The following is a 57671-nucleotide window of genomic DNA, read 5'->3' as shown; positions in this document are numbered from 1 at the left end:
GGCTGCGGCTGCCACCCCGGCTGGTGGCGACCCTGGAGGCCGAGTCGGGCATGAACGACGCCCCGGTGGTGCTGCTGGTGGTGCTGCTGTCGCACCAGGGCTGGTCGCACCCGTGGTGGTACGAGGTCGGGCTGGTCTGTTACGAGTTGGGCGTCGGCGCGGCGGTGGGGCTGGGTGCGGGCGTCGCCGGCACCTGGGCGCTGCGCCGGGCCGCGCTGCCCTCGGCCGGGCTCTATCCGATCGCCGCGGTGGGCATCACCGTGCTGGCGTACGCCGCGGGGGCGGTGTTGCACGCCTCCGGGTTCCTCGCCGTCTACGTGGCCGGGGTGCTGCTGGGCAACGCCCGGTTGTCCCATCGGCAGGCGATCCTCGGCTTCGCCGACGGGCTGGCGTGGCTCGCCCAGATCGGGTTGTTCGTGCTGCTCGGGCTGCTGGCCTCGCCGGGCCGGCTGGACGCGGCGGTGTTGCCCGCGGTGGTCGCGGGGCTGGCCCTGGTGCTGTTGGCCCGCCCGCTGTCGGTGGCCGTCTCGGCGCTGCCGTTCCGGGTCGACCTCCGCGAACAGGCGTTCCTGTCCTGGGCGGGGCTGCGCGGGGCGGTGCCGATCGTGTTGGCCACCATTCCGCTCTCCGAGCGGGTGCCCGGGGCGGAACGCCTCTTCGACGTGGTCTTCGTGCTGGTGGTGATCTTCACGCTGGTGCAGACCGGGACACTCGGGCCGTTCGCCCGCCGGTTGCGGGTGACCGCGCCGGCCGAGGCCACCGAGATCCACCTGGAGACCGCGCCACTGGAGCGGATGCGGGCGGACCTGCTGCAGTTGGAGGTGCCGCCGGGTTCGCGGTTGGCGGGCGTGCACGTCGACGAGTTGCGGCTTCCGCTGGGCGCGTCGGTCACCCTGGTGCTGCGCGACGGGGTGGGTTTCGTGCCCACGCCGGGCACCCGGCTGAAGACCGGCGACAGTCTGCTGATCGTGGCGACCGCAGGGGTGCGCGACGCCGCCGAACGGCGGCTGCGGGCGGTCAGCCGGCGGGGTCGCCTGGCCCGATGGTTTGGCGAGTACGGGGATGAGGCGGTCGGTTGACCTGCTAGCGTTCCCTTTGCCCTAGTTAGGCAGGGCTAGGGGTAGTTGAGCGGTGCGACGGTGCGGCACGTTGTCGGACGCCTGTACGTTCCGTATTCTTGCCAACCTCCGGAGTACGCGGCCATCGTTGCCGTGTGCCCCTTTTCGTCCAATTTTAGGGGACGCCGTGGTCGGCGCCCCTGACCAGGCGCCGCGGACACGCGGCTCCCCGGCCGAGGGAGCGACCCATGGCGAAGCCAGCCGACACCAGGACCGCCGGGCGCAAGCCGGTGGCGAAGGCCACCCGCAGCACGGCGGAGACCGAGAAGATCCGGGCGGCGCTGGCGGCGCGGCGGGACGAGCTTCGCGCCGAGTACGATCAGACGCTGAGTGAGATCACCGAGCTGCAGCGCGATCGGCTGACCGACTCGGCCGGGGACGACCAGGCCGACACGGGCACCAAGACGCTCGAGCGGGAGCAGGAGATCTCTCTCGCCAACAGCATCCTGGAACGAACCACACAGGTCGAGCGCGCTCTGGAGCGTCTCGACGAGGGTGGTTACGGCTGGTGCGAGCGGTGCGGCAACCCGATCCCGGTCGAGCGCCTCGCCGCCTTCCCGTCGGCCACCCAGTGTGTGACGTGCAAGCAGCTGGAGGAGCGGCGCTGAGGTCCGTTCCCCGGCGGCGATGAGACGGTGAGCGATCACCGCCGAGACACCTCGATGGGGAGCGCATGACCGCAGCACCGTCCGCCGAACCCGGCCGCACCGACCCGGGCGGCGGCACCCGCCGCTCCCGGGCCGTCGCGATTCTCGCCGGAGTCGCCCTGGTGGCCCTGCTGGCCGACCTGGTCACCAAGCACCTCGCGCTGGCCGCGTTGACCGACCGGGAACCGGTCCGGTTGCTCGGCGGGACCGTCTATCTGAGTCTGACCCGCAACAGCGGCGCCGCCTGGAGCATCGGCGCCGACCACACCTGGGTCTTCCCGCTGATCACCATCGGTGTGGTCGGCTGGATCGTCTGGATGGCCCTGCGGCTGCGCTCACTGCCCTGGGCGATCTGCCTCGGCCTGGTGTTGGGCGGCGCGCTGGGCAACCTCGTCGACCGGATCTTCCGGGCCCCCGCGCCCTTCCACGGCCACGTGGTCGACATGATCAGCCTGTTCGACCCGTACGGCCAGGTCTGGCCGGTGTTCAACCTGGCCGACAGCTCGCTGGTCTGCGGTGTGCTGCTGGCCGTGCTGCTGGAGCTGACCGGCCGCCAGCGTGACGGCGGGCGGGCCGGCCGCGACGGCGACCCGGCCGAGACGGACGCCGTGCAGGGCACCGACCAGCGGGAGCGGGCATGACCTCCGCGTTCGCCGCTGGCGGCGACCACCGTTCCCTCCCCGTCCCGGACGGCCTCGACGGCATGCGACTGGACCAGGCGGTGGCCCGTCTGTTCGGGCTCTCCCGCACCGCCGCCGCGGCCCTGGTCGACGCCGGGGACGCACTTGTCGACGGCACCTCCCGAGCCAACTCGCACAAGGTCAAGGCCGGCTCCTGGCTGGAGGTCACGCTGCCCGCCCCGGTCGCACCGCCGACCGTGGTGCCGCAGGCGGTGCCCGGCCTGCGGGTGGTCTACGCCGACGACGACATCGTGGTGGTGGACAAGCCGGTGGGGGTCGCCGCACATCCCAGCCCCGGATGGACCGGCCCGACGGTGATCGGTGCGCTCGCCGCGATCGGGCACCGCATCTCCACAAGTGGCGCGGCCGAGCGGCAGGGCGTGGTGCACCGGCTCGACGTGGGCACCACCGGGATCATGGCGGTGGCCAAGAGCGAGCAGGCGTACACGGCGTTGAAGCGGGCCTTCAAGTACCGCGAGGTGGACAAGGGCTACCACGCGGTGGTGCAGGGTCACCTGGACCCGCTGCGCGGCACCGTCGACGCGCCGATCGACAGGCACCCCACCCACGACTACCGCTGGGCGGTGGTCTCCGGCGGCAAACCGAGCATCACCCACTACGACACCCTGGAGGCGTTCCCGGCGGCCAGCCTGGTCGACGTCCGCCTGGAGACCGGGCGGACCCACCAGATCCGGGTGCACTTCTCCACCATGCGGCACCCGTGCGTGGGTGACCTCACCTACGGTGCCGATCCCACCCTCTCGGCCCGTCTCGGCCTGGCCCGACAGTGGCTGCACGCCCGCGAACTGAGCTTCCTGCACCCCCGAACGGGGGACGAGGTCCGGTTCGTCAGCGACTACCCTGACGACCTGGACCGCGCGCTCCAGATCCTGCGTGACTGAGCGGCGGCCGCCCGACACCGATCCGACGAGGGGATCCCGCCCGTGCGCGCCGGCAACCTGCTGCGGCAGCTGGACCAACGGTTGCTGCCGCCGCTGACCCGGGCCGTGGCCCGGCTGGGCGACCGGTCGGCGCGGTCCGGGGTGCTCACCTGGGCGGCCGCGTTGTCCGCGGCGGCGGTGCTGGGGACCGCGCTCTGGGCCGCCGACGAGACTCCGGTCGGTGACCGGACGGTGGGCGAGGTGACCCGGGTCGGCGTCTCCGACGGCGACTCCGTGCCCGGCTACCTGCGGTCCGCCGCCGCCGACCTGGCCGCGCTGCCCGAGTCGACCCCGGCCGCCGAGGACGGGACCTACGCGCTTGTCACGCTCGTCGCGTACCTGCCGCCGCAGCGCCTGGCGACGGTGCTCGGCGACGTGCCGGTCTCGGCGGTCTTCGGGCGGGTCCCGCTGCCCGGGCGACAGACCGAGATCGTCAAGATTCCCGCGCTGCGGGTGCCGGACGACGTGGTCGCCGGGATGGACCAGGTGGCGGCCCGCAAGGACACCGAAGCCGCCGACTACCGGGCCCGGGCCGCCGCGGTCGACGGCGAGGGTGCGGACGAGCGGGAGTTGCGTGCCCGTTACGCCAGCGGCGCCGAGGTGGCGACCGCCGAGGCGGCCGCGTACCGCACCGGCTGTGCCTGCGTCTACGCGGCGGTGGTCCGCGCGACGCCGGTGGTGTTGCGGGGCATGGCGGCCCGCCCGGACGTGCGGGCGGTCGACCCCGCCCCCGAGGTGTACCGGCTGGACCGCACGGTATTCCTACCGCCCCTGCCCGAGCAGCGTGACGTGGTACGCCCGCCGGCCGACACCGGCCCGAGCGCCGAACCGACTCCGACGCGGCGGACCGAGCCGGCGCCGGACCCGGCGGTGCCCTCGGCGTCGATGGGCGAATCGTCGGAACCCGCACCGGTCGTGACGATTCCGTTACCCGCGCCGTCGTCGGCGGAACCCACCGAGACAGCGCCGTCGAGCGCCACCACCTCGCCGGACACCACAGTCGTCGAGCCGCCGACGCCGACGTCGTCGTGATGTGCGTCGGCTGGTGTGCGTTCTGAGGTGTGGTCCGAATAGGGTTTGCTTCGTAGCCTGTCAGACGGAGATCGATGGCGCTGGGAGGGCGGGCCGTGGAGGGCAGTGAGACCGGCTGGGGCCGGCCGGCCGAACCAGCGCCGCGGTGGCGCGCGTTGTTGGACCGCGCCCGGCTGGGCGGTCGCGGCGCGGAGCAGACCGAGCCGGAGCGGCGGGCCGACGAGGCGCCGCCGGATCCGCTGCCCCGACGCGCGGCCCCGAACGGGTACGCCGGGCGGGCACCCGCCGTCGGGCAGCCGGCCGAGTTGTCGTACGGCGCGGACCCGGCCTACCGGGCCGAGGCGACCTACCGCGTCGACCCCGCGTACCGGGCCGAGCCGGCGTACCGGGCGGATCCCGGCTACGGGGCCGAGCCGGACTACCGAGCCGAGCCGGCGTACCGGTCGGAACCGGCGTACCGGGCCGAGCCCGCGTACCGGGCCGAGCCGGCCTATCGCGCCGAGCCGGCCTATCGCGTCGAGCCGGACTACCGGGCCGAGCCGGGCTACCAAACTGAGCCGGGCTATCGGGCGGAGCCGGGTTACCGGGCCGAGCCGGGCTATCAGGTCGAGCCGGACTACCGGGCTGACCCGGGCTACCGGGCTGAGCCGGGCTACCGGGCTGAGCCGGGCTACCAAACTGAGCCGGACTATCGGGCCGAGCCGGGCTACCGGGCCGAGCCGGATTACCGGGCCGAGCCGGGCTACCGGGCCGAGCCGGGCTACCCGGCGGAGCCGACGTACCGGGCCGAACCCGAGACGCCGCCCGGCACCGCCGACCCGGCCCAGTCCCGCTACGCGCTGCTGGACAACGGCTACCGGCAGGGCGACCCACCGGCCGAGTCGCGGTACGCGCTGCTGGAGACCGGCTACCAGCCGGAGACCGGTTACCCGGTGACCGCGCCACCACCCCCACCGGTCGCGCCCGCACCCGCCGCGCCGATCGTGCCGCCACCCACCCCGGCGGCCGGCTCGGCGATCGCCGAACGCGGCTATCCGGCCCGTGTCGAGTGGCGCCCCCAGGGCGTCGACCCGGAGCAGGAGCGGGCCAACGGGGTGCTCCGCCGAGACCTGGGCACACCCCGGGTGTTCGCCTTCGCCAACCCCAAGGGCGGGGTGCACAAGACCACCGCCACCGTGCTCGCCGCGGCCACCGTCGGCAGCGTGCGGGGGCAGGGCGTACTGGCCTGGGACGACAACGAGCTGCGCGGCACCCTCGGGCTGCGCGCCGGCAGCGCCCGGCACGCCCGGACGATCCGGCACCTGATCAGCGACCTGGCCCAGATCGAGATCCTCGAGGGCTCGACCCTGCTGGGTCGGCTGGACGACTACCTGCGGCACGCCTCCGACGGCTCGTACGACGTGCTGGCCGGCGAGGAGAGCCCGCGCTTCGCCCAACGACTGGACCAGTTCACCGTGCGACGCGTGCTGGAGCTGCTGCGGCGTACCCACGACGTGGTGTGCGTGGACACCGGCAACAACGTGGAGAGCCCCAACTGGCGCACGGTGATGCAGGCCGCGGACCAACTGGTGGTGACCACCGTGCCCCGGGAGGACGCCGCGTTCAGCGCGGACTGGATGCTCGACCTGCTGCACGAGGAGGGCATGGGCGAGCTGGCGGACAACGCGATCACCCTCATCTCCTGCCCGACCCCGGGCCGCTCGCCCTTGCAGGACGACCTGGAGCGGCACTTCGCCACCCGTACCCGTGGCGTGGCCGTGGTGCCGTACGACGCGGCGCTGGAGACTGGTTCGTCGATCGAGTACCACCAACTGCAGCCGGAGACCCGGCAGGCGTGGCTGCACGCGGCGGCGATGATGGTGGAGCCGTTCGCCCGGTGAGTGGGTCTGCCGCCACCGGCACCCCGGCCCCGCACCGGGCCTGAGAGGATCATCGGGTGAGCCCGGACAACCCCGACCGCGAGCGGCCCGTCGACGAGCCCGACCAATCCACGCCGCCCCGAGCGCCGGGCGCGACACCGTCACCCGGCGAGCAGCCGCCCGCCACCGACCAGGCTTCGGTTGGCGACCACGCCTTGGTTGGCGAGCAGCCGCCGGTCGCTGAGCCGCTGTCGGTCGCCGACCAGCCGCTGGGCGCCGAGCAGCCGCCGGGCGCCGAGCAGCCGCCGATCGGCGAGCAGGCCGGGCTCGGCGTGGGTGACGCTGCTTCTTCGGCGGCGTACCAGAGCTCTCTGGAGCTGAGCTTCGACGAGCCGCGCCGTCCGCTGCGCACCGTGGCGACGGTGCTGGGCGCCGTGCTCGCGCTGGCTGTGCTGGGTGTGCCGTTCGGGCTGCTCTGGGCCGTGCTCGCGCCGGACACCCCGGTGCTCAAGACCGCCGAGGGGGCGATCTACGCCGACCCGCAGCCGGAGCAGCCGATCGCCGCGGACGGGTGGTTCAGCCTGCTCGGGCTCGGCTTCGGGCTGCTGGTGGCGGTTGCCCTGTGGTTCGTGCTGCGGCGGCGGCGTGGCCCGGTCGGGCTGCTCGCCGCGGTGCTCGGCGCGTTGGTCGCCGCACCGGTGGCCTGGCAGGTGGGTCGACGGGTCGGCCTGGCGACCTTCGACCGGCTGTTGGCCACCGCCCCGGCCGGGCAGGCCTTCACCAAACCCGCCGACCTGCGCGCCGGTGGGGTCGACTGGCTGCTCGACGTGCTGCCGGTGCCGCACGGCAACCTGCTGCTGCCGGCGTTCGGTGCCGCGGTCATGTACACCCTGCTGGCCGGCTGGTCGCGGTGGCCGGGGCTGCGCCCGGAGCCCGACCCGGCGGGGCTCAGTTGGGTGTCGGCGGGGACGCCAACTCCGCAAGCGGCACCGGCACCGCCCGCACCTGACGAAGCAGAGCCGCCTCGCGGTTGAGCAGCCGCAGCTCGGCGCGGAGCCGGGCGGCGGTGTCGTCGATCGCCAGCAGGCGCTGCCGGTCGTCGACGGTGAGCGCCGCGGTCGCCGCCACCAGGTGGGACAGCACCGTGGGGTCCTCCGGCAGTTGCTCGGAGATCTCCTCCGGGTCGGAGCGGATCAGGCCGAGGTACTGCCGGAAGACCGCGATCACCCGGGCGGCCAGCAGCTCGGCCACCTCGTCCGGCCCGGCCGGCTCGGGCAGCCACTCCACGTCGGCGGTCAGGTAGGGCGCGGCGCTGTCGTCGACCTCGGCGATCCGGAAGCGACGCCGGCCGACCGTGACGATGTCGAAGCCCCCGTCGGCCAACTCGGTGACCTGGCGCAGCTCGGCGGTGCAGCCCACCTCGTGCAGGGTGACCTCGCCGCCGCTCGGCGTCGCGCGGGCGCCGGGACCGGCGGGCGCGACCTCCCAACCGGACTGGATGGCCACCACGCCGAACTCACGCGGAGCGCCCTCGGGCAGGTCGACGAGGTGGCGGACAAGCGCCCGGTAGCGCTCCTCGAAGATGTGCAGCGGCAGCACCAACCCGGGAAAGAGCACTGTTGCGAGCGGGAACACCGGCAGCCGTGCGGTCACATCGTCGAGCCTAACCAATCTCGCCTCCGCAGGCGTGGCCCGGCTCACCGTCCCGGCGGACGGGCGGCTCGGGTGCACTCCGCGCCGGCCGCCTAGACTCGCAAGGGTGCTGAATCGGATCGACCTGCGCAACGGTCTCGGTGACCCGCGCCGCCTGCTGCCCCGTGCCCAGCTCGACGTGTCGGTTGCCGTCGAGCGGATCCGCCCTCTGGTGGAGGCGGTCCGCGAGCATGGATACCCGGCGATCCGGGAGGCCAGCGAGCGGTTCGACGGCATCTCCCCGGAGGTGCTGCGGGTGCCGGTCGAGGCGATCGCCGAGGCCGAGGGCGTGCTCGACCCGGCCGTCCGCGCCGCCCTGCTGGAGTCGATCAGCCGAGCTCGCAAGGTGCACGACGAGCAGCGGCGCCCCGACCACACCACCCAGGTGGTGCCCGGTGGCACGGTCACCGAGCGGTGGGTGCCGGTCGACCGGGTCGGCCTCTACGTGCCGGGTGGCCTGGCGATGTACCCGTCGACGGTGGTGATGAACGTCGTGCCCGCCCAGGCGGCCGGAGTGCGGTCGCTGGTGGTGGCCAGCCCGCCGCAGAAGGACAACGGCGGCCTGCCCGACCCCCGGGTGCTCGCCGCGTGCGCGCTGCTCGGCGTCGACGAGGTGTACGCCGTGGGCGGGGCCCAGGCGGTGGCGATGCTGGCGTACGGCGCGGCGGTCGACCCGACGGGTGCGCAGCGGTGCGACCCGGTCGACCTGATCACCGGCCCCGGCAACATCTGGGTGACCGCCGCCAAGCGGCTGCTGCGCGGGGTGGTGGGCATCGACGCCGAGGCCGGGCCGACCGAGATCGCGATCCTGGCCGACGACACGGCCGATCCGGCGCACGTCGCCGCCGACCTGATCAGTCAGGCCGAGCACGACCCGCTCGCCGCGAGCGTGCTGGTCACCCCGTCGCTGACGCTCGTCGAGGCGGTCGAGCGGGAGTTGGCCCGGCAGGTGCCGGCGACCAAACACACCGAGCGGGTCACCACGGCGCTGACCGGCGAGCAGAGCGGCGTGGTCCTCGTCGACGACCTGGAGGCGGGGCTGCGGGTGGTCGACGCGTACGCGGCCGAGCACCTGGAGATCCAGACGGTGGACGCCCGCGAGTGGGCGATGCGGGTCCGCAACGCGGGGGCGATCTTCGTGGGCGCCTGGTCGCCGGTGTCGCTCGGCGACTACTGCGCCGGGTCCAACCACGTGCTGCCCACCGGCGGCTGCGCGCGGCACTCCTCCGGGTTGTCGGTGCAGTCCTTCCTGCGCGGCGTGCACCTCATCGAATACACCGAGGACGCGCTGCGCGACGTCGCCCCGCACGTGGTCACCCTCGCCGGGGTGGAAGATCTGCCCGCGCACGGCCAGGCGGTCCAGGCCCGCTTCCCGGGAGGGTCGGCGTGAGCGAGCGCACCAGCCTGGAGGACCTGCCGATCCGCGACGACCTGCGGGGGCTGTCGCCGTACGGCGCGCCGCAGCTGGACGTGCCGGTGCGGCTCAACACCAACGAGAACTCCCACCCGGTGCCGGAGCCGGTGGTCGATGCCATCGGCAAGGCCCTCGCGGCCGAGCTGCGTGAGCTCAACCGCTACCCGGACCGGGACGCGGTGGCGCTCCGCGCCGACCTGGCCGCATATCTCGGGCACGGGCTCACCGTCGAGCAGGTGTGGGCGGCCAACGGCTCCAACGAGATCCAGCAGCAACTGCTCCAGGCGTTCGGTGGGCCGGGGCGCAGTGCGCTCGGTTTCGTTCCGGCGTACTCGATGCACCCGCTGCTGGCCCTCGGCACCGGCACCCGGTGGGTGCCCGCGCGGCGCGGCGTCGACTTCGGTCTGACCGTCGAGGAGGCGGTCGCCCAGGTCCGGGAGCACCGACCCGACGTGGTCTTCCTCTGCTCGCCGAACAACCCCACCGGCACCGCCCTGGACCCGGCGGTGATCGCCGCGGTGCTGGACGTCGCGCCCGGGATGGTGGTCGTCGACGAGGCGTACGCCGAGTTCGCCCGACCGGGGACGGTCAGCGCCCTCGCGGTGTTGCCCGGCCACCCGCGGTTGGTGGTCACCCGGACGATGAGCAAGGCGTTCGGCTTCGCCGGCGGGCGGCTGGGTTATTTGGCCGCCGACCCGGCGGTGGTGCAGGCGGTGCAACTCGTCCGACTGCCGTATCATCTCTCCGCGCTGACCCAGGCCGCCGCCCGCGCGGCGGTGGCCCACCGCGACACCCTCCTCGGTACGGTGAGCGCGATCATGGTGCAGCGGGACCGGATCGTGGCGACGCTGCGCGAGCGCGGGTTGCGGGTCGCCGACAGCGACGCCAACTTCGTGCTCTTCGAGGTGGGCGGCGACCAGACCACCGTCTGGCGCGCCCTGCTGGCGCAGGGGGTGCTGGTCCGCGATGTCGGCCTGCCGGGCTGGCTGCGGGTGACCGCCGGCACCGCCGCCGAGACCGACGCCTTCCTTTCTGCAATGGAGATTTCGCGATGAGTCGGACCGCCCGGGTGGAGCGGATCACCAAGGAGACCAAGGTTCTCGTCGAGATCGACCTCGACGGGAACGGCACCGCCGAGATCAGCACCGGCGTCGGCTTCTACGACCACATGCTGCACCAGATCGCCCGGCACGGTGGCTTCGACCTGACCGTACGCACCGTGGGTGACCTGGAGATCGACGCGCACCACACGATCGAGGACACCGCCCTCGCCCTGGGCGCCGCGTTCGACCAGGCGCTGGGCGACAAGGCCGGCATCCGGCGGTACGGTTCGGCGACCGTGCCGATGGACGAGGTGCTGGTCCGGGCCGCGGTGGATCTGTCCGGTCGGCCGTACGTGGTGCACGACGAGCCGGCGCTGGCCCCGTACATCGGTCCGGTGTACGCGACGAGCATGACCCGCCACATCTGGGAGTCCTTCGGTCAGGCGGCCCGGGTCACGTTGCACGTCGACGTGCTGCGGGCGGCCCGGCCGGGCGGTCACCCGGACGCGCACCACGTGGTGGAGGCCCAGTTCAAGGCGGTCTCCCGGGCGTTGCGCGAGGCCACCGCGATCGATCCCCGTGCGGCGGGCGCGATCCCCAGCACGAAGGGCGCGCTCTGATGAGCGCAGCGCAGCGGAGCCCCGCAGTCGCGAATGGAAGGTGGCTCTGATGAGCGCGAGGAGCGCAGCGCAGCGGAGCCCCGCAGTCGCGAATGGAAGGTGGCTCTGATGGGCGGCGTGCTGCCGACGTTGCTGCTGATCCTGGCCGGGGTGCTGGTCGGTGGCGCGTGGTCGCTGTACCGCCAGGGCGCGGCGAAGGGCGCGGTTTTCGTCACCGCGTTGCTCGCGGTGCTCGCCACTGTCGGTGGGGTGCTGTGGCTGTTGCCGGGCGGCGACGCGTGAGCGCCGTGGTGGTGCTCGACTACGGTTCGGGCAACCTGCGCTCGGCGGAGCGGGCGTTGGTCGCCGCCGGTGCCGATGTGCGGGTGACCGACGACCTGGCCGCCGCGGCGGACGCCGATGGTCTGGTGGTGCCGGGGGTGGGCGCGTACGCCGCGTGCATGGCCGGGATCGAGGCGCTCGGCGCCGGCCCGGTGATCGCCGAGCGGGTGGCCGCCGGTCGGCCGGTGCTCGGCATCTGTGTGGGCATGCAGGTGCTCTTCGAGCATGGTGACGAGCACGGTGTGGTGACCAAGGGGCTCGGGTTGCTGCCCGGCGGGGTGACCCGGCTGGCCGCCACCCGGTTGCCGCACATGGGCTGGAACACGGTCCGGGCGCCTGCGGAGTCGGTGCTCTTCGCGGGGCTGTCGGAGCGGAGTCGGTTCTACTTCGTGCACTCGTACGCGATGGGCGACCCGGCGGCGCTTGCCGCTGCCGGTGCCGTGGTGACCACCGCCCGGCACGACACGGATTTCGTGGCCGCGGTGGAGCGGGGTCCGCTGTCGGCGGCGCAGTTCCATCCGGAGAAGTCCGCCGACACCGGTGCCGCGCTGTTGCGCAACTGGCTCGCCACGCTGCCCAGCGGTGGCTGAGCGTCGTCGCCCGACGCCCGGTCCGCGGGTGTCGCGGTGAGCCGGGAGCGGGCCCGCCGGCGGGCGGAGCGGGAGGCGCAGCAGGCTCGGGAGCGGGCGGTGCGGCAGCGTCAGGTGGCGCGCCGGCAGCGCCGTCGCGCGGTGGTCCGCCGGTTGACGCCGCGGTTGCGGCGGGGCCGTTCCGGGCGGCTGGCGCGGCACACCCGGGGTGAGCGGGCCGCTATCGTGCTGCTCACCGGTGCGGCGTTGATTCTGATCTGGACGTTCGTCGACAACCTGGCGTTGCGTATCGCGCTGATCGTGCTCTTGCTGCTCGTACTTCCGGCGATCGTCGTGATCGCCCTGGACCGTCGTACCTGATCGAGGAGAAGACGTTGAGCCTCACCCTGTTACCCGCCGTGGATGTCGCCGACGGCCGGGCCGTCCGGCTCGTGCAGGGCGCCCTCGGAAGCGAGAGCAACTACGGCGAGCCGCTGGACGCGGCGCTGGCCTGGCAGCAGGACGGCGCCGAGTGGATCCACCTGGTCGACCTGGACGCGGCGTTCGGTCGGGGCACCAACGCGCACCTGCTCGCGGAGGTGGTGCGGCAGTTGGACGTGAAGGTGGAGCTGTCCGGTGGCATCCGGGACGACGAGTCGCTGCGAGCGGCGCTGGGCACCGGGGCGGCCCGGGTGAACATCGGCACCGCCGCCCTGGAGGACCCGGTCTGGTGTGACCGGGTGGTCGCGGAGTACGGCGACCGGGTGGCCATCGGGCTGGACGTGCGTGGGCACACGCTTTCCGCGCGGGGCTGGACCCGCGACGGCGGCGACCTGTACGAGGTGCTGGAGCGGCTGGACAAGGCGGGCGCGAGCCGGTACGTGGTCACCGACATCACCAAGGACGGCACGATGCGTGGTCCGAACCTGGACCTGCTGCGCGAGGTGTGCGCCCGCACCGACCGGCCGGTGATCGCCTCCGGCGGCGTGTCCACGCTTGACGACCTGCGGGCGTTGGCGACCCTGGAGTCGGTCGGGGTGGAGGGCGTGATCGCCGGCAAGGCGCTCTACGCGGGGGCCTTCACGGTGGCCGAGGCGCTGCGGACCCTGGCCGAGGTGTGACGGTCACCCGGCTCGGCTCGGGTGGCCCGTGGGAGCAGCATTACGGCTACTCGCGGGTGGTCCGGGCCGGCGACCGGGCCTTCACGGCCGGCTGTACGGCGACGGTGGACGGCCGGGTGGTGCACGTCGGTGACGCCGCCGCGCAGACCGCGCAGGCGTTGCGGATCGCGTTGGCGGCGCTCGCCGAGGTGGGCGCCGAGCCGGGCGACGTGGTCCGGACCAGGATGTACGTGACCGACCGGCTGCACGCCGACGAGGTGGGCCGGGCGCACAACGTGGTCTTCGGTGCGGTCCGGCCGGCGGCGACGCTCGTGGTGGTGGCCGGGTTGCTGGACCCGGAGCACCTGGTCGAGGTGGAGGTGGAGGCGTACCTCGGCGGTCGTTGAGGCCGGCGGGCGGTGCGGCCCGGCGACGTGCGGTCCGATAAGTTGTGCACAATTTAATTGTGGGCTACGGTTCACCGGTGACCGATGACCTGGGGCTGCGCCGGCAGGTGTGCTTCGCGCTCTACGCCGCGTCACGCGCCCTGACCGACGTCTACCGGCCGATCCTCGACGAGGTCGGGATCACCTACCCGCAGTACCTGGTGTTGCTGGTGCTCTGGGAGCGTCCCGACGACGCCCCCACCGTGTCCGAGCTGGGCACCGAGCTGCGCCTGGACTCCGGCACGCTCTCCCCGCTGCTCAAGCGGCTGGAGGGGGCGGGTCTGGTGGTGCGGCGCCGGTCGGCGCGCGACGAGCGGCGGGTCGAGGTGGGCCTCACCGAGCAGGGTGCGGCGCTGCGGGAGCAGCTCTGCGACGTTCCGCTGCGGATCGCCCAGGCCACCGGGCTCGGCATCGCCGAGCTGGTCACGCTGCGCGACACCCTCAACCGGGTCACCGACACCATCCACCGACAGAAGGAGCAGTGACTCTCATGCAGGCTCTCTACACCGCGTCCGCGACCGCGACCGGCGACGGCCGCGACGGCCACGTCCAGACCTCCGACGGCACCCTCGCGCTCGACCTGGCCGTGCCGAAGGAGATGGGTGGCGCCGGCGGTGCCGCCAACCCCGAGCAGCTCTTCGCCGCCGGCTACGCGGCCTGCTTCCACGGCGCCCTGCGGCTGGTGGCCCGCCGGGCCAAGGCCGACGTGAGCGGCTCCGTCGTCGCCGCCGAGGTCGGCATCGGCCCGAACGGCAGCGGCGGTTTCGGGCTCACCGTGCGGCTCGTCGTCGACCTGCCCGCCGTCTCCCGCGAGACCGCCGAGCAGCTCGTCGAGCAGGCCCACCAGGTCTGCCCGTACTCCAACGCCACCCGCGGCAACATCGACGTCGCGCTGACCGTCCGGGAGACCTCGGCCGCGTGACGTCGCGGACCCCAGACCCCCACCGCGGACGAGAGGACGACCACCCGATGACCGGCAATCGCGAGATCCACCTGGCCAGCCGCCCGCAGGGTTGGCCCACCGAGGACACCTTCCGGCTCGTCGAGACCGACGTCCCGACACCCGGACCGGGCCAGCTCGTGGTCCGCAACCAGTACCTGTCCGTCGACCCGTACATGCGCGGACGGATGAACGACGTCAAGTCGTACGTCGCGCCGTTCGCCCTCGACGCCCCGCTCGACGGTGCGGCGGTCGGCGAGGTGGTGGCCAGCGAGTCGCCGGACATCGCGGTCGGCGACACCGTGCTGCACGGGCTTGGCTGGCGGGAGTACGCGCTGCTCGACGCCACCTCCGCCCGGCCGGTCGACCCGAGCCTGGCGCCGGTCAGCGCGTACCTCGGCGTGCTCGGCATGCCCGGGCTGACCGCGTACGCCGGGTTGCTGGAGGTGGCCGCGATGAAGCCCGGCGAGACGGTCTTCGTCTCCGCCGCGGCCGGCGCGGTCGGCAGCCTGGTCGGCCAGATCGCCAAGCTCAGGGGCGCCGCCCGGGTGGTCGGCAGCGCCGGCTCGCCGGCCAAGGTCGAGCGGCTGCGGGCGTTGGGCTTCGACGCCGCCTTCGACTACCACGACGGGGTCCGCGAGTCGCTGCGGGCCGCCGCTCCGGACGGCATCGACGTCTACTTCGACAACGTCGGCGGCGACCACCTGGAGGCGGCGATCTCGGCCCTGAACCTGCACGGCCGGGTCGCCATCTGCGGCATGATCGCGCAGTACAACGACACCGAGCCGCCGGCCGCGCCGCGCAACCTGTCCCAGGTCATCGGCAAGCGGCTCACCCTGCGCGGCTTCCTGGTCCGCGACCACAACCACCTGCGGGACGCGCTCCTGACGGACGTCGGGGGCTGGCTGCGTGAGGGTGCGCTGTCCTACGACGAGACGATCGTGGACGGCATCGAGAACGCCCCGGAGGCGTTCCTCGGTCTGCTGCGCGGCGACAACGTCGGCAAGATGCTCGTCAAGGTGTGACGCGGACCTCGTCCACGGCGGTCGACCCGATCGGGTCGACCGCCGTGCCGCGTGCGGAGGATAGGCTCGCGGCATGACGGTGGCGGTACGGGTGATCCCCTGTCTCGACGTGGACGCCGGGCGGGTGGTCAAGGGTGTCAACTTCCTCGACCTGCGCGACGCCGGCGACCCGGTGGAGTTGGCCGCCGCGTACGACCGGGCCGGGGCGGACGAGCTGACCTTCCTCGACGTGACCGCGTCCTCGAGTGACCGGGGCACCATGCTCGACGTGGTGCGCCGCACCGCCGAGTCGGTGTTCATCCCGCTGACCGTCGGCGGCGGGGTCCGACAGGTCGCCGACGTGGACACGCTGCTGCGCGCCGGGGCGGACAAGGTCGGCGTGAACACCGCCGCCATCGCCCGGCCGGAGTTGATCGCCGAGATCGCCGACCGGTTCGGCCGGCAGGTGCTGGTGCTCTCCCTCGACGTGCGCCGGGCCCCGACCGACATCACCCCCAGCGGGTTCGAGGTCACCACCCACGGCGGCCGGCGCGGCACGGGCATCGACGCGGTGTGGTGGGCGCAGCGGGGGGCCGAGCTGGGCGCGGGCGAGATCCTGCTCAACTCGATGGACGCCGACGGCACCAAGGCCGGCTTCGACCTGGAGCTGATCGCCGCGGTGCGGGCGGTGGTGGACGTGCCGGTGGTGGCCAGCGGGGGCGCGGGCGAGGTGGCCCACTTTCCGCCCGCGATCGGCGCTGGTGCGGACGCGGTGCTCGCCGCCAGTGTCTTCCACTTCGGTGAGCTGACCGTGGCCGAGGTCAAGGACGCGCTGCGGCACAGCGGCCACCCGGTGCGCTGACCCGGTCAGTGCCCGCCGGAGTGCCCCTCCGGTGACCGGCGGGGCGTGGGGATCGAGCGGACCGCGTATTCCTGGACGGCCGCCGCGTGGTCGGCCTCGTCCAGGCGCCAGTCGGCGCTGCCGGGCGCGTGCCGGCGGGTCAGCACGCCCTGCACGGTGTCCACCATGGTCGCCACCCCCGCGCGTGGCCGGGTGCGCCAGAGCTGCTCACCCTCGGCGGTGATCCGGAACCAGCCGTCGCTGACGCTGACCAGCCCGGCCCCGACCAGCCGCTGGACCGCGGCCTCCACCTCGTGCCGCTGGGGAATCGCGTGGTTGAGGTGGTCGGCGGTGGAGAGCACATCGGTCAGACGCACGCCCTCCGGCCGTCGACTTGTCGCCGACCGACGGTGCCGCCCGGCCCCGCTGGCGATGACCAGCGACACGAAGATCCAGGCGTCCGTCCATCGCCAACCGTTCTCCCCCATGCAGAGATGATGACGGCGCGCGTCGCGGAAGGGAACACCCACCCTCCCAACTGGTATGTCGGACCACCACGACGTACCGGTTCGCGGACGGTGGGTGAGGCTCAGCCGGTGGTGGTGATCGGCGCGGCGCTGCCCGGCGTGGGCGTGGCGTCGTCCGCACCGTCGGGCACCGCGAACATCGGGATGAAGAGTTGGGCCAACGGGCCGATGGCCAGCGCGTACGCGACGGTGCCCACACCGACCGTGCCGTCGAGCAGCCAGCCGAGCGCCAGCACGGTGACCTCGATGACGGTGCGCACCAGCCGGACCGACAGGCCCGGTCGGCGGGCCACGAAGCCGGTCATCAGCCCGTCTCGGGGGCCCGGACCCAGTCGCGCGCCGAGATAGAGGCCGGTGGCGGCGCCGTTGGCGACGATCCCGGTGACCAGCAGCGCGATCCGGGCGCTGAGCGGGCCACCGGTGGGTAGGAGGGCCAGTGTGGCGTCCACGACCAGGCCGATCACCACGACGTTGCTGACCGTGCCGAGGCCCGGCCGCTGTCGTAACGGGATCCAGAGCAGCAGCACCAACGCGCCGACGGCGATGGTGACGGTGCCGAAGGAGAGCCCGGTCAGCTTGGACAGCCCCTGGTGGAACACGTCCCAGGGGTCGAGGCCCAGGCCGGAGCGGATCATCAGGGCCATGCTGACGCCGTAGAGGGTGAGCCCGAGGTAGAGCTGCGCCAGTCGCCGAACCGGCCGGTGCCGCAGATTGCCAAGCAGTGCCATGCATGCCACTCTAGGTGCCAATCCTCGCCGAGGAAGAAGCCAATATTCCAGGAGTGGTTATGACCGGGCAGGTGCGCGGCGTCCAATTGGCCCGTCTGCTCGGGCAGTGGCACGCCCTGCCGGGTCGTCGGCGCAGTCCTGACTACGCCGCGCTGGCCGGGTCGGTGCGCGGGCTGCTCGCCGACGGCCGGTTGCCGCTGGGCGTCCGCCTCCCGGCCGAACGGGAGCTGGCCGAGGCGCTGCGGATCAGCCGGACCACTGTCACCGCCGCGTACCGGCAGCTGCGGGAGACCGGGCACCTGGCCAGCCGTCGGGGTGCCGGCAGCTGGACGATGCTGCCCGGCAACCACCGGGTGGCCAGCACCGGCCTGTGGACCCCGCTCGACGACCGGGACATGCTCGACCTCGGCGTCGCCGCGCTGGCCGCCCCGCCGCAACTGCTGACGGCCGCCCGCGCGGCCACCGAGGACCTGCCCCGATACCTGGGCGGGGCCGGCTACCACCCGACCGGCATCATCGAGCTGCGCGAGGCGGTGGCCGGCGCGTACACCGCTCGGGGTCTGCCCACCTCGCCCGACCAGATCATGGTCACCAGCGGCACCCAGCACGCACTGGACCTGGTGTTGCGACTCGCTCTCGCCCCGGGCGGCAGTGTCCTGGTCGAGTCACCGACCTATCCGAACGCGCTCGCCGCGCTGGCCAGCCGACGCGCCCGGATCACCACCCACGGCCTGGCCGCTGACGCCGGGGGGTGGGAGCCCGACCTGCTGCTGGGCAGCCTCCGGCAGACCCGGCCCAAGCTGGCCTACCTGATCCCGGAGTTCCAGAACCCGACCGGGCACCTGATGCCCGCCGTGCTTCGGGAGCGTGTGGTGGCCGCCGCCCACGCGGTCGGCACCGACCTGGTCATCGACGAGTCCTTCGTGGACCTTGCCCTGGACGGCAGCGAGCCGCCGCCCCCGGTCGCCGTCTACGACCGGCACAGTCGGGTGATCAGCATCGGCGGGATGAGCAAGACCTACTGGGGCGGCCTGCGGATCGGCTGGGTGCGTGCCTCCGCGCCGCAGGTGCAGCGGCTGGCCGCCGTCCGGGTCGGGGTGGACATGGCCAGCCCGGTGCTGGACCAACTGCTGGCGGTGCACCTGCTCGCGGACGCCGAGGCCATCGTCGCCGACCGCCGCATCCAGTTGACCGGCCAGCGCGACGCCCTGCTCGGCGCGCTGGCGCACCGACTGCCGGACTGGCGGGTCACCGTGCCAGCCGGTGGCGTGACGCTCTGGGCCGAGTTGGACGGCCCGGTCTCCAGCGCGCTGGCCCGGGCCGCCGAGGAGGTCGGCGTACGGCTGGCGCCCGGCCCCCGGTTCGGCCTGGACGGCACCCTGGAGCGTTTCCTGCGGCTGCCGTTCACCCTGCCCGCCGCGGACCTGGTGGAGGCCGTCGGGCGGATCGCGGCGGTCCGCTACGACCTGGACCGGACCGGCGGGCAGCGGTGGCGGGAGCCGGCCGTCATCGCCTGAGCCCGACCGACGGAGAAGCCGGTGGCCCCGCACCGGCGGGTGCGGGGCCACCTGCGACGCGTCACAGCTCGGCGAGGCTGCCGGCGTACATCTTGTCGATCTCGGCCGCGAAGTTGCTCTCCACGCCCCGCCGCTTGATCTTCAACGACGGGGTTATCTCGCCGTCCTCGATCGTCAGGTCGCGAGGCAGGATGGCCACCTTCTTGATCGTCTCCCAGCGGTTGAGCTTGGCGTTGAGCTGGGCGACGTACTCCTCGACCATCGTCTGGGCCTCCGGCGAGGCGACGATCTCGGTGTAGTCGCGGCCCTCCAGCGGGCCGCCGGCCACCCAGCCCCGGATCGCGTCCGGGTCCAGCGTGACGAGCATGGTGCAGAAGTTGCGGGCCTGACCGACGACGACCGCCTGCGAGGTGTACGGGCAGATCGCCTTGAACATCCCCTCGATGTGCGACGGCGCAATGTACTTGCCGCCCGAGGTCTTGACCAGCTCCTTCTTGCGGTCGGTGATCCGCAGGTAACCCTGCTCGTCCAGGCTGCCGATGTCACCGGTACGGAAGAAGCCGTCCTCGGTGAACGCGGCGGCGGTCTCCTCCGGCAGGTTGTGGTAGCCGCGCATCACCGGCCGACCGCGCAGCAGGACTTCCCCGTCGGTGTCGATCTTGCACTCCAGATCGCCCATCGCCCGGCCCACCGTGCCGATCCGCAATCCCGACGGCGTGTTGACGAAGTTGCCGGCGCTGGTCTCGGTCAGTCCGTAGCCCTCGGAGATCGGCAGGTTCGCCGCGGCGAAGAAGGTCGCGATCTCCGGGCTGAGCGGAGCGGCGCCGGACACCATCACCCGCATCCGGCCGCCGAGGCGGGCCTGCAGTTTGCTGAACACCAGCTTCTCGGCCAGGCCGTAGCGCAGCTTCAGCCCACCCGGCACCGGCTTGCCGGCCTGCTCCAGGGCCACCTTCTCCTTGCCGACCCGGACGCCCCAGGCGAAGATCTTCGCCTTCGCGCCGCCGGCGCTCTGTGCGGTGGTCACCGCCCGGTTGTAGACCTTCTCGAACACCCGGGGGGCGCCGCACATCAGCGTCGGGCGGATCACCGGCAGCAGGTCGACCAACTTTTCCACCCGCCCGTCGACGTAGGTGGGCAGGCCGACGTGGATGGCGCCGCAGAGCAGGGTCTTGCCGAACGAGTGGGCGAGCGGCAGCCACAGGTACTGCAGGTCGCCGTCGCGTAGCAGCCCGCACTCGCTCTGCGCCACGGCCTCCCAGCACCAGCCGCCGTGCAGCAGCTCGACGCCCTTGGGGCGACCGGTGGTGCCGGAGGTGTAGATCAGGGTGGCCAGGTGGTCGGGGCCGATGCCGGCCACCAGCATGTCGATCAGCTCCGGCTCGGCGGCCAGCGCGCGGGTGCCCCGCTCCTCCAGCTCGGCGAGCGTCAGTTGCGGGATCGCGGCGGCGGGGTCGGCGGCGCCGTCGATGAGCACCACGTGGGTCAGCGCGGGCAGGTCGGCGCCGGCGATCTTCCCCGCCTGGGCCGGGTTCTCCGCGAACAGCACCTTCGAACCGGAGTCGGCGATGATGTACGTCGCGTCCGCCGGCTCGGTGGTCGGGTAGACGGCGGTGGTCGCTCCGCCGGCGCACATGATGCCGAGATCGGCGACCACCCAGTCCAGTCGGGTGTTGGCGAGGATCGCGACCGGGTCCTCCTGGCCGACGCCCAGGCCGTGCAGGCCGGCGGCGATCGCCTTGGCACGCTTGCCGACCTGCTCCCAGGTCAGCCAGACCGGCCCCGAGTCGTCGGGGGCCGGGGACGCGAACGCGTGCTGGTCGGGGGTGGCCGCCACGCGCTTGAGAAACATGTCCGGGATGGAGCGGTACTGGACATCGAGAGCCATCGCTGTAGCCGCCTTCGGGGGTGGTGGCGTGACGGTCGTCACGTCATGGTGGTTACCGAAGAGTATTGCCTGGCGCGGTGCGTCGGCTAGCCCCGGTGATCGCCCGGCCGTCGCACCCCGCCGATCGGTACTGTCGAATCAGGCGTACCGGGCGGCCACGACCGACCAGTCGTAGGTGGCGCGGACCCAGTTCCGCCGTGCGGCCAGCGCGTGGCGCACGGCCTCGTCCCCCCTGGCCAGCAGCGCCTGCTCGGCATCGACGAACGCGGCCAGCCCCTCGTTGAACTGGTTCGCCGCGGCCCGCAGCGCGGTCGCCTCGTCCGCGCCGCTGTCTCGGGCGAGCACCGTCACCAGGTTGTGCGCGGCCGGGTCGGCCTGGCTCTCCTTGCCGTAGGAGAAGAGGTCGTTGCACCAACAGACCAGGTCCACCGTCAGCAGGTCCAGGGCGACAAGTGCCGGCTCGGCGTGCAGGGCCGACCCGAGTGGCGGCGCCGCCGCCAGATCGGTAAGCGTGAGGCAGGGGCGTACGCCGCCGATGTGTCGCCGCAGTTGGATGTACTCCGCCACCTTGGGCATCCGCCGCCGCTCCCGGTTGGCCGCCTCCCAGAGCAGCGCCAGCAGGTACTCCCGCAGCTGGCTGACGAACCGCAGCAGCAGTGCCGGGCGGTCGTGCAGCCGGGTCCGGCGGCACAGGTCGTGCAGCGCGTCACCGAGTGGCCCGACGGCGGGCGGTACGACGTCCGGGTCCCCGCAGCGGTCCAGCACGTCGATCAGGGTGCTGATCGCGGGCCCCAGCCGGGCCGGGTCGGCGCCGAGGCCGTCCTCGTCGCAGGCGTCGTCCATGACGAAGAGCCAGCTGATCAGGTCGGTGAGCAGTCGCAGCCCGTCCACCGATCCGTGCGGGCAGGCGCGACCGGCCAGGCCGGCGGCGTCGGCCCGTTGCAGCCGGTGGACGCGATGGCTGGAATCGACCAGCCCGAACGCACGCGCCCACTCGACGCTCTCGCTCGCCACCTGCTCCGTGGCCCCGTGGTGGTCGGCGCGAAACGGGGGCTCCCGCAGCGCCGAAATCGCAAAATTCCGCACAGTGCGCCCCCCACTTCGTGCCGCTCGGCGCGGAGCGGCGCGGTGAAGCGTACGGGAGGAGAAATCAGCGTCTTTCGCTGGGTGTGGGGAATGCCACACCTCTGCTGTGACCGAATAAGCTCAGGGAGTCACATGCCCAGCCTGGCGGCACGCAGTCGACGCGCTACCTCCGTCGTCCCGTCCAGTTGGACCTTCGCCACCCGCTGCCGGCCGGAGAGGAACAGGACCAGTTCGGCGGGGGCGCCGACCAGCCGCAGCGGTTCGCCACCACGACCCACGGAGATCTCGCCGTGACCGGGTGCCTGCACGTAGAGGTCCGCCGGGAAGCGCCGCAGGGCCAGTCGGGCCAGCGGCGCGGCCCGCTTCCACAGGGCGCTCTGCAGGCCGGCGGGCAGGTCGCGTCGTTGCCACCCGGCAGCGGCCCGCCGCACGTCCTCGTGGTGGATGAAGAACTCCATGGTGTTGGCCAGTTCGTCGGTCAGGGGATTGCTGACCGGGCTCCACACCGGCGGCCGTCGCACCTGCGCCACCAGCTCCGGGTAGGGCCGCGCGGCGAGTCGACGACGGACCCGTTCGGCGTGGCCGCGCAGCGGCGGCAGCACGATCCCACCGGCCGCGTCCGGGCGGCGTTCCCGCAGCACCAGGTGGGCGGCGAGGTCACGGGTCGCCCACCCCTCGTTGATCGTCGGGGCGTCCGGCCCGAGGGCCAGCAGGAGATCGGCCAGCGCCTCGCGCTCGGCTCGGGCGTACCGCGGCATGGCCCGATGGTAGGCCCGGTGGCCCGTCGCCGCGCGCGGGCGGATGCCGGCCCGGCGCCCGCCGCTCGTCGCCGTCCGATACGTGATGGTCGACATATCCCGACCGGGTCGGCGCTGCAGGCCCGAACCGGTAAGGATGAGGGAGATAATTGCGGCTTACGGCGGGGGAGAGCGTGGCGAGCAAGACAAGTCGGGACGTGCTCAGCCGAGGGCTGGGAGTCCTGCGGCAGGCGATCCGCGAGCAGCCCCGGATCTTCACGATCGCGGTCGTCGGCAGCGTGCTGTTCGGCGGGATGATCATCGTCAGCGCCCGGGTCGTCGGGACGGTCATCGGCGAGGTGGCGCTGCCGGCCATCGAGCGCGGCGAGGTGGGTGCCGGCACCCTGGCCCTGGCGGCGGCCGCGTTGTTCGGGATCAGCGTGCTGCGGGTGGCGGGCATCTTCGGGCGGCGGCTCGGCGCCGGCTACATGCAGTACCGCCTCCAGGCCTCCTACCGTCGCCGGGTCACCCGCCGCTACCTGGAGCTGCCGCTGTCCTGGCACCACCGCAACTCGACCGGCACCCTGCTGTCCAACGCCAACTCCGACGTGGAGGCGGCCTGGTATCCGATCGCGCCGCTGCCCTTCGCCGTCGGCACGTTGGTGATGCTGGTCGGCGCGATCGTGTCGCTCTTCGCCACCGACTGGGCGCTCGCTCTCGTCGGCCTCGCGGTCTTCCCCGCGCTGTTCGCGCTCAACGTCGTCTACTCCCGCCGGATGGCACCCCGGCAGGCCCGGGCGCAGCGGCTGCGCGCCGAGGTCAGCGGCATCGCCCACGAGAGCTTCGACGGTGCCCTGGTGGTCAAGACGATGGGCCGCGAGGCCCAGGAGACCGCCCGGTTCGCGGGCCGCGCCGGTGAGCTGCGCGACTCGCTGATCGCCGTCGGTCGGCTGCGCGGCGTCTTCGACCCGCTGCTGGAGACGCTGCCCAGCCTCGGCACCCTCGCCGTGCTGGTGGTCGGGGCGTTCCGGCTGCGCCAGGGCGCCATCAGCGTGACCGAGTTGGTCAGCGTGGCGTTCCTCTTCACCGTGCTGGCCTTTCCGGTCCGGGCCATCGGGTGGGTCCTGGCGGAGTTGCCGCGCAGCGTCGCCGGCTGGGACCGGGTCCGCCGGGTGCTCGACGCCACCGGCGAGATGCCGTACGGGCAGCGCGTGCTCGACCCGGCCAACTCCGGCCCGGCCACCCTCACCTTCAGCGATGTGCACTTCTCCTACCCGCCGGCCGAGGCGCACCAGACCGGCGCGCAGGTCCTCGGCGAGGTCGGCTTCACCGTGCCGGCGGGCCGCACGGTGGCCCTGGTCGGGCCGACCGGCGCCGGCAAGTCGACAATCGCCTCGCTGGCGGTACGCCTCGTCGACCCGGACTCCGGCACCGTCGCCCTGGACGGGGTGGACGTGCGCGAGCTGACCGCCGCCTCGCTGGCCGGCACGGTGGCACTCGTCGCCCAGGTGCCGTTCGTCTTCGACGACACGGTCCGCGCGAACATCGCCCTGGACCGGTCGGGCATCGACGACGAGGCGGTGTGGGCGGCGCTGCGGCTGGCCGAGGCGGACGGGTTCGTCGCCGCGCTGCCCGACGGTCTGGACACCATGGTCGGCGAGCGGGGCACCTCGCTCTCCGGTGGGCAGCGCCAGCGGCTCACCCTGGCCCGCGCGCTGGCCGGCCGGCCGCGCCTGCTGGTGCTCGACGACGCGACGAGCGCGGTCGACCCCCGGGTCGAGGCGGCCATCCTGGCCGGGCTGCGCCCGTCGACGGCCCAGCCGGGGGCGCCGGCCGCGTCGATCCTGGTGGTGGCGTACCGCCGGGCCACCATCGCGCTCGCCGACGAGGTCATCTACGTGGAGCAGGGCCGGGTGATCGCCCGGGGCACACACAGCGAGTTGTTGGCCACCGTGCCCGGCTACGTCGACCTGGTCACCGCCTACGAGCAGGCGGAGGCCGAGCGGGCGCAGGAGAGCGCGTACGGCGACGAGGTCGCGCCGCTGCCCTCGGGCCTGGAAATCGAGGTGGACCGGTGAGGAAGGCGGGACCGGTGAGCGCGAGGAGTGCGGCGAGGCGAAGCCCCGCGGTAGCGGGCGAGAGGCGGGATCCGGTGACGACGACGGCGGACGGGGACAAGCGGGAGGAGACGACCTGGCAGACCCTGCGCCGGGGTCTGGCGCTGTCGCCGGAGCTGCGGACCGGCCTGGCCGGCACCCTGGCCCTGGCGTTGGTCTACATGGTCGGTCGGGTGGCCGTGCCGGTGGCCGTGCAGCAGGGCATCGACCGCGGCCTCGTCGGCGGTCTGAACCTCGACGTGGTCTGGACGGTGGTGGCGGTCACCGCCGCGATCCTGGCGATCACGACGGTCTGCGGTTACCTGATGATGCGCCGGCTCTTCACGGTCAGCGAGACGGCCCTGGCCAACGTACGGACCCGGGCGTTCCGGCACGTGCACGACCTGTCGATGCTGCACCAGCAGTCCGAGCGGCGGGGCTCGCTGGTCTCGCGGGTCACCAGCGACGTCGACCAGATCACCCAGTTCCTCCAGTGGGGCGGGGTGATCCTGCTGGTCAACCTCGGTCAGCTGGTGGTCACCACCGCCGTCATGCTCGCGTACTCCTGGCAGTTGACCCTCGTGGTGTTGGCCGCGTTCCTGCCGGCGGTGTTCGTCATCCGGCAGTTGCAACGCCGGCTGGGCTCGGCGTACGCGACGGTGCGCCAGCGCACCGGCACGCTGCTCGGCACGATCGGCGAGAGCGTGGTGGGCGCGCCGGTGATCCGGGCGTACGGGATCGCGGGGCGCACCGAGCGGCGGTTGGACGAGGCGATCGACGCGCAGCGTCTGGCGCAGCAGCGGGCGATCCGGATCAGCATCGTGGGCAGCTCGGTCGGCGAGTTGGCCGCCGGGCTGGCGCTGGCCGGTGTGGTGGTGCTCGGCGTGACGCTGGGCGTGGACGGCACGTTGTCGATCGGCCAGCTGACCGCGTTCCTCTTCCTGGTGACGCTCTTCATCCAGCCGGTGCAGATCGCCACCGAGGTGCTCAACGAGGCGCAGAACGCGATCGCCGGTTGGCGTCGGGTGCTGGATGTGCTGGACGTCGCCCCGGACGTGGCCGATCCGGGGGAGCAGGGGCGGAAGTTGCCGGCCGGGCCGCTGGACATCCGGTTCGCCGGTGTGCGGTTCGCCTATCCGGGTGGTCCGCCGGTGTTGCACGACATCGACCTGGAGATCGCGGCGAAGAGCCGGGTGGCGGTGGTCGGTGAGACGGGCAGCGGCAAGACCACCTTCGCCAAGTTGCTGACCCGTCTGATGGACCCGTCGGCCGGGGCGGTGCTGCTGTCCGGGGTGCCGCTGTCCGAGGTGCGCTTCGACTCGCTGCGCTCCCGGGTGGTGATGGTGCCGCAGGACGGGTTCCTCTTCGACGCGACGGTGGGGGACAACGTCCGGTTCGCCCGGCCGGAGCTGACCGACGAGGAGCTGACCGTGGCCTTCACCGAGTTGGGCCTGTCGGACTGGTTGGAGGGTCTGCCGGCGGGTCTGGACACGCCGGTCGGGGAGCGCGGCGAGGCGCTCAGCGTCGGTGAGCGGCAGTTGGTCGCCCTGGCCCGCGCGTACGTGGCCGATCCCGATCTGCTGGTGCTGGACGAGGCGACGAGCGCGGTGGACCCGGCGACCGAGGTGCGCCTGCAACGCACCCTGGACGCGGTCACCAGGGGGCGGACCACCCTCGCGATCGCGCACCGGCTCTCCACGGCGCAGGCCGCCGACGAGGTGATCGTGGTGGACCGGGGTCGGGTGGTGCAGCGCGGCCCGCACGACGAGTTGGTCCGTGACGCCGACTCGGTCTATGGCCTGCTCTACGCCTCCTGGCTGGAACAGACCCGCTGACGAGGTTTGCGGGGGCGGTGGACGCCGACGGTCGAGTGCTCTAGGCTCCGACTTAGGTAAGCCTACCCTTCGAAGGAGGTCGCGCCCATGCGGCCCAACCCCGCCGAGATCGTCCGTACCCTCGTCGCCGGTCGCCTGCCCGGCCTCGTCCATCTCGCGCACCGGCCGAGCCCGCACCACGCCCGGCACGTGACCGACCCGGACGGCCGGGTGCTGCTGCTGGTGCCGGTGGCCAGCCACCTGGCCGCCGCACTACAGCCGGTCGCCGGGACCAGCGACATCGCGGTGGTGCTCGACGTGCTCGACCTGCCACCGGCGGCCGGCGCGCCCGGCCTGGGCCGGGCCTGGGTCTCCGGCTGGGCGGCCGAGCTGCACGGCGACGAGGCCCGCCAGGCGGCGCTCGACTTCGCGGCGGTGGAGCCGACCGGAGACCTGCTCGACCTGGGCACCCGGTTCCGGCTGTTCCGCTTCGAGGTGATCGAGGTCCGCTGGGAGCGGGCCGGCGTCGTGCACCGGGTCGACCCGGGGGAGTACGCGGAGGCAGAACCGGACCCGGTGCACCCGATCGAGGCGTGCCTACTCGCCGACCTCGCCGAGCGTGGCGGTGCCCAGGTGACCGAATACCTGCGCCGGCAGCTCGGCCTGACCGACCAGAGCACCGACGGGCCACCCCGGGTGGTACGCATCGACCGCTACGGCCTGGTGGTCGCCCTCGACCGACCCGGCGCCCGCCGCCGGATCCGGTTGGCGTTCCCCAGCCCGGTGGCCGACCCGGCCGACCTGCCACGCCTGCTGCCCCCGCTACGCCTCCCGGCCAACACCCACCCCCCGCGCTGACCCCGCCCCGCGCGCCCACCCCTCGCCCCGCGCGCCCGCGCGGGGCGCCGGGTCAGCTTGGCAGGGGGCCGGTGAGGTAGCGCTGGATCGTGGGGCCGATCGCGGCCACCAGGGTTTCCGGGTCCGCCGAGGCGACCGGCTCAAGGCGCACCACGTGCCGCATCATGGCCAGGCCGATCATCTGGGTGGCCACCAGGGAGCCGCGCAGCGGTAGCTCGGCCGGATCGACGTCGAGGTGTTCCAACACCCGGCGCAGCACCTGGGTGGTGACGAACTCGCGCAGCAGTCGGGCGGTCCACTCGTTGCTCACCGCGGAGCGCAGCAGTGCCTGCGCGGCGCCGCCGGTCGGGGAGTCCCAGACGCCGAGGAAGATGCGCACCATCCGCTCACCAGCGCCGTCCCGGTCGCCGGTGAGCACCTTCGGCACCAGCTGACCGGGGTCGAACGGAAAGTCCATCGCGGCCCGGAAGAGCTGGTCCTTGCTGCCGAAGTAGTGGTGCACCAGCGCCGGGTCGACCTCCGCCGCGCCGGCGATGGCGCGGATCGAGGCGGCGTCGAAGCCGCGTTCGGCGAACGCCGTCCGCGCCGCGTCGAGAATCGCCTCCCGGGTGCCCGAATTGCCGGGCCGCCGGCCGGTTCGCCGCGTCATCGCCGCCCCTCGTTCGTCCACCTGGCCCGCCGTGGGCCGGTCATCCCCGCAACGCCGCCGCTGCGCCCCGCGTGCGCCAACCGCTGCGCCGCACGTGCGGGCGCAGCCCCCGCCGGTGCCAATCGCAGCGCGTCAACCGCCACGCCGGAGCGGGGCTGTCACCCGCTGCGCCGACGCAGGGTTGCGGCCGCGAGCACCAGCGCCAGCACCACCGCGCCGAGCACCACCGCCACGTCCCGCCACATTGTGCCGGTCGGTTCGGCGTGGGCGCCGACCTCCTGCAACGCCTCGATGGCGTACGACAGGGGGAAGGCGTCACTGAGCGCCTGGAGCCAACCGGCCATCTCGTCGCGGGCCACGAACAGCCCGCAGAGCAGCAGTTGGGGGACCACCACGACTGGCAGGAACTGTACTGCCTGGAACTCGGTGCGGGCGAAGGCGCTGCACAGCAGCCCGAGGGCGACGCCGAGCACGGCGTCGACGACCGCGATCCCGATCACCAGCCCGATGCTGCCGGCGGTGTCCAGATCGAAAATCCAGTACGCCACACCGGCAGCGACCGTGGCCTGCACGGCGGCGGCCAGGCCGAATGCGATGCCGTACCCGAAGAGCAGGTCGAGCTTGCCCAGTGGCGTGGTGAGCAGGCGCTCCAGGGTGCCGGAGGTGCGCTCCCGGAGCATCGCGATGCTGGTCACCAGGAACATGATCACGAAGGGGAAGATGCCCAGCAGCACCAGCGCGACCCGGTCGAACGTCCTGGGTTGCCCGGGTGGGGTCGGCTGGTCGGCGTACATGAAGTAGATGAGGGTGAGCAGGGCGGCCGGCACCACCACGAGCAGCGCGATGGTGCGCCGATCGTGTCGGAGCTGGCGCAGGATGCGGCCGGTGGTGGCCGCCAGGATCCGGGCGTTCACGAGGCCTCCTGCCCGCTGCGGGCCGTCTCGGCGGCCCGGATGAGGCGCAGGAACGCCTCGTCGAGGTCGTCCACACCGGCGGCGGCGCGGACGGCGGCCGGGCTGTCGTCGGCGATCAGCCGCCCCTGGCGGATCAGCAGCAACCGGTCGCAGCGGGCCGCCTCGTCCATGACGTGGCTGGACACCAGCAGGGTGGTGCCCGCGGCGGCCATCGCGTGGAACCGGGCCCACAGGTCGGCCCGCAGCACCGGATCCTGACCGACGGTCGGCTCGTCGAGGATGACCAGCTCCGGCTCCCCGACCAGGGCGCAGGCCAGCGAGGCCCGGCTGCGTTGACCGCCGGAGAGGGTGGCGACCAGTTGGCCGGCCGCCTCGGTCAGCCCGACATCGCCGATCGCCCGGTCGGCCTCGGCCCGCCCTCGCCCGTAGAGGGCCGCGAAGTAGCGGGCGTTTTCCCGGACGGTCAGGTCGGCGTAGACGCTCGGCGCCTGGGTCAGGTAGCCCACCTGGTGCCGCAGCGCCGGGGTGCCCGCCGGATGACCAAGCACGGTGACCGTCCCGCCGCTGACCACCTGCACCCCGACCACGGCACGCATGAACGTGGTCTTGCCGCTGCCGCTGGGGCCGAGCAGCCCCGTCACGGCACCGCGCGGGATGCGGCAGCTGATGCGGTCCAGCACCCGCCGCCCGCCCCGGTCCACGACCAGGTCGCGAACGGCTATCGCGTCGTCCATCACACACCTCCGAAGAAACTCATCACCTGTTGAACTCAACGCTAGATGAAATCCTGCTCCCGGTGCAACGGACGAATCGGCCAACGGTTGCCGGCCCTGCGCCGAGCGCGAGAACGGGCAGTAGGCTTCGGACCGGACACAGAGTCCGCCAACGGGCATTGCGCGCCGATGGGGCGTACGGCACGATGGCGCCGTGGGTCACGCTCCGTTACCGGATAGCGGTTTTCTTGAGGACTGGGCCGCACGGTTGCGGCAGACCGTCGAGCGGCCGGTCGTCGGCATCCTGCTGCGCGGCAGCCACGCCCGCCGCGCCGCCACCGCGCACAGTGACGTCGACCTCGACGTGTTGGTCGGCGGCGCGCCGTACGCCGAGCGACGGGCGTACCTGGCCGAAACCGCAGGCCGGGTCACCCACGTCTCGGTGGCCGCCCGCGACGTCCGCTCCTGGGTGCACCGGCTCGGCGAACCGGCCGACTGGGCGTTCGGGCTGCCGGTCACCGCGCCGGCGCGGCTGCTCTGGGCCGACCCGCACTGGCGGCCCCGGATCGACCTGCCGGTGCTCTGCCAACCCGCCGAGCCACCCCGACTCGAAGAGCTGATCGCCACGCTGGGTAAGGCGGCAGCCGCCCGAGCGGCCCACGACCGCCTCGGCGTCCGGCTCGCCGTCGCCGACCTGGCCCGCCTCTGCCCATCGGTGCTGCGTCCGGCCAATCCGTCGGTGCGGGTCCACTCCCGACGGGCGGCCTTCGCGGCGGCCCTGGACCTGCCGGTGGCCCCACCCGGTTACCGGGCGGACATGCTGCTCTGCCTCGGGTTGCGCCCGGGCACGACCGGCCAGCTCTGGGCCGCCGCCGTACGGCTGGTCGCCGGCACCCTGCCGTTGATCCGGCCGTACGCCGAGGAGATCGCCGAGGTGGCCGGCGCGGACCTGGCCGCCGCCCTGGTCGACGGTCGGCTGGAGCGGTACGTGGCCCAACTGGCCCGGCCCGACGGGCCCGCGCCGCAGCACCGCCGGGAGCGGGCGCCGGTACCCGCGCCCCGTACGGGACACTTGGTCACTGTGTCCGTACCTGACGCGCCGGCGACCGGCGTCCCCAGCGATCCGAGCGACCCGGTGACAGCCGCACCGGCTCGCCCGTCCCGACTCGACGCGGCCATCGCGGCCCGGCTGCGTCGCACCGCCGACGGTCTGGTCTGCGCGGTGGTCCGCGCGCACGACTCCGGCGAGGTGCTGATGGTCGCCTGGATGGACGACGAGGCGCTGCACCGCACCCTCACCACCGGCCGGGCCACCTACTGGTCGCGCAGTCGACGAGAATACTGGGTCAAGGGGGCCACCTCCGGGCACCACCAGTACGTCCGCTCGGTCGCCCTGGACTGCGACGGGGACGCCCTGCTGGTCAGCGTGGACCAGGTCGGTGCCGCCTGCCACACCGGGCACCGGACCTGCTTCTTCACCGAGTTGCCCGTCACCGCCCCGGAGGCACGGTGAGCGCTCGCAGCACGGTGCGGCGGAGCCCCGAAGTCGCGAACGAAAGGCAGCCCCAGCCATGACCGACGGCACCGTCAGCCCCGACCTGTCCACCTTCGGCGAACTGGCCGCCGACTGGCGGGTGGTGCCGGTCACCCGACGGCTTTTGGCCGACGCGGAGACCCCGGTCGGGGTCTACCGGAAGCTGGCCGGTGGGCCGGGCACCTTCCTGCTCGAATCGGCCGAGCAGGGCGTCGGCTCGGCCGGCCTGGCCTGGTCGCGATACTCGTTCATCGGCGTTCGCAGCAGCGCGACCCTTGTCGAACGCGACGGCGTGGCGACCTGGCTCGGCCAGCCGCCGGCGGGGTTGCCCACCGAGGGTGACCCGGTGCGGGTGCTGCGGGAGACGGTGGCGGCGCTCGCCGGCCCGGTGGGGGACCCGTCCGACGACCTGCCGCCGCTGACCGGGGGCATGGTCGGCTACCTCGGCTACGACCTGGTCCGCCGCTTCGAGCGGCTGCCCGACCTGACCGAGGACGACCTCGGCGTGCCGGAGTTGGGCATGATGCTCGCCACCGACCTGGTGGTGCTCGACCACTACGACGGCTCGGCGATCCTGGTCGCCAACGCGGTGCTGCCGCCGTTGGACGCCCCGGACCGCGCCCCGCAGGTCACCGCCGCGTACCACCACGCGGTGGGCCGACTGGACGCGATGACCACGGCGCTGTCCCGGCCCATCCCGCCGATGATCTCCACCGTCGAGCGTCCGCCGGCCGGGGAGGTGCTCTGCCGTACGCCCGACGGCGGCTACCCGAAGGCGGTGGAGGCCGCCAAGGAGGCGATCCGGGCCGGGGAGTGCTTCCAGATCGTGCTCTCCCAGCGCTTCGAACGGTCGACGCACGCCGACCCGCTGGACGTCTACCGGGTGCTGCGCACCAGCAACCCCAGCCCGTACATGTACCTGCTGCGCTTCGACGGGTTCGACATCGTCGGCTCGTCCCCGGAGGCGCACCTGAAGGTCACCGGCGGCGCGGACGGGCGGCGTCGGGCGTTGCTGCACCCGATCGCCGGCACCCGGCCGCGTGGCGGCACCCCCGCCGCCGACGCCGTGCTCGCCGCGGAGCTGCTCGCCGACCCGAAGGAACGCGCCGAGCACGTGATGCTTGTCGACCTCGGCCGCAACGACCTGGGCCGGGTGTGTCAGCCCGGCAGCGTGGAGGTGCCCGAGTTCGCCACCATCGAGCGGTACAGCCACGTCATGCACATCGTCTCCACCGTCACCGGCACGCTGCGCGACGACCAGAGCGCGTTCGACGCGCTCGCCGCGACCTTCCCGGCCGGCACCCTCTCCGGTGCGCCGAAGGTGCGCGCCATGGAGATCATCGAGGAGTTGGAGCCGGTGCGCCGCGGCCTCTACGGCGGCACGGTGGGCTACTTCGGCTTCGGCGGCGACCTGGACATGGCGATCGCCATCCGGACCGCGCTCATCCGCGACGGCCGCGCCTACGTGCAGGCCGGGGCCGGGGTGGTGGCCGACTCGGACCCGGCCGCCGAGGACCAGGAGACGCGGAACAAGGCCGCCGCGGTGCTGGCGGCGATCGCGGCCGCCGAGACATTGCGGCCCGCCCGGTGAGCGCGAGGAGTGCGGCGCAGCGGAGCCCCGCAGTCGCGAGCGGAAGGCTGGCACGGGTGAGCGCGAGGAGTGCCGCGCAGCGGGGCCCCGCAGTCGCGAGCGGAAGGCTGGCACGGGTGAGCGCGAGGAGTGCAGCGCAGCGGGGCCCCGCGGGCGCGAGCGAGAGGCTGGTCTGGTGAGTGCCGGCGAGCGGTCCGCCGGGGGCCGGCGCGAGTTGACGTACGCCGTGTTGCTCTGTCTGGTCGGCGCGGGCCTGGCGCTGTGGGCCGCGACGCGGATCTGGTCGGTGGAGCTGACCGCGCGTCCGGCGCCGCTGCCGCCGGTACGGGACACCCACAGCGGTGCCGGGCTGTTGCCCTGGTTGCCGGCGTTGGCCCTGGTGACGGTGGCCGGCGGTGGTGCGGTGCTGGCTACCCGGGGCCGGCTGCGGCGGGTGCTCGGCGCGCTGCTCGGTGTGCTCGCCCTGGCCGTGGCGGCCGGCGGTGGGTACGGGCTGGTTGTCGACGTCGAGGGCTCGGTGAGCCGGCAGTGGCCGGCGCTCTGCCTGCTCGGTGGTCTGCTGGCCGCCGTGGGCGGTTTCTGGACGGCGTCGCGCGGTGGCGGCTGGCCGGCGATGGGTGCCCGGTACGAGCGGCCGGCCCGGACCGCTCGGGAGGCCGCGTCCGCGCCGGCTGGCGCATCGGAGCCGTCCGCCCCGATGGCCGGGCGGCGGACCACCGAGGCGTGGGATGCGCTGGACCGGGGTGAGGACCCGACGGCCGACTGACGCGTCGGCTCGTACCGCCGGCGGGGTTGTCAGCCGACTGGCTGACGGTCCCGCTGCGGGCGGTGACTGGCGGCGCGGGCGGCGGTCAGCTCGGCCACCATGCGGTTCAGTGCGGCTCGCTGTTCGGCGCGGGCCCGGTCGGCGCAGACCGCCTCCCAGGCGTTGCCCCGCGCGGTGCGCATCCGTCCCTCGCCCACCACGGCCCGCTCCAGGGTGTGCACCACCCCGACGGCGAGCGACGCCACAGTCCGCGAGATGGTCGTCAGGCCGATGGTCGCTTGCGGCTCGGACATGCTCATGGTCACCTCGCACGAGGGGTTGCGACGGTCGGGGCAGGCGCGCCATCGAGTCTGCCCGAGGACGATGCTGGCCGGCTGACGTTTCGCCGTCGTGACCGCCCGGTCAACTGTCCCGCCCCGGTCGTGACCAGGGCCCGTCCGTTCGGCCTTGACCTTGCTCACAACATCGATCAACGCCGTTGTCGTCGAGCGCCGGTCGGCAACTGGTGGCATGATCGATGCAACGGCACGGTCTGACCGCGGCCGCCAGGCTCCATACCGCGTGGCGATTGTCGATACGGGAGGTGGCGCTGCGTGACACACCCTTCACGGCAAGTCGGCCATTATGCCGCAGCCCTTTTCGTGAGCAGCGCCATACCCCCGGCATTCGGCGTCGGTCGGCTGCCCCTAGCATCGGCCCATGACGCCCGGAGAGGGGAGTCCGTTGGTGACTGCTGAGCATGCGCACGCGGAGGGGGACGAGGCCGGTCAGGCAGCGTCCGTAAGCGTGCTCGACGAGATTCTGGCTGGCGTGCGTGAGGACGTCGCCCGACGCCAGGAGCAGGTTCCGCTGGAGCGGATCCGTGAACTGGCCGCGGCGGCACCGCCGCCACTGGACGCGTACGCGGCGCTGCGTAAGCCCGGCGTGGCAGTGATCGCCGAGGTGAAGCGCTCGTCGCCGTCCAAGGGGCGGCTGGCCGAGATCGCCGATCCGGCCGATCTGGCGGTCGACTACGCGGCCGGTGGGGCGCGGGCGATCAGCGTGCTGACCGAGGGGCGCTGGTTCGGCGGTTCGCTTGACGACCTGGCGGCCGTCCGCGCCGCGGTGAGCGTGCCGGTGTTGCGCAAGGACTTCGTGGTCTCCAGCTACCAGGTGCACGAGGCACGCGCGCACGGTGCCGACCTGGTCCTGCTGATCGTCGCCGCGCTTGAGCAGAACGTGCTGATGGGTCTGCTGGAGCGGATCGAGTCGCTGGGCATGACCGCGCTGGTCGAGGTGCACGACGAGGAAGAGGCCGACCGCGCTCTGGAGGCGGGCGCGCAGGTGATCGGGGTCAACGCCCGTGACCTGCGTACCCTGGAGGTCGACAGGTCCGTTTTCGAGCGGATCGCGCCCGGCCTGCCCAGCAGTGTTGTCAAGATCGCCGAATCCGGCGTTCGTGGCCCGCACGACCTGATCCGGTACGCCTCCGCGGGCGCCGACGCGGTCCTCGTGGGCGAGGGCCTGGTCACGCAGAAGAGCCCCCGCGAGGCGGTCGCCGAGCTCGTCAACGCGGGCAACCATCCGGCGACGCCCCGGCCGGTGCGCTGACCCCGCACCGGAGCGCCGCCCCACCGAGAGGATTTCCGATGAGCGCCGACGCGCTGGCCCCGCAGGCCGGCCCGCAGCCCGACTCCGCCGGCCACTTCGGCCGCTTCGGCGGTCGGTTCGTTCCCGAGGCACTGGTGGCCGCGCTGGACGAGCTCGACGGGGCGTGGCGTACGGCGATGACTGACGAGTCCTTCCGGGCCGAGTTCGACGCGCTGCTGCGCGACTACGCGGGCACGCCGTCGCTGCTCTACGAGGCCCGGCGGTTCTCCGCGAAGATCGGTGCGCGGGTGCTGCTCAAGCGCGAGGACCTCAACCACACCGGCGCGCACAAGGTGCGCAACGTGCTCGGCCAGGCGCTGCTCACCAAGCGGATGGGCAAGACCCGGGTGATCGCCGAGACCGGTGCCGGCCAGCACGGCGTGGCCACCGCGACCGCCGCCGCCCTGTTCGACCTGGAGTGCGTGGTCTACATGGGCCAGGTCGACACCGAGCGGCAGGCGCTCAACGTGGCCCGGATGCGGATGCTCGGTGCCACTGTCGTTCCGGTCACCAACGGCTCGCGCACCCTCAAGGACGCGATGAACGAGGCGATGCGCGACTGGGTGGCCAACGTCGACGAGACGCACTACCTGATCGGCACCGCCGCCGGTCCGCACCCGTTCCCGGCGATGGTCCGCGACTTCGTCCGGGGCATCGGTGACGAGGCCCGCCAGCAGTGCCTCGACCTCACCGGCGCACTGCCGGACGCGGTCACCGCCTGCGTCGGCGGTGGCTCCAACGCGTTGGGCGTCTTCCACGCGTTCGTCGGTGACGAGACCGTGCGGCTGTACGGCTTCGAGGCCGGCGGCGACGGGGTGGCCACCGGTCGGCACGCGGCGAGCATCACCGGCGGGTCCGCCGGCGTGCTGCACGGCACCCGCACCTACGTGCTGCAGGACGCCGACGGGCAGACGCTGGAGTCGCACTCGATCTCCGCCGGCCTGGACTACCCGGGCGTCGGGCCCGAGCACGCCTGGCTGCACGACACCGGCCGGGCGAGCTACCTGCCGGTCACCGACGACGAGGCGATGGCCGCGTTCGAGCTGCTCTGCCGCACCGAGGGGATCATCCCGGCGATCGAGAGCGCCCACGCGCTGGCCGGCACCGTCGCGCTGGCCCCGAAGCTCGCCGCCGTGCTGGGCCGGGAGCCGACCATCGTGGTCAACCTGTCCGGGCGGGGCGACAAGGACGTGCACACCGCCGGCGACTACTTCGGCATTCTCGACAAGGAGCGGTGAGATGAGCCGGATCGGGGTGGCCTTCGACAAGGCCCGCGCCGACGGGCGGGCACTGCTGGTCGGCTGCATGCCGGCCGGGTTCCCGACCGTCGAGGGCAGCATCGCCGCGATGACCGCCATGGTCGAGGCCGGCGTCGACGTCATCGAGGTGGAGATCCCCTACTCCGACCCGGTGATGGACGGGCCGGTGATCCAGAAGGCCAGTGACATCGCGCTGGCCGGCGGCGTCCGCACCGCGGACACTCTGCGCATCATCGAGGCCGTGGCGGCCACCGGCGCTCCGGTGGTCACCATGACCTACTGGAACCCGGTCGAGCGGTACGGCGTGGACGTGTTCGCCCGTGACCTCGCCGCCGCCGGTGGCACCGGTCTGATCACCCCCGACCTCATTCCCGACGAGGCGGCCGAGTGGCTGGCCGCCTCGGACGCACACGGGCTGGACCGCACGTTCCTGGTGTCGCCGTCGTCCACCGACGCACGGCTGGCGATGACCGTGCAGCACTGCCGTGGCTTCGTCTACGCGACCGCGGTCATGGGTGTGACGGGCGCCCGGACACGTACCTCCGATGCCGCTCCGACGCTTGTCTCCCGCGTGCGGGAGGTCACCGACCTGCCCGTGGGTGTCGGCCTGGGCGTGGGCACCGGTGCGCAGGCCGCCACCGTCGCCGGGTACGCCGACGGGGTGATCGTCGGCAGCGCGCTGATCCGCTGCCTGCTCGACGCGCCCACCGAGGCCGACGGGTTGGCCGCCCTGCGCACCCTCAGCGCCGAGCTGGCCGAGGGCGTCCACAACCCCACCCGCTGAGCTGCCGCTCCGCTGTTCGCGCGGCGCCCGCCGGGCGCGCCCAGCACGGGAGCGGTCTCGGCCGGTGCTCCGTCAGGGTAGGCGGGACGGGCCCGTGTACGCCTCGCCACGCTGCTCCGGCGGCTGGCCAGCGCCCGGTCGCCCGTCCTGGTCAGCGGTCGGCTGGCCTGCCCCGGTGGGCTGGTCCGTTACCGCCGGCTGGCCTGCCCCGGTGGGCTGGTTCCTCCCCACCGGCTGGCCCTCCCCGGTGGGATGGGGCGCGACCGGCGCCGCGAGGTCGAGGGTGTCGGGCGTCCGGAGGACGCGCCGGAGCGTGCCGGAGCGGCCGGCGATCGCGTCGCCGACCGCGGCCCGGGTGAGTGGGGTGGCCGCCTCGGGCAGCGCGGCGGGTGTGTGCCAGGACAGGCGGCAACCCGGCAGTGGGTTGGCGGTCGGTCGAACATCGACCGCGCGGGCTCGAAACACGTGCACGAGGACGTCCGGCAGCGGCCCGGCGCGTCCGGCCGGGGTTTGCCTCGGCGGACCGGTCAGGTGGTAGAGGCCCACCAGGTCGACAAGCTCGATCTCCCAGCCGGTCTCCGCGCGGATGTCCCGCAGGGCCGCCTGCGTCGGGCTCTCGGCCGGGCGCAGCCGTCCACCGGGTAGCGCGTGGCGGCGCTCACCCCGGCCCTGCCGGCAGAGCAGCACCCGGCCGGTGTCGTCGGTGACGACCGCGGCGACCGCCCAGGTGAGCGCGCTCATGGACAAAGAGCGTACGGCGGTGCAAACCAGAAGTCACCGAAATGCGCGCCCCAGCGGCCCGGGGTGCCGCTACGGGGGTGTGCAGCGGTAGCGTGTGCACCCGTGACCCTCGCCTCGCTGGCCCCCCAGGCGGCCCTGCCCAGTCCCAGCACCGCGGTCTGGCAACTCGGGCCGGTGCCGATCCGGGCGTACGCGCTCTGCATCATCGCCGGCATCGTGCTGGCCTGCTGGGTGACGGAGCGCCGGCTGCGGCAGCGCGGCGCCGCGCCCGGCGCGGTGCTCGACATCGCCGTCTGGGCGGTGCCGACGGGCATCATCGGTGCCCGGATCTACCACGTCGTCACCTCACCGGAGAAATACTTCGGCGCCGGTGGTGACCCGATGAAGGCGTTCGCCATCTGGGAGGGTGGTCTCGGCATCTGGGGCGCCGTCGCCGGTGGCGCGGTCGGTGTGTACATTGCCGCCCGGCAGCTCGGCATCCCGTTCGGGGTGGTGGCCGACGCGGTGGCACCCGGCCTGGCGCTGGCCCAGGCGGTCGGCCGGGTCGGCAACTGGTTCAACAACGAGCTGTTCGGTGGCCGCACCACCCTCCCGTGGGGCCTCGAGATCCACCGGATGGATCCGGACAACCCGGGTCACGCGCTGCGTGACGACGCCGGGCAGCCGATCCTCGAACCGGGTCTCTACCAGCCGACGTTCCTCTACGAGGCGCTGTGGAACCTCGGCGTCGTCGCCCTGGTCCTCGTCCTCGACCGCCGGTTGAAGCTGGGACGCGGCCGGGCGTTCGCGCTCTACGTGATGGGCTACACCGTCGGCCGGTTCTGGATCGAGCTGATGCGCACCGACGAGGCCAACCAGATTCTCGGGGTCCGACTCAACGTCTGGACCGCCGGCCTGGTCTTCCTCGGCGCCTTGATCTACTTCGTCCGGGTGCGCGGCCCTCGCGACTACCTGATCCCGCTCGGCGCGGCGGCGACACCGACCCCGCCCCCCACCTCCGACCTGTCCCAGGTCGACCTCTCCGAGCGAGAGACCCCCGCGCGGGCCACCGCGCCGGAGGGCTACCGGGTGGTCAGCGAGGAGCAGTACGCCGCCTGGCAGGACACCGGCGTCATGCCGCCGGAGCCGGCCACCGATCAGGACTCCCGCCCGGGCGGCGAGCCGCTCGGTGCCGCGGCACCCGTCGCCGGCTCGTCGACCGACGACGAGTCGCCGGACGAGGCGACGGCATCGAGTGCCGAGCGGGCCGACGCCGCAGGCGTGCGCCCCGCCGACCGGGACAGCTGAGCGGAGGCGGCACCAATGCGAAGCGCGGTGGTGGTCGGCGCAGGGGTCGGTGGCCTCGCGGTGGCCGGCGCGCTGGCCCGCTCCGGCTGGCAGGTCACTGTGTTGGAGCGGGCCGAACGGATCCGCCCCGAACCGACCGCCGTGGTGCTCTGGCCCAACGGAGTCCGCGCGCTGCAGGCCCTCGGCCTCGGCGCGGGCCTGGCCGCCATCGCCACCCCACTGCCCGACGGTGGGGTCCGTCGCCCCGACGGGCACTGGCTCGTGCAGCCTCGGCCTATCCCGGCCGACCGGATGCCGGTCGTGGTGCACCGCGAGGACCTGCACGACGCGCTGATCGCCGGCCTCGGCGAGCGGGTCGAGCTGCGTACCGGAGTGACCGTGCGCCACGTCCGGGTCGAGCCGGGGGAACGGCCGGCGGTCAGCGACGGACGGCACCTCATCGAGGCCGACCTGGTGGTCGCCGCCGACGGCACGGACAGCGGCATCCGCCGCCAGCTCGCCCCCGAGTCCCGGGTGATCAGCTCCGGATGTGCGGCCTGGCGGGCCGTCATTCCCTGGTACCAGGCACCTCGGCTGCCCGACGACCAACCGCTGGCCGGTGAGATCCTCGGTGCCGGTTACCGGTTCGTGGCCGCCTCGCTTGGCGATCGCGGTTCCTCGGGTGGGTCCACCCGGGGTGGCATCTACTGGGTGGCCACCGCCGCCGGCGCGCCACGCCCGGAGCCGCCGGAGACCCAGCTCGCTCTCCTGCGCCGCTGGTACGCGGGCTGGCCCGCCCCGATCGGCGCGCTGCTCGACGCCACCGACCCGGCCGACCTGGTTCAGCAGGAGGTCCGCGAGTTACGTCCGCTGCCCCGTGCGTACGGGTTCCCGGTCGGGCCGGGCGGAGTGGTGCTGCTCGGTGACGCGGCGCACGCCATGCCGCCGCACCTGGGGCAGGGCGCCTGCCTGGCGTTCGAGGACGCCGCCACGCTGGCCTCCCTGCTGCGCGAGGCGCGGCTGCCCGACGCGGTGCAGGCGTACGACCGGGTGCGCCGCCCCCGGGCCGCGACGGTGGTCCGGCAGACCCGGCGGATGTCGGCGGTGCTCCAGACCCGGGGCCGGCTGGCGTTGCGCGCCCGGGACGCCGCACTAGGCACGATCAACACCCGCCTACTCTCCAGCGCCGCCGCCTCCGCCGCCCAATGGCGCCCCCCAGCCTGACCCACCCACCCCCACCCCCACCGCGCCCGAGCCCCCACCCCACCCTCCCGTCGATCATGGAGTTGTGGTGGTGGACGAAGGTGGTAAACCCGCCCCAATCCGGCACCACAAGTCCTTGATCGACCAAGGAAGTGGGTGGGGCGCGCGGGGATTTTGGTTAGGGGATCAGGGGGGTGGGTTCGGCTATGCAGGCGGTGCCGATGCGGCGGAAGCCGACCCGCAGATAGACCCGGGCGATGTCGTCGCTGCCCGCGGACAGGAAGATCAGGTCGGTGCCGGCGGCGTGCAGTTCGCGGGCGAGGGTGGCGGTGAGCGCGGCGCCCAGCCCGCGTCGGCGGGCGGCCGGCAGGGTGGCCACGCCGGCGATCTCCGCGACGTCGCCCACGCGCATGGCCATGCCACTGGCCAGCGCACCATCGGTCGGGGTGCCGGCGAGTGCGGAGATTCGTCGGCCGTCGGCGATCCGGGTCCGCTCCTCGTCGAGCGCGGCCAACTCGAGTTCGGTGACGGCGGCGTCCCGCTCGGCCGGGCCGGCCGCACCGGGTGCGGTGCCGGCGGCGGCGAACGACACCGCTGCCACCGCGCGCCGGGCGGCGACGTCGGCGGCGAAGCCGGGGGAGTCCGCGGCCAGCACCCGCACCGGGACGTCGGACAGCGTCGCCGGGTCGGGCAGCGCGGTCGGATCCAGCACCATCAGCGGTGCCTCCAGCACGCTCAGCCCCGCCGAGCGGGCCACCGCCAGCAGCTCGGGAGTCGTCTCGTGCACCCACTCGAAGGCTTCCGGCAGGCCCAGCTCGCGCTGCCGCTCGCGTACCGAGGTCACGTCGGCCAGGGACGGCGGCTCGCCGGCGCCGACCCGGGGACGGGCGTAGAACGGCCAGCCGGCACCCTCGCGGACGAACAGCACCAGACCGCCATGCTCCTGCGCGGCGGCGACGTCGCGGGGCACCGCGTCGTAGAAGTGTTCCAACCGGTCGAAGATGTCCCTGTGTAGCGGATCCACCGCGCGAGACTACACGTCTCAGACTCTGGACGGTGTGATCAATCTCGGGTGGCAGTGCGTGCCTGGCCCTAACGTAGACTCAATAGACCCACGGGCCGACGTCGTCCCCTGCATGATCAACCTGAGTGACGACAGGAGGCCCGGTGGCTCAGCCGTACGCGGAAATGACACAGCCGCACCCGCACAGCCCGCAGGCGTCCCCGACGCCCGGCACCCGCCCGTCCGCCCAGGGCCTCTACGACCCCGGGCAGGAGCACGACGCCTGCGGCGTGGCCTTCGTGGCGGACCTGCACGGTCGCCGTTCACACGCGGTCGTCGCCAACGGGCTCGGCGCGCTCTGCCGCCTGGACCACCGAGGTGCCCGGGGCGCGGAGCCGAACACCGGCGATGGCGCCGGCATCATGATCCAGGTGCCCGACGCGTTCTTGCGCGCGGCGGCCGGCGTCGCGTTACCCCCGGCGGGCGAGTACGCCACCGGGCTGGTCTTCCTGCCCGACGACGACGCCGCCGAGGCGCGTGCCCGGCAGGTCTTCGAGAAGTACGCCCTGGTCGAGGGCGCCGACGTGCTCGGCTGGCGGGATGTGCCGATCGCCCCGGAGGGGCTCGGCGAGACCGCCCTGGCGGCGATGCCCCGGGTCCGGCAGGTCTTCGTGGCCGCGCGCCGGCTTACCGACTCACCCGCCGGCCCGGCCGGCTCCGCGCTGAGCGGCATCGAGCTGGACCGGGTGGCGTTCTGCCTGCGCAAGCAGGCCGAACGCGAGACCGCCGAGCGGGGCGTGCCGGCCTACTTCCCGTCCCTGTCCAGCCGGACGATCGTCTACAAGGGCATGCTCACCCCCGACCAGTTGCCGGCGTTCTACCCGGACCTGCGTGACGAGCGGGTGGACAGCGCGATCGCGCTCGTGCACTCCCGCTTCTCCACCAACACGTTCCCGTCCTGGCCACTGGCGCACCCGTACCGGTTCATCGCCCACAACGGCGAGATCAACACGATCCGCGGCAACCGCAACTGGATGCAGGCCCGCGAGGCGCTGCTGCGTTCGCCGAACGTGCCGGGCAACATCCGGCGGGTCTTCCCGGTCTGCACCCCCGCCGCCTCCGACTCGGCGAACTTCGACGAGGTCCTGGAGCTGCTGCACCTGGCCGGGCGGAGCCTGCCGCACGCGGTGCTCATGATGATCCCCGAGGCCTGGGAGAACGACCCGGGCATGGAGCCGGCCAAGCGGGCCTTCTACCGCTTCCACGCCAGCCTCATGGAGCCGTGGGACGGGCCGGCGTCGGTGGCCTTCACCGACGGCGACATCGTCGGCGCCGTACTGGACCGCAACGGGCTGCGCCCGGGTCGCTGGTGGCAGACCGACGACGGCCTCGTGGTGCTCGGTTCCGAGGCGGGCGTGCTCGACCTCGACCCGGCGCACGTGGTGGCGAAGGGGCGGCTCCAGCCGGGCAAGATGTTCCTGGTCGACACCGTGGCCGGCCGCATCGTGCACGACGAGGAGATCAAGTCCGAGTTGGCCGCCGCGCAGCCGTACGGCGAGTGGCTGCACGCCGGGCTGATCGAGCTGGACGACCTGCCGGCCCGCGAGCACACCGTCTACACCCACGACTCGGTGCGCCGCCGGCAGCAGACCTTCGGGTACACCCAGGAGGAGCTCAAGATCCTGCTCGCGCCGATGGCCCGTACCGGCGCCGAGCCGCTCGGCTCGATGGGCACGGACACTCCGATCTCGCCGCTGTCCACCCGGCCGCGGCTGCTCTACGACTACTTCCACCAGCTCTTCGCCCAGGTCACCAACCCGCCGCTGGACGCCATCCGCGAGGAGTTGGTGACCAGCCTGGCGTCCACGATCGGGCCGGAGGGCAACCTGCTCGACCCGGGCGCGGCGAGCTGTCGGCAGATCGTGCTGCCGCACCCGATCATCGACAACGACGAGCTGGCGAAGATCCTCTCCATCGACGAGGACGGCGACCTGCCCGGCTTCAAGGCGGTCCGGGTGTCCGGCCTGTACCGCATCCGAGAGGGCGCCGCCGGGATCAGGGCGCGGCTGACCGAGATCTGCCGGCACGTCTCCGAGGCGATCGAGGACGGCGTCCGCATCCTGGTGCTCTCCGACCGGGACTCCAACGCCGACCTGGCGCCGATCCCGTCGCTGCTGCTCACCGCCGCCGTGCACCAGCACCTCGTGCGGGAGCAGACCCGCACCCAGGCGGCGCTGATCGTCGAGTCCGGCGACTGCCGGGAGGTGCACCACGCGGCGGTGCTGATCGGCTACGGCGCGGCGGCGGTCAACCCGTACCTGGCGTTCGAGTCGGTCGAAGACATGATCCACACTGGCGCGCTGGCCGGTGTGGAGCCCGCCGCGGCGGTACGCAACTACGCGAAGGCGCTCGGCAAGGGCGTCCTGAAGATCATGTCGAAGATGGGCATCTCGACGGTCTCCTCGTACTGCGGGGCCCAGGTCTTCGAGGCGGTCGGCCTGGACGGCCGGCTGATCGACCGCTACTTCCGGGGTACGCCCAGCCGCATCGGCGGTGTGGGTCTCGCGGGCGTGCACACCGAGGTGGCGGCACGGCACGCGCTGGCCTGGCCGCCGGCGGGCACCGCCGACTCCGACCGCCTCGAGGTCGGCGGCGAGTACCAGTGGCGCCGCGAGGGTGAGTTGCACCTGTTCAACCCGGAGACGGTCTTCCTGCTCCAGCACGCCACCCGCAGCCGGCAGTACGACGTGTTCCGGCAGTACACCGCCAAGGTCGACGCGCTCGCCGCGCAGGCCGGCTCGCTGCGGGGGCTGTTCACGCTGCGCACCGGGGTTCGTCCGGCGGTTGCTCTCGACGAGGTCGAGCCGGCCTCCGAGATCGTGAAGCGGTTCGCCACCGGCGCCATGTCGTACGGGTCGATCTCCGCCGAGGCGCACGAGACCCTCGCCATCGCCATGAACCGGCTCGGCGGCAAGTCCAACACCGGTGAGGGTGGCGAGGACGTCGAGCGGCTGCACGACCCGACCCGCCGTTCGGCGGTCAAGCAGATCGCCAGCGGCCGGTTCGGCGTGACAAGCGAATACCTGGTCAACGCCGACGACCTCCAGATCAAGATGGCGCAGGGCGCCAAGCCCGGTGAGGGCGGTCAGCTGCCCGGCAACAAGGTCTGGCCGTGGATCGCCCGTACCCGGCACGCCACGCCCGGCGTGGGCCTGATCTCCCCGCCACCGCACCACGACATCTACTCCATCGAGGACCTGGCCCAGCTCGTCCACGACCTGAAGTGCGTCAACCCGGCCGCCCGGGTGCACGTCAAGCTGGTCAGTGAGGTCGGCGTCGGCACTGTCGCGGCCGGTGTCGCGAAGCTGAAGGCCGACGTCATCCTCATCTCCGGCCACGACGGCGGCACGGGCGCGTCCCCGATGAACTCGCTCAAGCACGCCGGCACCCCGTGGGAGCTGGGGCTGGCCGAGGCCCAGCAGACGTTGCTGCTCAACAAGCTGCGCGACCGGGTCACCGTGCAGGTCGACGGTCAGCTCAAGACCGGCCGCGACGTGCTGGTCGCGGCGCTGCTCGGCGCGGAGGAGTTCGGCTTCGCGACCGCGCCGCTGATCGTCGAGGGCTGCGTGATGATGCGGGTGTGCCACCTGGACACCTGCCCGGTCGGCATCGCCACCCAGAACCCGGTGCTGCGGGAGCGCTTCACCGGCAAGCCGGAGTTCGTGGAGAACTTCTTCCTGTTCCTCGCCGAGGAGGTCCGGGGTTACCTGGCCGAGTTGGGCTTCCGGTCCATCGAGGAGGCGATCGGGCAGTCCGAGCTGCTCGACGTGGCCCCGGCGCTGACGCACTGGAAGGCACACGGCCTGGACCTGGCGCCCGTGCTGCACCTGCCGGAGCTGCCCGCCGGTACGGCCCGGCGCGGCGTCCGCGCGCAGGATCACGGCCTGGACCAGGCACTGGACAACGAGCTGATCGCGCTGGCCCGTCCCGCGCTCGACGAGGGTGCGCCGGTGCGGGTCGAGGTGGCGGTGCGCAACGAGCACCGCAGCGTCGGCGCGATGCTCGGCGGCGAGGTGACCCGTCGTTTCGGCGGTGCCGGCCTTCCGGACGACACCATCGAGTTCGTGCTGCACGGCACGGCGGGGCAGTCCTTCGGCGCGTTCCTGCCGCGCGGGGTGACCCTGCGGCTGCACGGCGACGCCAACGACTACGTGGGCAAGGGCCTCTCCGGCGGGCGGCTCGTCGTCCGTCCGGACGCCGCCGCGCCGTTCCTCGACCCGGACGCCGAGCCCGGCAGGCGCGCGGAGGACCAGATCATCGCCGGCAACACCATCCTGTACGGGGCCACCGCCGGCGAGGTCTTCCTGCGCGGGCGGGTGGGGGAGCGGTTCGCGGTGCGCAACTCCGGCGCGGTCGCGGTGGTCGAGGGTGTCGGCGACCACGGCTGCGAGTACATGACCGGTGGCACGGTGGTGGTGCTCGGCGCGACCGGCCGTAACTTCGCCGCCGGCATGTCCGGCGGTACGGCGTTCGTGCACCACCTGGACCACTCCCGCGTCAACGCGGAGCTGGTCGACCTGGCGCCGCTGAGCGAGCAGGAGCAGACGCTGCTACACGAGCTGGTCCAGCGGCACGTGGCCGAGACCGGCTCGGCGGTCGCCGAGGAGCTGCTCAAGCGGTGGCCGGAGGCGGTCACCGAGTTCACCACGGTGGTCCCCCGCGACTACCGCCGGGTTATGGAGATCATGCGGGCCGCCGAAGCCGCCGGCCGCGACGTCGACGACGCGGTCATGAAAGAACTGACCGCACCCGCTGTGCCGGCGATGCCGGTGCCGCCCGCCCCGCGGGTGGCGGCCCAGGAGGTGGCACGTGCCTGACCCGAACGGTTTCCTGCGCTACGACCGGCGACTGCCGGCCCGCCGCCCGGTGCCGGTGCGGATCAGCGACTGGCGGGAGGTGTACCCACCGGCCGGCGAGGAACTGGTCCGTGAGCAGGCCACCCGCTGCATGGACTGCGGCATCCCGTTCTGCCACGACGGTTGTCCGCTGGGCAACCGCATCCCGGACTGGAACGACCTGGTGCGCACCGGCAACTGGGACGCGGCGGTGGAGTCGCTGCACGCCACCAACAACTTCCCGGAGTTCACCGGCCGGCTCTGCCCGGCGCCCTGCGAGGCGGCCTGCGTGTTGGGCATCTCCGGTGGCCAGCCGGTGACCATCAAGCAGGTCGAGGTGGAGATCGCCGACGCCGCCGCGGCGCGTGGGTTCACCCCTGCGCCGGTGCCGGCGCCGTCCGGCCGGTCGGTCGCCGTGGTCGGCTCCGGGCCCGCCGGTCTGGCCGCCGCCCAGCAACTGGCCCGCGCCGGTCACGCGGTGACGGTGTACGAGCGCGACGACGCGATCGGTGGCCTGCTCCGGTACGGCATCCCCGACTTCAAGTTGGAGAAGCGGCACATCGACGCCCGGTTGGCCCAGCTCACCGCCGAGGGGGTGCGCTTCCGCACCGGTGTGAACGTCGGGGTGGACGTCACCGCCGAGCAGTTGCGTGCCGAGCACGACGCGGTGTTGCTGGCCTGCGGCGCGTTGCAGGGCCGGGACACTCCGGAGACTCCGGGGCGGCCGCTTCGGGGCGTACACCAGGCAATGGCGCACCTGGTCGCGGCCAATCGCGCGGTCGCCACCGGGGCCAGCGACGAGCCCGGGGTCGCGGTGACCGGCGAGGGCCGGGCGGGGCGCGCGGTGTTGCCGGACGGCACGCCGATCGACGCGGCCGGCAAGCACGTGGTGATCATCGGTGGCGGTGACACGGCGGCCGACTGCCTCGGCGTGGCGCACCGGCAGGGCGCGGCCGGCGTGCACCAACTCGACCTGTACCCGCAGCCGCCCCGGGAGCGCGACGAGGCACGGGACCCGTGGCCGACCTGGCCGTGGATCCTGCGCAGCTACCCGGCGCACGAGGAGGGCGGCGAGCGGGTGTTCGCCGTCGCGGTGCAGGAGTTCGTGGACGACGGCACCGGCCAGGTGCGGGCGGTGCGGATCGCCGAGGTGACGGTGGAGAAGCGCGACGGCCGGCGGGTCGTCACCGTCGTGCCCGGTTCCGAGCGGGAGCTGCCGGCCGATCTGGTGCTGCTGGCGATCGGCTTCGAGGGCACCGAGCAGCAGCCGCTGCTGGCCCAGTTCGGCGTGACCCGTAACCCGCGGGGTGCCATCGACGCCCGCGACGACTGGCAGACCGACGCCGACGGGGTGTTCGTGGCCGGTGACATGCACCGGGGCGCCTCGCTGATCGTCTGGGCCATCGCCGAGGGTCGTGCGGCGGCCGCCGCCATCCACGGTTACCTGGGTGGTGTCGGTGCGTTGCCGGCCCCGGTCGGCTCGGCCGCGCAGGCCCTCGCCGTTCGCTGACGTCGGGGCGTCCGGCCGGTACGGCAGTTTGCTGCCGGACCGGCCGGACATTCCCGCCGGTGAGTCCACTCACAAATATGGGCAAAAAGGTTTAAGCCGGCAAGACTTGTCGGCTGCCGAACCGCGCCGCGATCGGCCTGATCATCTGCCGATCGCTGGAGGTTCGTCGTGGCCACGGGTGCCACCTTCGCCGCGCTGCGCCACCGTAACTACCGGATCTGGGTGCTCGCCGGCTTCGTCTCCGTCATCGGCACCTGGATGCAGGTCCTCGGGGTCAACTGGTACGTCCTGCGGGAGACCGGCTCCGCGACGTCCATGGGCTTCGCGGTGCTGCTCCAGGCGGCGCCCACGCTGCTGCTCAGCGTCTGGGGCGGTGTGCTGGCCGACCGCCTGCCCGCCCGCCCGCTGCTGATCGCCGCCCAGGTGGCCCACGCGACGCTCGCCGCCGGACTGGCGGCGGTCGCCCTGACCGGGGTCGGCGGTCTGCCGCTGATCTTCGCGATCTCCCTGGCCACCGGTGCCGTCTCGGCGATCGAGGGCCCGGTGATGGGGCGCTGGGCCGCCACCCTCGTCGACCGGGAGACGCTGGGCAACGCCCTGGCGCTCGGGTCGCTCACCAACTCCGCCGGGCGCATCCTCGGCATGAGCCTCGGTGCCGTGGCGGTGGCCGCCGTCGGGCCCGCCCTGCTGTTCGGGATCAACGCGGCCAGCTTCGCCGCCGTGGTGGTGGCGCTGTTCGCCGTACGCCCGGGAGCCGTGCCCGGCCTCGCGGTCCCGGACGGCGGTCGGACCCACGACGGCGTCCGGGCCGGCTTCGCCTACCTGCGGGGGCAGCCGGTGCTGCTGCTCGCGCTCGCCCTGTCGTTCGTGCTCGGCAGCCTGGGCCGCAACTACCAGGTGACGATGGCCGCCATGAGCGACGGGCCGTTGCACGCCGGCGCGTCCGGCTACGGCGTCCTGTCGACCGTGTTCGCGGTCGGAACCGTCGTGGGCGCGCTCGTCGCGGCCCGCCGGCGTTCCCTGGACTACCGGACCCTGGTCACCGCCGGTCTGCTCGCCAGCGGGCTACAGATCGTCGCCGGCCTCGCACCGGGCACCTGGAGCTTCGCGGCGATGATCCTGCCGATCGCCGCCGCCGCGGTGGTCATCGACACCACCGTCGGCACCCGCGCCCAACTCGACACCGACGGCGCGATGCGGGGCCGGGTGCTCGCCGCGCTGGCGGTCACCGGGTCGGTCTCGGCCGCGGTCGGTGCGCCGCTGCTCGGCTGGCTCGCCGAACACGCCGGGCCGCGCCAGACGCTCGTGCTCGCCGGCTCCACCGCCGCGATCGCCACGGTGGCGGCGGCCGTCGCTCTGGACCGCCAGCGCGCCCGCGCGGCCCTCGCGCTCGTCGCGCCACGGCCACGTCATCCGGTACGACGGGTGGCGTGGAGGGCGGCCCGGCTCGTCCGGCCCGCCGGGGCGGTCTGCGTCATCGCGCCCGCCGGGGTGGGGCTGGGCCCGTCCCGGCTCGGGGAGTTGGCCGCGGTCGGGCCGGCGGCAGGCCGCTGAGACAGCTGTCACCCCGGCCAGCCGGCCTGCGGGACCGACCGCCGCGAAGATCATCGTTACGCTGCGGCCATGAACATCGAGGAGCGGCTGCGGTGGACCCGCCGGTGGCTGTGGATCGTGCTGATCGGGCTCTTCCTGAGCGGTGCCACCGCGTTTCCGCTGGAGATCGAGGTGCGTTGGCTCCTGCGCGTACTGGACCCGCTCTCCGGCCAACTCCCCGCCCTGGTCGACTGGATCGAGCGGGTGCACACCGGGCTGGTGACGGCCGGCGAGGACTACCCGTTCCTGCTCTACGGCACCGACTGGTTGGCCTTCGCGCACCTGGTGCTGGCGGTGGCGTTCTGGGGGCCGCTGCGCGACCCGGTGCGCAACGTCTGGGTCGTGCAGGTCGGCATGATCGCCTGCGTGGGCATCGTGCCACTGGCGGTGATCTGTGGCCCGATCCGGGACATCCCCTGGTTCTGGACGCTCATCGACCTGTCCTTCGCGGTCGGTGCGTTCCCGCCGCTCTGGTTCGCCTACCGGCACATCCGCGCCATCGAGGCGAGCGCGGCCCCCACCCCCTGAGCCCTACCCGTCCTGCCGCGTCGATCATGAAGTTGTGGTGGGCAGAAGGTCCACCAGTGCCCGATATGCCAGGCACCACAACTCCATGATCGACGGTGGGGCGGGTGGGTCCTAGTGCGACAGCAGCTCGTGGGACTCGCGGATCTTGGCCCAGGACTTCGGCTGGGTCGGCGCGGCGGTGGCCTTGCGTGCGGTGGTGGCCACGTCGGGGCGGCCGGCGGTGAACAGCCAGGTGGTGAACAGGTCGTCCAGGTCCAGCCCGGAGATCCGTTCGGCCAGGGCCTGGAACTGCTCGATGGTGCCGTTGCCGTGCCGGTGCTCGGCGGTCCAGGCCGGCAGGATCTCGAAGAACGCGTCGTCGCCGACGGCCAGCCGCAGCTGGTGCAGGGTCATCGCGCCCCGGTCGTAGACGGCATCGTCGAAGATCCGTGCCGCGCCCGGGTCACCGGGCAGCACCTGCCAGAACTCGCTGTCGGCCGGATAGCTGGCGTAGGCGAAGTCGAACACCTCCTGCGCGGTGCCCTCGCCCTGTTCCTCCGACCAGAGCCACTCGGCGTACGACGCGAAACCCTCGTTGAGCCAGATGTTGCGCCACTCGGCCACCGAGACCGAGTCGCCGAACCACTGGTGGGCGTTCTCGTGTGCCACCACGTAGGTGTTGGCGCCGCGCCGCCAGAAGCCCGGCCCGTACACCGGTCGGGTCTGCGTCTCCAGCGCGAAGCCGATGCCGTCGACCGGGCCGGCCACGCCGCCCTGTGCCTCGAACGGGTACGGGCCGAAGATCCCGCTCTCCCAGTCGACGATCTCGGCGGTCCGCTCGATGCTGGCCCGCGCCGCCGGCCCGAGCGCACCCAGCGAGGTGCTGTACGCGTTGACCACCGGCTGGCCGCTCGGCGTGGTGTCGGTGACGATGTCGTACTGGCCGATGGCCATGAAGGCCAGATAGGGGGCGGTGGGGGAGGTGGTGCGCCAGATCCACCGGGTGCGGTTGCCGGCCTCGGCCGCCGGTGGCCTCGGCTGCACACCGTTGCTGATCACCTCGACACCGGTGGGCACCGACACCGAGATGTCGAAGGTGGCCTTGTCCAGTGGGTGGTCGTTGCTCGGGAACCACCACCACGCCGACTCGGGTTCGTTGACCGCGAGCGCCCCGTCATCCGTGCGGGTCCAGCCGGTGTAGTCGTCGACAAGGGTCTCCGACGGGATGCCGGCGTAGCGCACCACGACGGTGAGCTGCTGGCCCCGGGTGATCGTGCGGGCCGGGGTGACCACCAGCTCGTGCACACCCGTGGTGCTGGTGCTCGCCGCCCACCCGTTGACCCGCACCGACTCCACGTCGAGCAGGAAGTCCAGATTGAACGCCGAGAGGTCCTGGGTGGCGGTGGCGAGAATGGTGGCGGTGCCGCTGAGCTGGTCGGTCGCCGGGTCGTAGCGCAGCCGGACGTCGTAGTGCTCGACGTCGTAGCCACCGTTGCCGTAGTCCGGGAAGTAGGTGTCGCCCAGGCCGGCCGCGCCGGGTTGCGGCGCGACGGTGACGACGGGCCGGCCCCAGCCGGTCGGAGCGGCCTGGCCGGGGGTGCCGGCGAGCAGGGTGCCGGCGGTGGTGAGGGTCAGGGCGGCGGTGGCCGCCGTGAACATTCGTCGCACGGGGTGGACTCCCTCCATCGGGTGTTCGCCACGTCAACCTAATCGACAACGATGAGCGTCGCCGGCCCGCCACACCCATGGTCGGTCGTCGCCCTCTGGTGTGCCTTGCGCCGCAAGGTCACACTGTGTGGATCGGAGGTGACGCGTGCCGCGATCCGAGGTGCCCAAACGGGAGTTGATCGGCCAGCGACAGTCGCCCGGGGGTCGGGACCGGCTGCCGCCCGGCGGGCTGGAGTTCTTCGCGCTGCTCGCCCGGCTGCTGCGGCGACCCCGCCGTGGCGACCGGCGACTGCCGCTGCTCTGGCTGGTCCGCCCCGAGACCCAGATCCGCTCCGACACCCTGGCCCGCTCCGACACCCTGGTCCGCGCCGACACCTCGGATCTGATGGTGCCGCTGCGCCGGTTCCTCGGCCAGGGGCCCCGGCGGCGGGTGCCGCACGCCGTGCTGGACGCCGACGTGCCGCCGGGTGCCGGGGACGTACCGGCGCTGCTACGCGAGCTGCACCGGCAGCTCTCCCTGGAGGCGTTCGGTGCCGCGCGGCTGCGCTTCCGGCACTACCCGCTCGCCGACTGGCTGATGCACCAGAGCCTCACCTTCGGCGTCGACGCCGACGACAGCCGGGCGGCCCTGGTACGCCGGCTGCGCGACCGTCGCGGCCCGCGTACCCCGGAGGCGTTGCCCTCCGGTGGTGACGCGGTCAGCATCGTCTCGCAGGTGCTGCTCTGGCTGGTCCGCCGTGCCGTGCCGAGCGTGGTCTTCCGGGCCGCCGTCTCCGGCCGGGTGCCGGTGCTCGGGCGGCACTACACCTGGTTCATGCGCCAGCAGTACCTCGCGCCCCGGCAGTCGGTCACGTTCCTCGGTTTCGCCGAGCGCCTCACCGCCGGGTGGCGCGACGGCGAGCAACCCGACCAGGTCAACAAGCTGCTGCTGCACGCGTTCCTGGAGGACCTGCGGCAGGCGTACCGGCGTCGGCCCTGGCGGCCCTCGGACTGGCGGCGTACCGCGTACCCGGCGCTGCTGCTCGATCACGTCGCCCCCGGCAACGTCGGCGGCGAAATGGTCCGCCTGATCGGCGACGTCCGCACCGAGACCGGCCGCAACGACCCGCTGCTCATCGTCGTGTCCGGCGGGCAACCCCCACCGGAGCTGCCCGAACCGCACCCGCTGACCGAGGCCGACGAGGCGTACGACGAGTGGGCCGAGGCGCTGCCGGAGATGCGGCGGCTGCGCCGCCCCGCCGCCTGGCTGGTGGCGTTGCGGCCCGACGACACCGACACCGGGCCGCCGTCGCGGGGCGGGATGCGACCGTTCTCCGCACCCGACCCGCCCTGGTGGTCGCGGCGCTTCCTGCCGGCCGCGCTCAGCCTGGTGCTGCTGGCCGCGGGTGGCGTGTGGGTGGGCAGCCGGTGGGGCCCCGGCTGCCACCCCTCGCTCACCGGTGGCCGGATCTCGGTCGAGGTTGCCGGCAGCGGCGAGTGCGTCGGCTACAGCGACAACGCGGCACAGGTGTTCAACAACGACCCCGGCCAGGACGGGCTGCGGACGATCCAGCAGCGGATCTTCGCGCAGAACCGGGCCGCCGAGGAGGTCTGGCAGCGCAGCGACCGACGCCGGCCCTTCCTCACCCTGGTCTACCTGGGCACCCTGACCGGCAACCGGACCCGCGCCGACGAGGAGTCGTACGTCTCCGAGCGGGAAGAGTTGGAGGGGATGGCCACCGCCCAGTACGCGTTGCTGAAGGAGTCGGCCGGTGCCGACGGCGCCGCGCTGCTGCGGATCGTGGTGGCCAACGGTGGCCGGCAGATGCGCTACGCCGACCGGGCCGTGGCGATGCTGGCCGAGCTGGCCCGGGACGACCCCACGGTGCTCGGGGTGGTCGGGCTGGTGGAGAGCCGGACCAGCACCGCCCGCGCGTTGCGCGAGCTGAACAAGGTCGGGCTGCCGGTGCTGGCACCCACGCTCTCCGCCGACAAGATCGATGCCAACTCCCGCCTCTACCTGCAGATCTCCGCGCCCAACGCCGACCAGGTGAAGCTCGTCGACGCGTACGCCCAGCAGGTGCTGAAGGTCGACCAGGCGCACGTCTACTACACGACGCTGGAGGGCAGCACGCTCAGCGAGGACCTGTACGTGAACACCCTCGTCGACGGGCTGCGGCAACGGTTCGGCACGCGGATCACCCGCCTGGACAAGTGGAGCACCGGTCAACGGTTGACCGACGAGTGCGGCTACCCGGGTCTGCTCTTCTACGCGGGTCGCTGGTCCGAGTTCGACGGTTTCCTGCGGGCGCTGCGCGAGTGCGGCGCCAACCCGCCCCGACACCTGGTCGCCGACGATTCGGCGAACCGCTACATGGCCAACCCCGGGCTGCGCGCCGCCGCGCCCGGCAACCTGCCGGTCACGTACGTCTCCAAGGCCGCGCTTGCCACCTGCGCGGCGCTGCGGGCGGCGCAGGACCGGCGCGACGACGCCCGGGCCAGCTTCCTGTCCTGGATCCAGGCCGACGACCTGCTCGACCCGCCGCGCTGCCGACCGGGCTCCGAGCAGCAGGTCGGCGAGCGGGTCAGCCTCGCCTACGACGCGTCGATGATGCTCATCCGCGCGGTGGAGAGCCTCGCCGCCCGGCTGCACCACGCCGACCCGCGGCAACGCTGGGAGCCGACGTCGGTCAACCCGGTCGCGGTGCACGCGGAGGTGCTCCGGCAGAACGCCGGGCAGGGCTACCCGGGGGTCGCCGGGCTGATCCGGTTCACCCCCGACTCGGGTGAGCCGGTCGACAAACGGCTCGCCCTGATGCGGGTGGAGCAGGTGCCCGACGTGGCGACGGCGCCGGTGGAGGTGTTCCGCTGTGGGGTGGCCGACGCGTCCACCCCGGCGGCCTGCGGTCCGGCGTGACACGGCCGCACCGGCCCCAGGACTGTCCGGTTGTCGCAGGTGTCCGTTAGGGTTCCTGGGACCAGACGGCCGTTGGCGTTGGGGGCAGAGGTTGGGCAGGCTCGCGTCGGCGTACGAGCAGGCGGTCCGCTCCCACCGAGCGGCCCGGTCGCACCTGGACACCGCCCGCGGCGTGCTCGGCGCGGCGTCGACGACCGTCGCGCCGGCCGGCACCGCCGAGCTGGTGGCCCGCCTCGCCCACCTCGGCGGCACCCTGGCCACTCCCGCGCCGGGTGCCACGCCGCTGACCGACGAGCCGACCGCGGTCCGCATCGGCGCGGCGTCCACCCCGGACGGCGGCTTCCCGGTGCTGGTCCCGCTCGGTGGCGGCCACCACCTGGCGCTGGACGCCGATGTCCGGGACCCGCAGGTCGCCGGGTTGTTGCGGGCGCTGGTGCTGCGGCTGGTCGCCACCGCGCCGCCCGGTCAGGTCCGGGTCGCCGGCATCGACACCGCCGCGGTGGGCGCCACCTTCGGCCCGCTGCGCCCGTTGCTCGACGCCGGGGTGCTGCACCCACCGGCGACCGGCGAGGCGGAGGTGGCCGCGCTGCTGGACTCCGCCGAGCGGCACGCCCGCGCGGCGCAGCACGCCCAGCCGGCCGCCCGGCACCTGCTGGTGGTGGTCGCCACCGCCGCGCCGCCGCCGCGCGAGCTGGCCCGGCTCGCCGCGCTCACCCATGCCGGCCCGGCCGCCGCCGTCTGCGTGCTGCTCGCCGGCCACCCGTCGCGGCTGCCCGGCGCGACCCCGACGCCGCTGGGCGGCACCACCGCGGTCCGGCTCAACCAGGGGTACGCGCACGTCGGCGACCCGCCCGGCACCCCGTTCAGTGTGGACGGCACCGGTCTCGCCGCTCCCGTCCTGCTCGACGGTGATCCGCCGTCGGCGTCGGTACGCGCGCTCGCCGACCACCTGGCCGCCGCCGCCCGCCGCTCCGACGCGCTGCCCTTCACCGACCTGCTGCCCGAGCGGCGCTGGGTCGAGTCCGCCGCCAACGGCCTGCGGACGGTGATCGGCCGGGCCGGCGGCACCGCGCCGACAGTCGCCCTCGACACCCCGCTGACGCTCGCCTTCGACGACGCCACCCCGCACTGGCTGGTCGGTGGGCGCACCGGCGCCGGCAAGACCGTCTTCCTGCTCGACGTCCTCTACGGGTTGGCCGCCCGCTACTCTCCGGCCGAGTTGCAGCTCTACCTGCTCGACTTCAAGGAGGGCGTGAGCTTCACCGAGTTCGTGCCCACCAGTCGCGACCCGTCCTGGCTGCCCCACGCCCGCGCCGTCGGCATCGAGTCCGATCGCGAGTACGGTCTCGCCGTCCTGCGCGAGCTACGCCGGGAGGCGCAACGCCGGGCCACCGCGCTGAAGCGTCACGGCGTCACCAAACTCGCCGACCTGCCCCGGGACAATCCGCTGCCGCGCGTCGTGGCGGTCATCGACGAGTTCCACGTGTTGCTCGCCGGCAACGACGCGTTGGCCCGCGAATCCGTCGACCTGCTGGAGGAGCTGGCCCGCAAGGGCCGCTCGTACGGCATCCACCTGGTGCTGGCCAGCCAGAGCATGACCGGCATCGAGGCCCTCTACGGGCGGGCCGAGGCGATCTTCGGTCAGTTCGCGTTGCGGGTGGCACTGCCCGGCGGTGGCGGCGTGCTCGACCAGCTCAACACCGCCGCCGCGGCCCTGCCGATCGGCTCCGCCGTGGTCAACACCGCCGCCGGTGCGGTCGGCGCCGACACGGTGCTGCGCTTCCCCGACGCGCACGCCGCGGCGGCGGACCTCGCAGCGCTGCGCCACGAGCTGTGGCAGGCCCGCCCGCCGGGCTCGCGGGCACCGGCGGTCTTCAAGGGGTACGAAGCCGCGCGGGTCGAGGACGACCCCACCTTCGCCGGGCTGCGCCCCGGTGGCCGGCGTCCGATGGCCCTGGTCGGCCGGACTGTCGACGTGCACGGCACCACCGCGCTGTTCCTGATGGACGCCACCCCCGGCCGGCACCTCGCCGTGGTGGGCACCGCACCGGCCGGCGCGGACGTGCTGCGCGCCGCGACGCTCAGCCTGGCCCGCCAACACACCCCCGGCGACGTCCGGTTCCAGCTCGCCGCCCTGGTCACCGCCGCGGCCGGGGTCGCCGACGACACCGAAACCGCCCTGCGGGCCGCCGGCCACGAGGTGCGGCGCCTCGACGCCGCCGGGCTGCGCGAGCGCGTCGCCACGCTGGCCGCCGAGCCCACCGGTCGGGAATACCTTGTCGTGTTCGGCATGGACGCCGCCGCGCCGGTCCTCGGGGCCACCGACCCGGGCACCTTCCGCTCCGGCCTGGACGACCTGCGCACCCTGCTGCGCCAGGGCCCCGGGCAGGGGGTGCACCTGCTCGGCTGGTGGCGTGGGCTGCGCCGGCTCGCCGACGACCTCGGCGGCACCCAGAACCGCGACGACGTCGCCTGCCTGGTGGCGCTCAACGTGCCCGGCAGCGAGCTGGCCCTGCACCTCGGGACACACGACCTGGCCTACACGCCCCGCGCCGACCGGGCGCTGCTGATCGACCGGCACGACCAGCGCACCCGGCTGATCGTCCCGTTCGTCGGCGAAGAGCACGAGCCGGACGGGGAGCGGTGACAGTGTCCTTCGAGGAGTACGCGGCGCTGGCCCGACAGCTCGCCGAGCAACGCCGCACCGGCGAACAGCACGCCGCCGCCGAGTCCGAGCGCCGCCGTGACCTGCACGCCGCCGTCGATTACCTACACCAGCGGCTGACCGCCCAGGGGCACCGGCTCGACCAGCTCGGCCGAGCCATCGGCATCGACCAGCCGCCCGCCGGCCCCGTCCCAGGTTCCGCGAGTCCGAGCGAGACCGCCGCCTGGCCCGGCCCACCGTCCGGCTCGGGCTCGGCGTCGGCGTCCGGCTCCGGTCCGGCCTCCGCTGGCGGGCCCGCCCGTTCCAGCGCGGCTGGCTCTGGCTCGGCCTCCGCTACCGGGGCTTCGACGGCACCCGGAACCGGGGA

At 73.4% G+C, this 57671-nt stretch carries 50 protein-coding genes and 2 pseudogenes (1 of these 52 running past the window's edge); 39 read left to right on the top strand and 13 right to left on the bottom strand.

All coding sequences use genetic code 11. The annotated features are described in order from the left end of the window. The 7 genes from AB0B14_RS19840 to AB0B14_RS19810 form a co-directional block, all read left to right on the top strand. Positions 1 to 1079, top strand: partial view of a potassium/proton antiporter gene (locus tag AB0B14_RS19840; protein ID WP_357069559.1) — the 3' portion only. 421 nt of this gene lie to the left of the window's left edge; the window shows 1079 of its 1500 coding nt (coding positions 422-1500); its start codon lies off the left edge, out of view; it ends in the stop codon at positions 1077 to 1079. 227 nt (positions 1080 to 1306) lie between these two features. Next, on the top strand, positions 1307 to 1726 hold the full coding sequence (locus AB0B14_RS19835) for a TraR/DksA C4-type zinc finger protein (RefSeq protein WP_357069561.1): 420 nt from the start codon (positions 1307 to 1309) through the stop codon (positions 1724 to 1726). Positions 1727 to 1791: 65 nt separating this feature from the next. Continuing rightward, a complete protein-coding gene (lspA, locus tag AB0B14_RS19830) occupies positions 1792 to 2406 on the top strand; it encodes a signal peptidase II (protein WP_357069563.1) in 615 nt (204 codons plus the stop codon). Then, positions 2403 to 3347 carry an RluA family pseudouridine synthase gene (locus tag AB0B14_RS19825; protein ID WP_357069565.1) on the top strand — a complete coding sequence of 315 codons (945 nt, stop codon included), beginning with the start codon at positions 2403 to 2405 and terminating at the stop codon, positions 3345 to 3347. Before lspA ends, AB0B14_RS19825 begins: the two co-directional genes overlap by 4 nt. Positions 3348 to 3389: 42 nt before the next feature. Then, the gene (locus AB0B14_RS19820) at positions 3390 to 4418 is read left to right on the top strand and encodes a hypothetical protein (protein WP_357069567.1); all 1029 of its coding nucleotides are present in this window, start codon (positions 3390 to 3392) and stop codon (positions 4416 to 4418) included. A gap of 95 nt (positions 4419 to 4513) precedes the next feature. Further along, positions 4514 to 6298, top strand: coding sequence for an ATPase (locus AB0B14_RS19815; protein ID WP_357523436.1), 1785 nt, complete (start codon positions 4514 to 4516; stop codon positions 6296 to 6298). Between the two features lie 56 nt (positions 6299 to 6354). Beyond that, on the top strand, positions 6355 to 7311 hold the full coding sequence (locus AB0B14_RS19810; RefSeq protein WP_357523435.1) for a DUF2567 domain-containing protein: 957 nt from the start codon (positions 6355 to 6357) through the stop codon (positions 7309 to 7311). Here AB0B14_RS19810 and AB0B14_RS19805 read toward each other — a convergent pair. Beyond that, positions 7226 to 7930, bottom strand: a complete 705-nt coding sequence (locus AB0B14_RS19805; protein WP_357069573.1) for an LON peptidase substrate-binding domain-containing protein — start codon at positions 7928 to 7930, stop codon at positions 7226 to 7228. The two genes, AB0B14_RS19810 and AB0B14_RS19805, sit on opposite strands and share 86 nt — an antisense overlap. A gap of 106 nt (positions 7931 to 8036) precedes the next feature. Here AB0B14_RS19805 and hisD point away from each other — a divergent pair, with 106 nt between their 5' ends. From hisD to hisF, 12 genes are all read left to right on the top strand, one after another. Continuing rightward, positions 8037 to 9359, top strand: coding sequence for a histidinol dehydrogenase (hisD, locus tag AB0B14_RS19800; RefSeq protein ID WP_357069575.1), 1323 nt, complete (start codon positions 8037 to 8039; stop codon positions 9357 to 9359). Next, positions 9356 to 10438: a histidinol-phosphate transaminase gene (locus AB0B14_RS19795; protein WP_357069577.1), complete on the top strand. Its 1083-nt coding sequence runs from the start codon at positions 9356 to 9358 to the stop codon at positions 10436 to 10438. Before hisD ends, AB0B14_RS19795 begins: the two co-directional genes overlap by 4 nt. Next, positions 10435 to 11046, top strand: coding sequence for an imidazoleglycerol-phosphate dehydratase HisB (gene hisB, locus AB0B14_RS19790; RefSeq protein ID WP_357069579.1), 612 nt, complete (start codon positions 10435 to 10437; stop codon positions 11044 to 11046). The genes AB0B14_RS19795 and hisB overlap by 4 nt, the downstream gene beginning before the upstream one ends. 108 nt (positions 11047 to 11154) lie before the next feature. After that, a complete protein-coding gene (locus AB0B14_RS19785; RefSeq protein WP_357069581.1) occupies positions 11155 to 11328 on the top strand; it encodes a hypothetical protein in 174 nt (57 codons plus the stop codon). Then, a complete protein-coding gene (gene hisH / locus AB0B14_RS19780; protein WP_357069583.1) occupies positions 11325 to 11957 on the top strand; it encodes an imidazole glycerol phosphate synthase subunit HisH in 633 nt (210 codons plus the stop codon). Before AB0B14_RS19785 ends, hisH begins: the two co-directional genes overlap by 4 nt. A gap of 36 nt (positions 11958 to 11993) precedes the next feature. Next, on the top strand, positions 11994 to 12317 hold the full coding sequence (locus AB0B14_RS19775) for a hypothetical protein (RefSeq protein WP_357069585.1): 324 nt from the start codon (positions 11994 to 11996) through the stop codon (positions 12315 to 12317). A gap of 14 nt (positions 12318 to 12331) precedes the next feature. Continuing rightward, complete coding sequence (priA, locus tag AB0B14_RS19770; RefSeq protein ID WP_357069587.1) at positions 12332 to 13057, top strand: bifunctional 1-(5-phosphoribosyl)-5-((5-phosphoribosylamino)methylideneamino)imidazole-4-carboxamide isomerase/phosphoribosylanthranilate isomerase PriA; 726 nt, start codon at positions 12332 to 12334, stop codon at positions 13055 to 13057. Continuing rightward, entirely contained in the window at positions 13054 to 13443 is a 390-nt protein-coding gene (locus tag AB0B14_RS19765) for a Rid family hydrolase (RefSeq protein WP_357069589.1), read from the top strand. Before priA ends, AB0B14_RS19765 begins: the two co-directional genes overlap by 4 nt. Before the next feature lie 77 nt (positions 13444 to 13520). Then, entirely contained in the window at positions 13521 to 13967 is a 447-nt protein-coding gene (locus AB0B14_RS19760) for a MarR family transcriptional regulator (RefSeq protein ID WP_357069591.1), read from the top strand. A gap of 5 nt (positions 13968 to 13972) precedes the next feature. Further along, a complete protein-coding gene (locus tag AB0B14_RS19755) occupies positions 13973 to 14404 on the top strand; it encodes an organic hydroperoxide resistance protein (protein ID WP_357069593.1) in 432 nt (143 codons plus the stop codon). A gap of 47 nt (positions 14405 to 14451) precedes the next feature. Further along, a complete protein-coding gene (locus AB0B14_RS19750) occupies positions 14452 to 15447 on the top strand; it encodes an NADP-dependent oxidoreductase (RefSeq protein ID WP_357523433.1) in 996 nt (331 codons plus the stop codon). A 73-nt stretch (positions 15448 to 15520) separates the two neighbouring features. Further along, entirely contained in the window at positions 15521 to 16288 is a 768-nt protein-coding gene (hisF, locus tag AB0B14_RS19745; protein ID WP_357069597.1) for an imidazole glycerol phosphate synthase subunit HisF, read from the top strand. A 5-nt stretch (positions 16289 to 16293) separates the two neighbouring features. Here hisF and AB0B14_RS19740 read toward each other — a convergent pair whose 3' ends face one another. Next, the gene (locus AB0B14_RS19740; RefSeq protein WP_357069599.1) at positions 16294 to 16755 is read right to left on the bottom strand and encodes a hypothetical protein; all 462 of its coding nucleotides are present in this window, start codon (positions 16753 to 16755) and stop codon (positions 16294 to 16296) included. A gap of 101 nt (positions 16756 to 16856) precedes the next feature. Beyond that, positions 16857 to 17522 (bottom strand): hypothetical protein, encoded by a 666-nt coding sequence (locus AB0B14_RS19735; protein WP_357069601.1) that lies wholly within the window; start codon positions 17520 to 17522, stop codon positions 16857 to 16859. A gap of 59 nt (positions 17523 to 17581) precedes the next feature. On the opposite strand from AB0B14_RS19735, the gene AB0B14_RS19730 reads away from it, so the two are divergent. After that, entirely contained in the window at positions 17582 to 19039 is a 1458-nt protein-coding gene (locus tag AB0B14_RS19730; protein WP_357069603.1) for a PLP-dependent aminotransferase family protein, read from the top strand. A 61-nt stretch (positions 19040 to 19100) separates the two neighbouring features. Here AB0B14_RS19730 and AB0B14_RS19725 read toward each other — a convergent pair whose 3' ends face one another. The 3 genes from AB0B14_RS19725 to AB0B14_RS19715 all read right to left on the bottom strand — a co-directional run bounded on the left by AB0B14_RS19725 (position 19101) and on the right by AB0B14_RS19715 (position 22771). Next, positions 19101 to 20927 (bottom strand): long-chain fatty acid--CoA ligase, encoded by a 1827-nt coding sequence (locus tag AB0B14_RS19725; protein WP_357523431.1) that lies wholly within the window; start codon positions 20925 to 20927, stop codon positions 19101 to 19103. A gap of 138 nt (positions 20928 to 21065) precedes the next feature. Beyond that, complete coding sequence (locus AB0B14_RS19720) at positions 21066 to 21941, bottom strand: terpene synthase (protein WP_357523429.1); 876 nt, start codon at positions 21939 to 21941, stop codon at positions 21066 to 21068. Between the two features lie 200 nt (positions 21942 to 22141). Beyond that, on the bottom strand, positions 22142 to 22771 hold the full coding sequence (locus AB0B14_RS19715; protein ID WP_357069610.1) for a TIGR03085 family metal-binding protein: 630 nt from the start codon (positions 22769 to 22771) through the stop codon (positions 22142 to 22144). 173 nt (positions 22772 to 22944) lie between these two features. Between AB0B14_RS19715 and AB0B14_RS19710 the strand changes: the two genes are divergently transcribed. The 3 genes from AB0B14_RS19710 (at position 22945) to AB0B14_RS19700 (ending at position 27518) form a co-directional block, all read left to right on the top strand. Continuing rightward, a complete protein-coding gene (locus AB0B14_RS19710; protein WP_357069612.1) occupies positions 22945 to 24828 on the top strand; it encodes an ABC transporter ATP-binding protein in 1884 nt (627 codons plus the stop codon). A 74-nt stretch (positions 24829 to 24902) separates the two neighbouring features. Then, the gene (locus AB0B14_RS19705; RefSeq protein WP_357069614.1) at positions 24903 to 26681 is read left to right on the top strand and encodes an ABC transporter ATP-binding protein; all 1779 of its coding nucleotides are present in this window, start codon (positions 24903 to 24905) and stop codon (positions 26679 to 26681) included. Between the two features lie 87 nt (positions 26682 to 26768). Further along, the gene (locus AB0B14_RS19700) at positions 26769 to 27518 is read left to right on the top strand and encodes a DUF2470 domain-containing protein (RefSeq protein ID WP_357523427.1); all 750 of its coding nucleotides are present in this window, start codon (positions 26769 to 26771) and stop codon (positions 27516 to 27518) included. A gap of 52 nt (positions 27519 to 27570) precedes the next feature. On the opposite strand, the gene AB0B14_RS19695 is transcribed toward AB0B14_RS19700, so the two are convergent. The 3 genes from AB0B14_RS19695 to AB0B14_RS19685 form a co-directional block, all read right to left on the bottom strand. After that, positions 27571 to 28167 (bottom strand): TetR family transcriptional regulator, encoded by a 597-nt coding sequence (locus AB0B14_RS19695; RefSeq protein WP_357069619.1) that lies wholly within the window; start codon positions 28165 to 28167, stop codon positions 27571 to 27573. A 158-nt stretch (positions 28168 to 28325) separates the two neighbouring features. Beyond that, positions 28326 to 29081, bottom strand: a complete 756-nt coding sequence (locus AB0B14_RS19690) for an ABC transporter permease (protein ID WP_357069622.1) — start codon at positions 29079 to 29081, stop codon at positions 28326 to 28328. Continuing rightward, positions 29078 to 29815, bottom strand: a complete 738-nt coding sequence (locus AB0B14_RS19685; protein WP_357523425.1) for an ABC transporter ATP-binding protein — start codon at positions 29813 to 29815, stop codon at positions 29078 to 29080. Before AB0B14_RS19685 ends, AB0B14_RS19690 begins: the two co-directional genes overlap by 4 nt. Positions 29816 to 30008: 193 nt before the next feature. Between AB0B14_RS19685 and AB0B14_RS19680 the strand changes: the two are divergent. The 4 genes and pseudogenes from AB0B14_RS19680 to AB0B14_RS19665 all read left to right on the top strand — a co-directional run. Beyond that, positions 30009 to 30695 (top strand): annotated as a pseudogene (locus tag AB0B14_RS19680) (phosphoribosyl-AMP cyclohydrolase); the annotation flags it as partial. 180 nt (positions 30696 to 30875) lie between these two features. Continuing rightward, positions 30876 to 31307: a phosphoribosyl-AMP cyclohydrolase gene (hisI, locus tag AB0B14_RS19675; protein ID WP_357069921.1), complete on the top strand. Its 432-nt coding sequence runs from the start codon at positions 30876 to 30878 to the stop codon at positions 31305 to 31307. Between the two features lie 58 nt (positions 31308 to 31365). Further along, positions 31366 to 32919: an anthranilate synthase component I gene (locus tag AB0B14_RS19670; RefSeq protein ID WP_357069627.1), complete on the top strand. Its 1554-nt coding sequence runs from the start codon at positions 31366 to 31368 to the stop codon at positions 32917 to 32919. A 172-nt stretch (positions 32920 to 33091) separates the two neighbouring features. Beyond that, entirely contained in the window at positions 33092 to 33685 is a 594-nt protein-coding gene (locus AB0B14_RS19665) for a Trp biosynthesis-associated membrane protein (RefSeq protein ID WP_357523521.1), read from the top strand. Between the two features lie 29 nt (positions 33686 to 33714). On the opposite strand, the gene AB0B14_RS19660 is transcribed toward AB0B14_RS19665, so the two are convergent. Then, a complete protein-coding gene (locus AB0B14_RS19660) occupies positions 33715 to 33984 on the bottom strand; it encodes a hypothetical protein (RefSeq protein ID WP_357069629.1) in 270 nt (89 codons plus the stop codon). A 487-nt stretch (positions 33985 to 34471) separates the two neighbouring features. Between AB0B14_RS19660 and trpC the strand changes: the two genes are divergently transcribed. Genes trpC through trpA form a run of 3 tightly spaced genes read left to right on the top strand, consistent with a single transcriptional unit; the run spans position 34472 to position 37357 of the window. Continuing rightward, positions 34472 to 35275: an indole-3-glycerol phosphate synthase TrpC gene (gene trpC, locus AB0B14_RS19655; protein ID WP_355032734.1), complete on the top strand. Its 804-nt coding sequence runs from the start codon at positions 34472 to 34474 to the stop codon at positions 35273 to 35275. Positions 35276 to 35313: 38 nt separating this feature from the next. After that, a complete protein-coding gene (gene trpB, locus AB0B14_RS19650; RefSeq protein WP_357523423.1) occupies positions 35314 to 36552 on the top strand; it encodes a tryptophan synthase subunit beta in 1239 nt (412 codons plus the stop codon). A gap of 1 nt (position 36553) precedes the next feature. Continuing rightward, the gene (trpA, locus tag AB0B14_RS19645; protein WP_357069632.1) at positions 36554 to 37357 is read left to right on the top strand and encodes a tryptophan synthase subunit alpha; all 804 of its coding nucleotides are present in this window, start codon (positions 36554 to 36556) and stop codon (positions 37355 to 37357) included. 72 nt (positions 37358 to 37429) lie between these two features. Here the strand turns inward: trpA and AB0B14_RS19640 are convergent, their stop codons facing one another. After that, positions 37430 to 38098, bottom strand: coding sequence for an NUDIX hydrolase (locus AB0B14_RS19640; protein WP_357523421.1), 669 nt, complete (start codon positions 38096 to 38098; stop codon positions 37430 to 37432). A 102-nt stretch (positions 38099 to 38200) separates the two neighbouring features. On the opposite strand from AB0B14_RS19640, the gene lgt reads away from it, so the two are divergent. Together lgt and AB0B14_RS19630 are read left to right on the top strand one after the other, a co-directional pair. Next, positions 38201 to 39385 (top strand): prolipoprotein diacylglyceryl transferase, encoded by a 1185-nt coding sequence (lgt, locus tag AB0B14_RS19635; RefSeq protein WP_357523419.1) that lies wholly within the window; start codon positions 38201 to 38203, stop codon positions 39383 to 39385. A gap of 15 nt (positions 39386 to 39400) precedes the next feature. Beyond that, complete coding sequence (locus tag AB0B14_RS19630) at positions 39401 to 40588, top strand: NAD(P)/FAD-dependent oxidoreductase (protein ID WP_357069638.1); 1188 nt, start codon at positions 39401 to 39403, stop codon at positions 40586 to 40588. A gap of 157 nt (positions 40589 to 40745) precedes the next feature. On the opposite strand, the gene AB0B14_RS19625 is transcribed toward AB0B14_RS19630, so the two are convergent. After that, positions 40746 to 41591 carry a GNAT family N-acetyltransferase gene (locus AB0B14_RS19625; RefSeq protein WP_357523417.1) on the bottom strand — a complete coding sequence of 282 codons (846 nt, stop codon included), beginning with the start codon at positions 41589 to 41591 and terminating at the stop codon, positions 40746 to 40748. A 164-nt stretch (positions 41592 to 41755) separates the two neighbouring features. Between AB0B14_RS19625 and gltB the strand changes: the two genes are divergently transcribed. The 4 genes from gltB (at position 41756) to AB0B14_RS19605 (ending at position 50096) form a co-directional block, all read left to right on the top strand. Then, positions 41756 to 46447, top strand: coding sequence for a glutamate synthase large subunit (gltB, locus tag AB0B14_RS19620; protein ID WP_357523519.1), 4692 nt, complete (start codon positions 41756 to 41758; stop codon positions 46445 to 46447). Next, positions 46440 to 47975 (top strand): glutamate synthase subunit beta, encoded by a 1536-nt coding sequence (locus AB0B14_RS19615; RefSeq protein ID WP_357069643.1) that lies wholly within the window; start codon positions 46440 to 46442, stop codon positions 47973 to 47975. Before gltB ends, AB0B14_RS19615 begins: the two co-directional genes overlap by 8 nt. A 168-nt stretch (positions 47976 to 48143) precedes the next feature. Beyond that, the gene (locus AB0B14_RS19610; protein ID WP_357523415.1) at positions 48144 to 49529 is read left to right on the top strand and encodes an MFS transporter; all 1386 of its coding nucleotides are present in this window, start codon (positions 48144 to 48146) and stop codon (positions 49527 to 49529) included. A 69-nt stretch (positions 49530 to 49598) separates the two neighbouring features. Next, positions 49599 to 50096, top strand: coding sequence for a hypothetical protein (locus AB0B14_RS19605; protein WP_357069647.1), 498 nt, complete (start codon positions 49599 to 49601; stop codon positions 50094 to 50096). A gap of 111 nt (positions 50097 to 50207) precedes the next feature. On the opposite strand, the gene AB0B14_RS19600 is transcribed toward AB0B14_RS19605, so the two are convergent. Continuing rightward, the gene (locus AB0B14_RS19600; RefSeq protein ID WP_357523413.1) at positions 50208 to 51743 is read right to left on the bottom strand and encodes a M1 family metallopeptidase; all 1536 of its coding nucleotides are present in this window, start codon (positions 51741 to 51743) and stop codon (positions 50208 to 50210) included. Positions 51744 to 51888: 145 nt separating this feature from the next. Here AB0B14_RS19600 and AB0B14_RS19595 point away from each other — a divergent pair, with 145 nt between their 5' ends. From AB0B14_RS19595 to AB0B14_RS19585, 3 genes and pseudogenes are all read left to right on the top strand, one after another. Next, complete coding sequence (locus AB0B14_RS19595) at positions 51889 to 54639, top strand: hypothetical protein (protein WP_357523412.1); 2751 nt, start codon at positions 51889 to 51891, stop codon at positions 54637 to 54639. A 91-nt stretch (positions 54640 to 54730) separates the two neighbouring features. Continuing rightward, on the top strand, positions 54731 to 57286 hold the full coding sequence (locus AB0B14_RS19590; RefSeq protein WP_357523410.1) for an FtsK/SpoIIIE domain-containing protein: 2556 nt from the start codon (positions 54731 to 54733) through the stop codon (positions 57284 to 57286). Positions 57287 to 57288: 2 nt separating this feature from the next. Beyond that, positions 57289 to 57671 (top strand): annotated as a pseudogene (locus AB0B14_RS19585) (hypothetical protein); the annotation flags it as partial.

Origin of the sequence: Micromonospora sp. NPDC049171, assembly GCF_040648275.1 — a bacterium.
In the GTDB taxonomy this organism is placed as follows: Bacteria; Actinomycetota; Actinomycetes; order Mycobacteriales; family Micromonosporaceae; genus Micromonospora.
The sequence above is the reverse complement of the archived record's forward strand: the minus strand, read 5'-3'. Positions and strand labels throughout refer to the sequence as shown.

Bases quoted from the DNA above. Each gene is read 5' to 3' on its own strand.
- AB0B14_RS19715 (WP_357069610.1), bottom strand. From the start codon at position 22,771: ATGCCGCGGTACGCCCGAGCCGAGCGCGAGGCGCTGGCCGATCTCCTG.
- AB0B14_RS19735 (WP_357069601.1), bottom strand. From the start codon at position 17,522: ATGGCACTGCTTGGCAATCTGCGGCACCGGCCGGTTCGGCGACTGGCG.
- AB0B14_RS19700 (WP_357523427.1), top strand. From the start codon at position 26,769: ATGCGGCCCAACCCCGCCGAGATCGTCCGTACCCTCGTCGCCGGTCGC.
- AB0B14_RS19750 (WP_357523433.1), top strand. From the start codon at position 14,452: ATGACCGGCAATCGCGAGATCCACCTGGCCAGCCGCCCGCAGGGTTGG.
- hisB (WP_357069579.1), top strand. From the start codon at position 10,435: ATGAGTCGGACCGCCCGGGTGGAGCGGATCACCAAGGAGACCAAGGTT.
- AB0B14_RS19605 (WP_357069647.1), top strand. From the start codon at position 49,599: ATGAACATCGAGGAGCGGCTGCGGTGGACCCGCCGGTGGCTGTGGATC.
- AB0B14_RS19670 (WP_357069627.1), top strand. From the start codon at position 31,366: ATGACCGACGGCACCGTCAGCCCCGACCTGTCCACCTTCGGCGAACTG.
- hisF (WP_357069597.1), top strand. From the start codon at position 15,521: ATGACGGTGGCGGTACGGGTGATCCCCTGTCTCGACGTGGACGCCGGG.
- AB0B14_RS19660 (WP_357069629.1), bottom strand. From the start codon at position 33,984: ATGAGCATGTCCGAGCCGCAAGCGACCATCGGCCTGACGACCATCTCG.
- AB0B14_RS19630 (WP_357069638.1), top strand. From the start codon at position 39,401: ATGCGAAGCGCGGTGGTGGTCGGCGCAGGGGTCGGTGGCCTCGCGGTG.
- gltB (WP_357523519.1), top strand. From the start codon at position 41,756: ATGACACAGCCGCACCCGCACAGCCCGCAGGCGTCCCCGACGCCCGGC.
- trpB (WP_357523423.1), top strand. From the start codon at position 35,314: ATGAGCGCCGACGCGCTGGCCCCGCAGGCCGGCCCGCAGCCCGACTCC.
- AB0B14_RS19685 (WP_357523425.1), bottom strand. From the start codon at position 29,815: ATGGACGACGCGATAGCCGTTCGCGACCTGGTCGTGGACCGGGGCGGG.
- AB0B14_RS19755 (WP_357069593.1), top strand. From the start codon at position 13,973: ATGCAGGCTCTCTACACCGCGTCCGCGACCGCGACCGGCGACGGCCGC.
- AB0B14_RS19725 (WP_357523431.1), bottom strand. From the start codon at position 20,927: ATGGCTCTCGATGTCCAGTACCGCTCCATCCCGGACATGTTTCTCAAG.
- AB0B14_RS19640 (WP_357523421.1), bottom strand. From the start codon at position 38,098: ATGAGCGCGCTCACCTGGGCGGTCGCCGCGGTCGTCACCGACGACACC.
- AB0B14_RS19740 (WP_357069599.1), bottom strand. From the start codon at position 16,755: ATGGGGGAGAACGGTTGGCGATGGACGGACGCCTGGATCTTCGTGTCG.
- AB0B14_RS19785 (WP_357069581.1), top strand. From the start codon at position 11,155: ATGGGCGGCGTGCTGCCGACGTTGCTGCTGATCCTGGCCGGGGTGCTG.
- trpA (WP_357069632.1), top strand. From the start codon at position 36,554: ATGAGCCGGATCGGGGTGGCCTTCGACAAGGCCCGCGCCGACGGGCGG.
- lspA (WP_357069563.1), top strand. From the start codon at position 1,792: ATGACCGCAGCACCGTCCGCCGAACCCGGCCGCACCGACCCGGGCGGC.
- AB0B14_RS19730 (WP_357069603.1), top strand. From the start codon at position 17,582: ATGACCGGGCAGGTGCGCGGCGTCCAATTGGCCCGTCTGCTCGGGCAG.
- AB0B14_RS19825 (WP_357069565.1), top strand. From the start codon at position 2,403: ATGACCTCCGCGTTCGCCGCTGGCGGCGACCACCGTTCCCTCCCCGTC.
- AB0B14_RS19835 (WP_357069561.1), top strand. From the start codon at position 1,307: ATGGCGAAGCCAGCCGACACCAGGACCGCCGGGCGCAAGCCGGTGGCG.
- AB0B14_RS19695 (WP_357069619.1), bottom strand. From the start codon at position 28,167: ATGACGCGGCGAACCGGCCGGCGGCCCGGCAATTCGGGCACCCGGGAG.